General features: G+C 58.2%; 45 protein-coding genes (1 of these 45 running past the window's edge). 22 read left to right on the forward strand and 23 right to left on the reverse strand.

The window, feature by feature from the left end; translation table 11 throughout:
• The 4 genes from ABIQ96_RS04195 to ABIQ96_RS04210 all read right to left on the reverse strand — a co-directional run.
• A partial coding sequence (locus tag ABIQ96_RS04195) for a two-component regulator propeller domain-containing protein (protein WP_348213298.1) occupies nt 1-1,507 on the reverse strand: 1,507 nt, incomplete at its 3' end.
• A gap of 108 nt (nt 1,508-1,615) precedes the next feature.
• Nucleotides 1,616-2,092, reverse strand: a complete 477-nt coding sequence (locus tag ABIQ96_RS04200; protein ID WP_348213299.1) for a hypothetical protein — start codon at nt 2,090-2,092, stop codon at nt 1,616-1,618.
• 1,227 nt (nt 2,093-3,319) lie between these two features.
• A complete protein-coding gene (locus ABIQ96_RS04205; protein WP_348213300.1) occupies nt 3,320-6,934 on the reverse strand; it encodes a CHAT domain-containing protein in 3,615 nt (1,204 codons plus the stop codon).
• Nucleotides 6,935-7,034: 100 nt separating this feature from the next.
• Nucleotides 7,035-8,783, reverse strand: a complete 1,749-nt coding sequence (locus ABIQ96_RS04210; RefSeq protein ID WP_348213301.1) for a metallophosphoesterase — start codon at nt 8,781-8,783, stop codon at nt 7,035-7,037.
• Between the two features lie 445 nt (nt 8,784-9,228).
• Between ABIQ96_RS04210 and ABIQ96_RS04215 the strand changes: the two genes are divergently transcribed.
• From ABIQ96_RS04215 to ABIQ96_RS04225, 3 genes are all read left to right on the forward strand, one after another.
• Entirely contained in the window at nt 9,229-10,779 is a 1,551-nt protein-coding gene (locus ABIQ96_RS04215; protein ID WP_348213302.1) for a hypothetical protein, read from the forward strand.
• 132 nt (nt 10,780-10,911) lie between these two features.
• Nucleotides 10,912-14,694: a CHAT domain-containing protein gene (locus ABIQ96_RS04220; RefSeq protein ID WP_348213303.1), complete on the forward strand. Its 3,783-nt coding sequence runs from the start codon at nt 10,912-10,914 to the stop codon at nt 14,692-14,694.
• A gap of 39 nt (nt 14,695-14,733) precedes the next feature.
• Nucleotides 14,734-15,591: a matrixin family metalloprotease gene (locus tag ABIQ96_RS04225; RefSeq protein ID WP_348213304.1), complete on the forward strand. Its 858-nt coding sequence runs from the start codon at nt 14,734-14,736 to the stop codon at nt 15,589-15,591.
• Between the two features lie 231 nt (nt 15,592-15,822).
• Here ABIQ96_RS04225 and ABIQ96_RS04230 read toward each other — a convergent pair whose 3' ends face one another.
• From ABIQ96_RS04230 to ABIQ96_RS04265, 8 genes are all read right to left on the reverse strand, one after another.
• On the reverse strand, nt 15,823-17,766 hold the full coding sequence (locus ABIQ96_RS04230) for a glycoside hydrolase family 2 TIM barrel-domain containing protein (RefSeq protein WP_348213305.1): 1,944 nt from the start codon (nt 17,764-17,766) through the stop codon (nt 15,823-15,825).
• A 483-nt stretch (nt 17,767-18,249) separates the two neighbouring features.
• Nucleotides 18,250-18,726, reverse strand: a complete 477-nt coding sequence (locus ABIQ96_RS04235) for a hypothetical protein (RefSeq protein WP_348213306.1) — start codon at nt 18,724-18,726, stop codon at nt 18,250-18,252.
• Nucleotides 18,723-25,061 (reverse strand): RHS repeat-associated core domain-containing protein, encoded by a 6,339-nt coding sequence (locus ABIQ96_RS04240; RefSeq protein WP_348213307.1) that lies wholly within the window; start codon nt 25,059-25,061, stop codon nt 18,723-18,725. Before ABIQ96_RS04240 ends, ABIQ96_RS04235 begins: the two co-directional genes overlap by 4 nt.
• 64 nt (nt 25,062-25,125) lie before the next feature.
• Nucleotides 25,126-27,105 carry an Ig-like domain-containing protein gene (locus ABIQ96_RS04245; protein ID WP_348213308.1) on the reverse strand — a complete coding sequence of 660 codons (1,980 nt, stop codon included), beginning with the start codon at nt 27,103-27,105 and terminating at the stop codon, nt 25,126-25,128.
• Between the two features lie 953 nt (nt 27,106-28,058).
• Nucleotides 28,059-28,382, reverse strand: a complete 324-nt coding sequence (locus ABIQ96_RS04250; protein ID WP_348213309.1) for a hypothetical protein — start codon at nt 28,380-28,382, stop codon at nt 28,059-28,061.
• 340 nt (nt 28,383-28,722) lie between these two features.
• Nucleotides 28,723-29,466 carry a hypothetical protein gene (locus tag ABIQ96_RS04255; RefSeq protein WP_348213310.1) on the reverse strand — a complete coding sequence of 248 codons (744 nt, stop codon included), beginning with the start codon at nt 29,464-29,466 and terminating at the stop codon, nt 28,723-28,725.
• Nucleotides 29,467-29,620: 154 nt separating this feature from the next.
• The gene (locus ABIQ96_RS04260; protein WP_348213311.1) at nt 29,621-30,868 is read right to left on the reverse strand and encodes a glutamate-5-semialdehyde dehydrogenase; all 1,248 of its coding nucleotides are present in this window, start codon (nt 30,866-30,868) and stop codon (nt 29,621-29,623) included.
• A gap of 10 nt (nt 30,869-30,878) precedes the next feature.
• Nucleotides 30,879-31,172 carry a type II toxin-antitoxin system RelE/ParE family toxin gene (locus ABIQ96_RS04265; RefSeq protein ID WP_348213312.1) on the reverse strand — a complete coding sequence of 98 codons (294 nt, stop codon included), beginning with the start codon at nt 31,170-31,172 and terminating at the stop codon, nt 30,879-30,881.
• 35 nt (nt 31,173-31,207) lie between these two features.
• Here ABIQ96_RS04265 and ABIQ96_RS04270 point away from each other — a divergent pair, with 35 nt between their 5' ends.
• Complete coding sequence (locus ABIQ96_RS04270; RefSeq protein ID WP_348213313.1) at nt 31,208-31,435, forward strand: hypothetical protein; 228 nt, start codon at nt 31,208-31,210, stop codon at nt 31,433-31,435.
• Here the strand turns inward: ABIQ96_RS04270 and proB are convergent.
• The gene (gene proB, locus ABIQ96_RS04275) at nt 31,414-32,184 is read right to left on the reverse strand and encodes a glutamate 5-kinase (RefSeq protein WP_348213314.1); all 771 of its coding nucleotides are present in this window, start codon (nt 32,182-32,184) and stop codon (nt 31,414-31,416) included. The genes ABIQ96_RS04270 and proB overlap by 22 nt on opposite strands.
• Before the next feature lie 254 nt (nt 32,185-32,438).
• On the opposite strand from proB, the gene ABIQ96_RS04280 reads away from it, so the two are divergent.
• Both ABIQ96_RS04280 and ABIQ96_RS04285 read left to right on the forward strand, forming a co-directional pair.
• Nucleotides 32,439-33,296: a DUF1194 domain-containing protein gene (locus tag ABIQ96_RS04280; protein ID WP_348213315.1), complete on the forward strand. Its 858-nt coding sequence runs from the start codon at nt 32,439-32,441 to the stop codon at nt 33,294-33,296.
• Nucleotides 33,297-33,407: 111 nt separating this feature from the next.
• Entirely contained in the window at nt 33,408-35,648 is a 2,241-nt protein-coding gene (locus ABIQ96_RS04285) for a hypothetical protein (RefSeq protein WP_348213316.1), read from the forward strand.
• Between the two features lie 14 nt (nt 35,649-35,662).
• Here the strand turns inward: ABIQ96_RS04285 and ABIQ96_RS04290 are convergent, their stop codons facing one another.
• Both ABIQ96_RS04290 and prfB read right to left on the reverse strand, forming a co-directional pair.
• On the reverse strand, nt 35,663-37,072 hold the full coding sequence (locus ABIQ96_RS04290) for a sulfatase (protein ID WP_348213317.1): 1,410 nt from the start codon (nt 37,070-37,072) through the stop codon (nt 35,663-35,665).
• A 110-nt stretch (nt 37,073-37,182) separates the two neighbouring features.
• Nucleotides 37,183-38,323, reverse strand: a protein-coding gene (prfB, locus tag ABIQ96_RS04295) for a peptide chain release factor 2 (RefSeq protein ID WP_348213318.1) whose coding sequence is annotated in 2 segments (ribosomal slippage) — nt 37,183-38,238 and nt 38,240-38,323 — 1,140 coding nt in all. Because the reading frame shifts where the segments join, the coding sequence is not laid out codon by codon here.
• A 161-nt stretch (nt 38,324-38,484) separates the two neighbouring features.
• Here prfB and ABIQ96_RS04300 point away from each other — a divergent pair.
• The 3 genes from ABIQ96_RS04300 to ABIQ96_RS04310 are packed head-to-tail and all read left to right on the forward strand — an operon-like array spanning nt 38,485 to nt 39,539.
• Nucleotides 38,485-38,874 carry a hypothetical protein gene (locus ABIQ96_RS04300; RefSeq protein WP_348213319.1) on the forward strand — a complete coding sequence of 130 codons (390 nt, stop codon included), beginning with the start codon at nt 38,485-38,487 and terminating at the stop codon, nt 38,872-38,874.
• Nucleotides 38,874-39,077 (forward strand): helix-turn-helix transcriptional regulator, encoded by a 204-nt coding sequence (locus ABIQ96_RS04305; RefSeq protein ID WP_348213320.1) that lies wholly within the window; start codon nt 38,874-38,876, stop codon nt 39,075-39,077. The genes ABIQ96_RS04300 and ABIQ96_RS04305 overlap by 1 nt, the downstream gene beginning before the upstream one ends.
• Nucleotides 39,078-39,092: 15 nt before the next feature.
• Nucleotides 39,093-39,539 carry a DUF3592 domain-containing protein gene (locus tag ABIQ96_RS04310; RefSeq protein WP_348213321.1) on the forward strand — a complete coding sequence of 149 codons (447 nt, stop codon included), beginning with the start codon at nt 39,093-39,095 and terminating at the stop codon, nt 39,537-39,539.
• On the opposite strand, the gene ABIQ96_RS04315 is transcribed toward ABIQ96_RS04310, so the two are convergent.
• Nucleotides 39,536-40,228 (reverse strand): hypothetical protein, encoded by a 693-nt coding sequence (locus ABIQ96_RS04315; protein WP_348213322.1) that lies wholly within the window; start codon nt 40,226-40,228, stop codon nt 39,536-39,538. The genes ABIQ96_RS04310 and ABIQ96_RS04315 overlap by 4 nt on opposite strands.
• Nucleotides 40,229-40,368: 140 nt before the next feature.
• On the opposite strand from ABIQ96_RS04315, the gene ABIQ96_RS04320 reads away from it, so the two are divergent.
• The 6 genes from ABIQ96_RS04320 to ABIQ96_RS04345 all read left to right on the forward strand — a co-directional run bounded on the left by ABIQ96_RS04320 (nt 40,369) and on the right by ABIQ96_RS04345 (nt 44,172).
• Nucleotides 40,369-41,226 (forward strand): hypothetical protein, encoded by an 858-nt coding sequence (locus ABIQ96_RS04320; protein ID WP_348213323.1) that lies wholly within the window; start codon nt 40,369-40,371, stop codon nt 41,224-41,226.
• 121 nt (nt 41,227-41,347) lie between these two features.
• Nucleotides 41,348-41,776, forward strand: coding sequence for a YchJ family metal-binding protein (locus ABIQ96_RS04325; RefSeq protein WP_348213324.1), 429 nt, complete (start codon nt 41,348-41,350; stop codon nt 41,774-41,776).
• 315 nt (nt 41,777-42,091) lie between these two features.
• Nucleotides 42,092-42,421, forward strand: coding sequence for a DUF6883 domain-containing protein (locus ABIQ96_RS04330; RefSeq protein WP_348213325.1), 330 nt, complete (start codon nt 42,092-42,094; stop codon nt 42,419-42,421).
• A 1-nt stretch (nt 42,422) separates the two neighbouring features.
• A complete protein-coding gene (locus tag ABIQ96_RS04335) occupies nt 42,423-42,668 on the forward strand; it encodes a DUF4926 domain-containing protein (RefSeq protein ID WP_348213326.1) in 246 nt (81 codons plus the stop codon).
• 294 nt (nt 42,669-42,962) lie between these two features.
• Nucleotides 42,963-43,403, forward strand: a complete 441-nt coding sequence (locus ABIQ96_RS04340; protein WP_348213327.1) for a hypothetical protein — start codon at nt 42,963-42,965, stop codon at nt 43,401-43,403.
• Between the two features lie 397 nt (nt 43,404-43,800).
• Nucleotides 43,801-44,172, forward strand: coding sequence for a nuclease-related domain-containing protein (locus ABIQ96_RS04345; protein ID WP_348213328.1), 372 nt, complete (start codon nt 43,801-43,803; stop codon nt 44,170-44,172).
• Here ABIQ96_RS04345 and ABIQ96_RS04350 read toward each other — a convergent pair.
• Entirely contained in the window at nt 44,111-44,866 is a 756-nt protein-coding gene (locus tag ABIQ96_RS04350) for a hypothetical protein (RefSeq protein WP_348213329.1), read from the reverse strand. The two genes, ABIQ96_RS04345 and ABIQ96_RS04350, sit on opposite strands and share 62 nt — an antisense overlap.
• A complete protein-coding gene (locus ABIQ96_RS04355) occupies nt 44,863-45,057 on the reverse strand; it encodes a hypothetical protein (RefSeq protein WP_348213330.1) in 195 nt (64 codons plus the stop codon). Before ABIQ96_RS04355 ends, ABIQ96_RS04350 begins: the two co-directional genes overlap by 4 nt.
• Nucleotides 45,058-45,426: 369 nt before the next feature.
• Between ABIQ96_RS04355 and ABIQ96_RS04360 the strand changes: the two genes are divergently transcribed.
• Nucleotides 45,427-46,299 (forward strand): nuclease-related domain-containing protein, encoded by an 873-nt coding sequence (locus ABIQ96_RS04360; protein WP_348213331.1) that lies wholly within the window; start codon nt 45,427-45,429, stop codon nt 46,297-46,299.
• Between the two features lie 19 nt (nt 46,300-46,318).
• Here ABIQ96_RS04360 and ABIQ96_RS04365 read toward each other — a convergent pair whose 3' ends face one another.
• Together ABIQ96_RS04365 and ABIQ96_RS04370 are read right to left on the reverse strand one after the other, a co-directional pair.
• A complete protein-coding gene (locus ABIQ96_RS04365; RefSeq protein WP_348213332.1) occupies nt 46,319-46,624 on the reverse strand; it encodes a hypothetical protein in 306 nt (101 codons plus the stop codon).
• Nucleotides 46,621-46,860, reverse strand: a complete 240-nt coding sequence (locus ABIQ96_RS04370; protein ID WP_348213333.1) for a hypothetical protein — start codon at nt 46,858-46,860, stop codon at nt 46,621-46,623. The genes ABIQ96_RS04365 and ABIQ96_RS04370 overlap by 4 nt, the downstream gene beginning before the upstream one ends.
• A gap of 77 nt (nt 46,861-46,937) precedes the next feature.
• Here ABIQ96_RS04370 and ABIQ96_RS04375 point away from each other — a divergent pair, with 77 nt between their 5' ends.
• Nucleotides 46,938-47,747, forward strand: a complete 810-nt coding sequence (locus ABIQ96_RS04375) for an HNH endonuclease (protein WP_348213334.1) — start codon at nt 46,938-46,940, stop codon at nt 47,745-47,747.
• 1,190 nt (nt 47,748-48,937) lie between these two features.
• On the opposite strand, the gene ABIQ96_RS04380 is transcribed toward ABIQ96_RS04375, so the two are convergent.
• The 3 genes from ABIQ96_RS04380 to ABIQ96_RS04390 all read right to left on the reverse strand — a co-directional run bounded on the left by ABIQ96_RS04380 (nt 48,938) and on the right by ABIQ96_RS04390 (nt 50,609).
• Nucleotides 48,938-49,945 carry a Fic family protein gene (locus ABIQ96_RS04380; RefSeq protein ID WP_348213335.1) on the reverse strand — a complete coding sequence of 336 codons (1,008 nt, stop codon included), beginning with the start codon at nt 49,943-49,945 and terminating at the stop codon, nt 48,938-48,940.
• A 194-nt stretch (nt 49,946-50,139) separates the two neighbouring features.
• Complete coding sequence (locus tag ABIQ96_RS04385; RefSeq protein WP_348213336.1) at nt 50,140-50,403, reverse strand: hypothetical protein; 264 nt, start codon at nt 50,401-50,403, stop codon at nt 50,140-50,142.
• On the reverse strand, nt 50,400-50,609 hold the full coding sequence (locus ABIQ96_RS04390) for a hypothetical protein (RefSeq protein WP_348213337.1): 210 nt from the start codon (nt 50,607-50,609) through the stop codon (nt 50,400-50,402). The genes ABIQ96_RS04385 and ABIQ96_RS04390 overlap by 4 nt, the downstream gene beginning before the upstream one ends.
• A gap of 362 nt (nt 50,610-50,971) precedes the next feature.
• Here ABIQ96_RS04390 and ABIQ96_RS04395 point away from each other — a divergent pair, with 362 nt between their 5' ends.
• The 5 genes from ABIQ96_RS04395 to ABIQ96_RS04415 all read left to right on the forward strand — a co-directional run.
• On the forward strand, nt 50,972-51,709 hold the full coding sequence (locus ABIQ96_RS04395) for an ABC transporter ATP-binding protein (RefSeq protein WP_348213338.1): 738 nt from the start codon (nt 50,972-50,974) through the stop codon (nt 51,707-51,709).
• Nucleotides 51,710-51,833: 124 nt separating this feature from the next.
• Nucleotides 51,834-54,203 carry an FtsX-like permease family protein gene (locus tag ABIQ96_RS04400; RefSeq protein WP_348213339.1) on the forward strand — a complete coding sequence of 790 codons (2,370 nt, stop codon included), beginning with the start codon at nt 51,834-51,836 and terminating at the stop codon, nt 54,201-54,203.
• A 44-nt stretch (nt 54,204-54,247) separates the two neighbouring features.
• Nucleotides 54,248-56,488 (forward strand): delta-60 repeat domain-containing protein, encoded by a 2,241-nt coding sequence (locus ABIQ96_RS04405; protein WP_348213340.1) that lies wholly within the window; start codon nt 54,248-54,250, stop codon nt 56,486-56,488.
• 51 nt (nt 56,489-56,539) lie between these two features.
• Nucleotides 56,540-57,169, forward strand: a complete 630-nt coding sequence (locus tag ABIQ96_RS04410; RefSeq protein ID WP_348213341.1) for a sigma-70 family RNA polymerase sigma factor — start codon at nt 56,540-56,542, stop codon at nt 57,167-57,169.
• Nucleotides 57,156-57,671 carry the start of a hypothetical protein gene (locus ABIQ96_RS04415; RefSeq protein ID WP_348213342.1) on the forward strand. Its footprint extends 786 nt past the window's final position, so 516 of the gene's 1,302 nt are visible here — the first part of the coding sequence; its start codon is at nt 57,156-57,158; its stop codon lies beyond the right edge, outside the window. Before ABIQ96_RS04410 ends, ABIQ96_RS04415 begins: the two co-directional genes overlap by 14 nt.

The raw sequence follows: 57,671 nt of genomic DNA on the forward strand, positions 1-57,671 counted from the left end.
AAACCGTGTCCGGGCCATCTGGAACGATGAACTGAATGCCCCCTCGATGCTGAGCCTCCGGTAACGGCACCGGGACGAATTGCTCGCCTGATTTCTGGAAAACCAAACCGTCTTCCGTTCCCGCCCAGATCCGACCGGCGGGATCTTCGGCCAGGGAAAGCACATGTGTCAACCCGCCTGTCTCAGGCATACGGAGGTCCTGCCCGGCCTGGTGACGGACGAGCGGACCGTTGATAGTCGCAGCCCATAGATTTTCATTCCGGTCCACCAGCAACGCAGTGACGCGATCACGCAAGGATTCACGGCGGAACGTCCCTTCACTCAAGTGCAAGAGGCCGAGCCCGGTGCCTACCCACACTCCGCCGGTCGGATCGGAATGGACTGTCATGATGCCCCTCGGCCAGTCAGGCCAGCCGCTCGGAACGGTAAACGTGCGATTGGTCCCGTCGGTCGCACGCACGAGCATGGAGCTGCGCCCGGCCAGCCAGAGCCTCCCCTCATTGTCCACGCATACGGAAGAGGTGTCGTCATCGCGTAACCCATCCTTGGTTTGCCGCAGGTGGAACCGACGCGCATGCAGACGGCTCACCCCTGCGGACTGTGTCCCCACCCAGATGTCGCCCTCCCGATCCTCAAAGAGGGACGACACCGCGCCCCCCTCCACCGGCACCTTTGCCAAAACCCCGTTCCGGAAGCGGATCAATCCGGCATCATTCGTCCCCAACCAAAGAGTCCCCGACGAATCCTCCATCATCACATGCACGGAAAGTGCACCCAAATCCGCCACGGTTTCCTGTGAGCCATCAGGATGGTAACGCACGAGCCGAGTGCCACGTGTCGCCCACATTCCTCCTCCCCCGGTTCGTGCCAGATGCACGGACCCGCCGCCCGCTGGATCGATCGATTGAAAACGCTTCCCGTCAAAACGCCCGCAGCCGGCCGTGTTGGCATGCCAGATCGTTCCGTGGGCCGTAGAACATACTTCATTCTGATGGGAATTCCCGTGGATCCCATCCTGCGCGGTGTAGGTGGTGAGCCGACCAGCCAGCCAGCGGACTACCTTGGTCGGCGTCTCATATCCAAACCAGACCGCTCCTGAGGCGTCCTGGGCAATCGAGATTGCGGGTCCCGCCCGCTCCGTGGCCGGCGTGATCATTTGGAATCGACCGTTCACCCTCCGCGCCACCGCTCCACCCTCCATACCCACCCACAGTTTACCATCACGGGCGGTGAACACCGCCTTCACGCGGTCCGATTCCAGTCCCGGAGTGACCTCACTGTGAAATGTCGTGAACCTCACGCCGTCGAACCGGGCCAACCCACCCAACGTCCCCACCCAGAGATAACCATCGGGTGTCTGCGTCAGGCTCGTCACCCGGTTGCTGGGTAATCCCTCCTCCACGCCCCAGATGCGCGAAATATAATCTGCCGTAACGGGGATCGTGTTCACCTCCACCGGCAATGGATCCGCCGCCGCTGGGAATGCCTCCCCGGCAAATGAAACCATCACGAAGAGCAGCCGACAGTGCGATTTAAACACGTCCCACCCCTACTACCCGATGACTCCGTGAGCCAAGGAAATCCGTCTGCATCGTGCGAGCGATCTAAAAGCGGGTCATTTGGCCTGCGGCGCGGGCGCGCTCGGAGCGACGTTCGAGTAGGCCGAGTAGCCTCCGGTGTTGTAGGCGCGGATGCGGTAACGGAGGGCGGCGGGGCGCTCGATGCCGGTGTTTTCGAAACGGGAGGCGTTGGCAGCGAGATCGGCGATCTCGTAGAAAGGCGCGCCGTCGAGCGAGGCCTCGATCTTCACGCCGGATTGAGAAGTGCCGGAGGCATTTTTCCACTCCAAGCGCACCACGCGGCCGCCGAGCGCGGTCGCAGCGAGCGCGACAGGGGCAGCGGGCGGAGCAGACGGCTTCCGCTCGATCATGACGTGGTCGAAAACGCCTTGGGGCGAATCCGTTGCTTTTCGTCCGGGCGGAGTCGCGCCAGTGCTGGCGAGCAGGCCGCGCTCGCCTTCATCAACACCATCCGGATCCGGCGGAACTACACGCCAAACCCTCCTTCGAGGATTGCTGGCGCGGAGCACCATGGCTGCGGAGAAATTCGGATACCGCCCGGAAGAATTTTCCGTAAACGCGAAGCAGCCACTCAAGCGACTGGAGCGCATCTTTCTCACCCGCAACATCCGCGGAATCATCATCGGACCATTGCCGCCCGGAGAGTCCCGTGTGAACTGGGATTCGTTTGCGTGGGACAAATTCTCAGTGGTGCGCTGCGGATTCCGAGAGCAATCCCCCCTTTTCACTTCGTTACCAGCGCACAAGCCACCAACACGATGCTTGCCTTCGATAAGATCCGCGAACGCGGCTACCAACGCATCGGATTCGCCGGATCCTGGGACAAGGCACGGATGTTTGGCGCGGGCTTTCATTGGTCGCAGGACGACCTCTCGTTGGAGGCCCGCGTGCCGCCGTTTCTTTTCTCGAAGGAAACTTCCGAACAGAATCAACAACCCCAGTTGCCGCCCCCGGAGCTACGAAGGCACCGGGGACTTTATTCCGTTGGTGTCTCGGGTCCCGCGCCCCCTCCCCATTCACAGCCAGCACGTGCGAAGAGCGTAGGAATGCCACCGCCCGCTTCCGTCAAGGACAGGTTCCCTCCGCTGCGCTCACTGCCCGCTTCCGCACTGTGTGTGCAGCTCCACGCAGTTCCGGAATTCGGTTAGGGCGGTTTCGAGCAGCCTTCTTCGGTCGAAGCGCAAAGCCCTGGTCGTTACCAACAACCAAAAAACACCTAACATCATGCCTTCCACAAAGATGATGGACGTAAAAAAAGGCTTCACCAACATCCCGCGTTCGCAGGATGAATCCGCACGGCGGAGAACGCCGAGCGATTCATCCTGCGAAATCCTAAAATCTCGCGTGCTTCGCCTCTTCCTTGTATTTTAGCTGATCGGTGGTGCAGTCGGCGGCGGAAATATCTTCTCTTTCAAAACGGCTCGGTTTTAATCATTTCCCTGCGGATTTCTATCCTTTCGTTTACGCGTGGTTATTCGCCTTACCTTGATTTCATAGCGAGGTCTTAAGCTGTCGGTGGCGTCGAAGCCTTGATTTGAATTGGGGGGCACGCGTCAGGCCGAGTGCTTTCACGACAAGCCATGCGGCGTAATCCCCAATCGGGTTGTTACCGGTGAATTGCTTGGAAATAGCTTCGACCTAGTGGGAGTAAATAGACCTAATCAACCCTAATAAATGCCGGTGCTTTTTGATCGAGGGGATTTTGCAGTGCGATATCCCGATTTCAGGTGGAAAAAATTTCAGCGATTCGTGACGAGACGGAAGTTAGAACCTCCGAAGAGCATGTAGTTGGCCCAGTCGGGTTCCTTGGCATCAAACAATTTCTTTCTACTGGCGAGGACGGCCAGTTCGAGAGTCAGTCCCGCAGCGAGTTCGGTATAGACCGAACAGGCGAAGGATTTCGCGGCCACATCGCCGACTTCCCAGAATGTTCCGAGGTAGGCATCGATCCCGCTGTGGAGAAACAGTTCAGCAAAGGCGGTGGCCGCGGCACCTGTTTTCGTCATGTTCTTACCCCGCACCCTGCCACCTTCGCACGCATTGACAAAGGCCATGCGGGGCAATGGGTCAACGTTCGCAAGGTCCACCCCGGTGAAGATATTGTCGGCGAGGATCAGGCCGCTCTGGTCTTTGTCCGGGCCATCGAAGAACGCATGGCCGCAATAATGCAGGACGTCCGCTTCCGCGAGCGCCGCCGCGACTTTTTTCACCGTGGCGTCTTTGTTCCATAAAAGAATCAGATCCAGCTTGTCCTTATAATGGCTCAAGATTGCTTTCACGGCGTTCGCCTCGTCCTCGGCACCAGGCAGATCGTTCTTGGAATTCGACAAGACCAAAAGCACCTTCAATTTGCCTTTTTTCGCTGGCTTGGCGAATTGGCGCTCGAATGCCAGGCCGGATACGGAAAGGAGGCGGGTGATCCCACCGCGCAGGGCAGGCCTCATGGACCCCTCCTCCGATTTGGGTTCCGTCTTCGCCAGCAACATCTCGAAGGGAATCCGCGCGGATGCCGCGTCATGGACAATCACCAACCGGGAATCGGAGAATGTTGAAAAGATCGCCGCCGCATTTTCGCCAAAGACGCTTTTGGCCAGGGAGGCTCCCCGTGAATCGAGCGCGGCCAGTGTGGGCGTAGCCCGGCGGGATTGGGCGCTTCCCGCCGACAGCCGTTCGAGATCCGTCTGGGGCAGGTCGTTGCCGATACTCGATACCACCGCAGAGGAAGAAGGTGGAAGGAAGGTGGTCTTCAAGCGCTCGCCTTCCAGCTCCACGGTCAGGTACAAAGGCGCGGGAGTTCCGGGAGCGTCATCCAGGGCGATGGTGGAACGCCGTGTGGTGAGCTTGACCTTCGGATTCTTGCCAAGGACTTTCGCCAGTTGTTCATAACGGTCCGGATCGTTCTCATACCACAGCACGACAGCACCGTCGGGCAGATTGCGCATACCCTTCACCATTGCCGAAGCGACAGCCCCCGTTTCCGGCAGCACGTTGCCGCCGAAGCTGACAATGCCCAACCGTTGGAAACCATGCTGGCGGGCCTGCTCGGCGGTATCCGCTGCGGCACGGGTCACTCCCTGCAGCACGGATTTCGCATCCTCCAGTTTTCCCAATGAGGCAAGATAGAGCCAGTCCGCATCGATTCTTGACTCTCGCAGGCTGACCAGCGACCTGCTCCTGGAATGAGCCCAGGTCGCGGTTCCTCCGGTCACCTCGTCGAGCGCGGCGCCGGCGCCCCGCAAGGGCACTCCTTCCAAGGTTCCGATCGCAACCGCATCCAGTTTGTCCGCAGAGGTGATGCTGTCCTGGATCAACTCGATCTGCATTTTCCCGGCAACCTTCTTACGGGCGACAAACAAGAGGCCCTTCGAGACCAAGGCAGCGATCGTCACTGGATCCTTGGTCGAAAAGAGCTGCTTGTTCTCCGCCACGGAGAGTCCGTTCCAATTCCTGGACGTGGTATCGCTCTTGAGAAACGGGCGGGACAGCCGTGTGACCTCATTGGCGAGATCCTCCATCTTCCGCGGCAAGCCGAGCTTCCGCCGCATCGGGTGGCGATCGATGGCACCCGCGGCTTTCTTGAAGACGCGGTCTTTCATCCATGTCTTGTCCTGCAAGGCAGCTGGAGTTTTTTTCCCTAGCAGCAGATCCGCGACCAGGGCTGCCGCACCGCCGAAGCCCCCGGCGACATAGAGGGGATTTTTCTCCTGCAGGGAATGCCACGCCTCCTCCACCAGCCCGGGATAACGTCCACTATAGCCTTCCTCGTTAGCCACCGTGCGGGGCTCGGTTTTTCCGCCAAGCTGGAAACAGGCCTGGACCTGCTTCGCCATCACCCGCCGCATATCCGACAGGTAGAGCGCGGCCGGTATGGCGGGAGTGGCCGGAGGTTTTGGCAGCAGCGCCATTTTCACCATGTCCGGGGATTTCAGCAGCGAGTGGATGATGAGTGGGGTGTTCTCGGGCGCGTCTCCCGGGGGGATGGTGGCCACAAGATAGCTGTGCAGATGTTGCGCCTCCGCGCTGGCGGTCTGGTTGTAGGTCTGAATCAATTGCGCCAGCAGGGGAGTATAACCATCCGGCCGGAAGTCCCCACCGTATGCGATGGCCGCTCCGCAGGAAATGAGTGTCCGGGCGACTTGGACCGTGGCGTCCTCTGCATGAAATGAAGTATAACCCAGTGGACCATCCGAATCCGGGCTTTTTGAAAGGGACATGGCGACCTGCATGCCTTCGAGCGGCGAGGAGACATCCGCCGCTCCCTCACGGCGGTTGAGAAGTCGGCGAAAGGCGGTGGATGGAGTCGCAAGGTGCAACCGCGGACGGGCGGATTTTAGAACCCTTCGTTCGATGGCGGACAGCTCCGGGTCGGGATGCAAAACCAGCCGCGACTGTTCACCCAGAAGTGGTCCTTGGGCGAAATCCAGCAGCTCCGGCGGACGCGCCATGGTCACCACATCCTCTGGCAGGCCGGCCGCCTCTTTCACCCGGTCGGCTTCCTTCCGGAAATATTGGGCGCGCAGCCACTCGACGAGTGCCATGGAAACAACGGGCGCGGGATTCCCATCCCACACCAGGCTCGGGCCATTCCCGCCATAAGGTGAACTCCGGATTTCGCCGCGCCGCAGGACTTCCACGCTCAGTGTCGGGAGCTCGTTCATCTTCGCGTGCAGCAATTCCTTTTGGCACCAAACGCGGGAGCTGAATGCATCCCCGCGCACCGCAATGAATACCCCGTGGCTCACGGCTTCCTCCACCTGGCTCTCCAGCGATTCCCCAGGATGCAGGTCGTTCGTGTCAAAGAAGGCATTCGCGGAACCATCCGTCACCACATAATCGTGGATGCGGCGGGCGGCTTCATTGGTTGATTCCAGATCGGCTTTCGCATGGGAAATAAACAGGCGGATCCTATTCTCGTCCTTTTCCCAGATGCGCGCGGTGCCTAGAATCAGTTCGTCCAGAGTCCGCCGCCTCGGATCCCCCTTGCCATACAGCATGGTTAGCAACTGCTGGCCCGGCAATTTGCTCTCCACGGCGCGCCAGTTCGGGGAAATGGGAACAGGCAACACCAAGGTGCCCGGATTGCTCCATTCCTTCAGTTTGGCAAGGACCTCCTCCTTCATTAGGTTGAACGTGTCCTTGCCAAGCACCGGAATGAGCACGTTGGTTTCCGCCAGCTTGGGATTTACCTTCGTGTGGCTTACCGCGACTAAAACAGGGATACCCGGCCCATATGCAAGAGGGTCGCGAACAGGCCGCGTCAACCGTTCGTAGAGATCCATGCCCAGACGCCGGGCTTCTTCTTGGTCGGAGTCATCGAAGTAAATCGTCTGGAGGGTTAGGACGGGCAGATTCATGAGGAAATCGAATGGTTCACGACGCTCGCCGGGCGGGGACGATGGCGGTGGAAATGCGCACCTGGACCCGGCCTGAAGCAGGTCCGTTGTGGGATCATGCCTAACGTCGGTTTTTCTTTGCGATCTTCTTCGTGGCCTTTTTCGCGACGGGTTTGGCGGTCTTCTTTGCGGCTTTTCGGGCCGGTGCCTTTTTCGCGGCCTTGGTCGCCCTTTTCGCTGCGGCCATCTTGATCCCAGGCACCCCGTGGGGGCTTGGGACCGTAACAATCAGCGGGTTTGTGCGGGAAACCACACAATCGAAGCGCGGTTTGCCACCGGCGTGGTCAAAAACCTGGAAGCGGAATTCACCCGGACTGGCATCGATGCGGCCGAAGCCGAAAGGGACGACGCGGACGCCTTCATACATCGGAGCCGTTTCATCAAGGCGGTCTTCCTGCCAGAGAACGTCCTTGATCGTCTTGTCCGCTTCGAAGTTCTTTTGGGTGACCGGAACTCCACCGTGGCCGAGGCATACGCAAAAGTCCGGCGCATCCTTGAGTCGGGCGGTCTTGCGTTCCGTCTTGGGCTTGAAGACCACGCCACGGTGCTCGTGACCCCAGAACCAGGCATCGATCCCTTTGTATACCCCTGCGGCTTTCAACAGTTTCACAGCCTCGTCGGCGTGCTGGTCTTCCGTGGTGCGGGAAGAACACGGCTGGTGATGGGTGAGAAGGATGCAACCTTTTCCGGGCGCCCGTTTGCGCTCCCTGGCCATCCAGGTCACCTGGGATTTCGTGAGGATTCCATTCTGCCCGCCGTAGTCCTTCAGGGTGGGGCCGCCGAACAAGGCGTCGGAAAGGGAGGGCAGGTTCCAAGATGTATCAAGCCCGAAGACCTGCCAGTTGTCATCCTCGATGAGGAAAAAGCTGGAGGGTTGTTTGTCGGCGTCACCATGCCAACGCAACATGACCTTGTCGCGGAGCAGCGTGTCGAAGTAGCCGCCGCCGCCGGAATACATGTCATGGTTTCCATTGAGGCTCCAACAGCCGACCGACTTGAGGAGATCCCCGGTGACCGGCCATTGGGGAAGCATCCTGCTGGCGTATTCCCCGGGCTCGCCAACATAGTAAACGTCGCCCAAGTGGATGACATGCGGCTGGCGGGAGCCGTCCATCGCCCGGAGTTGTTCCGCGATACGGTTGGTCACCTCCTTCGCGAGCGGCAGGCCGGTACCCCAGTCGCCGAAGAGAAAGAGCGTGAGGGGCTTGCTGGATTTCGCGGTCTTGGCGGGATTGTCGTTGAATTTGCGGCGCTCCGAAAAAAGTCCTCCAAACTTCGCCTTGAATCCATCCAGCGCATAAAGCGGATCCTCACCCTCGACGAAGGGCTTTGCCATGCCCAGAGCCGCGCTCGGAGGGGCACTTCGCCGTTTTTTCCGGGGCACCAGCTTGAGAGTGGCCGAGGTGTCCTTGGCCTTCTTTTTCCCCGTTGCCCCTTTCTTGCCAAAAGCCATCTTGGCCACCGGGCCTCCCCGCGTTCCGCCGGCTCCCGTTGCGGGAGCGGCTTTCTCAACCAGGTTTTTCTCCACCGCGATCTCGGTCATGCCCGCCTGCAAGCCGCAGGTGATGGGATCGGAAGGGATATAAGCGCTGCCCTGTGGATGCTTGTCATCCTTCTCCGCGCTTTTCAACGCGTGATCCAGCGCGGCAATGACCTGCCCGACTTGTTTCAGGGTGATCCCTTCGCGCTTGATGGCGGCGAGCGCCTTCGGATCCTTTGCCAGGATTGCCCGCTGCAAGACAATCAGGTAGTCACGCTGGCTCTTCGTTTCGTCCAGCACGTATTTTCTATCCAGGAATTCGGAGATCATGGCGATAGGGGAGGGTAAAAGACCGGGTTTTCCATGGCACGAGCCGGATGGATCATCAGGAAGGATGTCAAAGGCACGTCAGACGGATTCGAATGTTCCCGAGCTAACACAGGCTATGAGACAAGTCCGCGGGCGGCAAGGTTCAATATAAAGTTAGGAATCTTTTGCGGTTGCCTATCCGGAGTTGCGGATCGTTGCCACGAAGTTGGGAATCATTGCCGATTTGAACAAGCGGCAGCGCACAAGCTCACGACAATTCTGTTGCCATGCCAAAGAAAAGGCTGGATATGCCGGAAATAAAGCGCTTGAACCTATCGTGTTAGGCGTGGAAAAACCCCCGTCTGTTAGTTCGGCCTCGGAGGATTGCCTGAACAGCTCCCCCACTTGGATCGATCGACCATCCCCTCCCCGCCACTTGATAAAAATCAACCCCCGAGTCACCGTCATGCCTGCAAAGAAATCCGCAAAGAAATCCGCCAAAAAGGTGGTGGCCACGAAGAAGGTCGCCAAGAAAGCCAAGCCCGCGAAGAAGGCGTCAACGAAATCTATCTCGTCCGAGAAATCCGCCACCAAGGCCTCGGTAAAATCCCTGCTCAAGGGCGCGGCCCTCTCCGCAGCCATCAGGGCGGGTGAGATCCCGTGGCGTCCCGCACCTAAGAAAGTCGCAGCCAAAAAAGCCGCGGCGAAGGTAGCCCGGGCATCCGGCGGTGCGGAACTTCCCATCGACCAGAAGCAGGCACGGAGGGTGACCCGCTGGATGATGGATCACTACGGCCCGAAGCTGCGGAAGGCCTGCGCCGGAACGTCCTTCAGTCCCGAACTCTTGTGCGCGATCGTTTGCCAGGAAACGGCCTATTTCTGGCTGCCGCTTCTGGACAAGCTGGAGAAGACGGCGGAGTTCAAGGACAAGTCACCTGAACTCGCGGACCTCATCCTTGCCCGCTGCGTGCTGGATGCCAGCGGCGATTTCCCGGGCACCTCGCGTTCCGCTTTCCCGAAGAACACCGCTGCCTTCCGGGCGAAATACGGCGCGGATTTCACCAACCTGTTGATCGGGGAGGCCAACAAAACGCGCGCGCTCCGCAATTTCGGCCCGAAGGATTGGGTCTACAAGGGCTACAGCCTGTTCCAATATGATCTCCAGTCCGTCTTGGAGGATGAATCGTTTTTCCGGGAACGGAAATGGTATGACTTCGAGGCCTGCCTCGGCAAGTGCATGGGAGAGCTGAAGCAAAAGTTCAAGGCAACCGGCGAATTGTGGGAAGCCGTCCGCGCCTACAACGGGGCCGGGGCCTCCGCCCGGCAGTATCGCGATAACGTGCGGACCTTTTTCGCATGGACGACGGACGAGATTTCAAAAATGCCGCCGGCTGCCGTGATCGTGGCTCGGGCTGCCGCGGTGCCCAAGTCCAAGCCCCAACTGGACCGCGCGGGCCTTGCGAAGAAGCTCGAAGAGTTCAAGATCGACCGCGCGACCTATCCACTCGTCGTCGTCGGCATCCGCGGTTATTACAAGGACACGATGGGCAAGCCCGGGGTGAATGACCGCGGAATCTACGACGACGCGATCTTCATCGACAGCGATGTCACCTTCGCCTCTTTCAACGGCAATACCGATCCTTCAAAATTCCGTCCCGGCAGTGGCTTCGGTACGAACAAGGGTATCGCCAAGCTCAAGTCCGGCATCTGCTACTACGCCCACAAGCTGGATTTCCATGGCAGCAAGGTCTTCGGCCCCTACCGGGCGATCTGCCAGCGGAATGGCAAGGTGACGGTTCAGCGCGATGCCAAGGATGGCACTTCCTATGAGGAAACGGGGATGTTCGGCATCAACATCCACAAGGGCAGCTACAATGGCACCTCCAGCGAAGGCTGCCAGACACTTCATCCGGATCAGTGGGACGGGTTCATCGCCATGGCGATGGATCTGGCCAAACGCTACTACGGTGCCAAGTGGGATAAGCAAACCATCCCTTACATCTTGATCGAGTCATAGTTTCCACACGATTTCCGCCTGATTGTGTTTGAAGGGAACCGCGGCGCACGGTGGGGAAATCCCCGTTGCGCCGCGGACGCTCCCTGTCCCGGCTAACAGGAACAACCAAAACCATCACCCATTGCTCACATCATGCCCGCGAAAAAGAAACCCGCCGGAAAGGTGGCGAAAAAAACGGTTGAAAAAGCGGCTGAAAAAGCAGCCGTGAAGCTCACCCGGAAAACACCGGTTAACAAGAAGGTGCCTGCGAAAACCGTGCTGCCCAAGGCAGCGGGGGAAAAAGGCCTGATTCTCGATGCGGTCGATGGCGGCTGGATATTTACCCGCACAGGAACTGTCCCGGGCGGTGCCGTGGCCCTTCAATCGCGTGGAGGCGGACCCGCCGCGCATGGCCTGCCGGAATTCCTGAAAGGCGATGAATTCGAAATGCTGGACCAGGGCGAGCTCAGGTCCACAACCGGCCGGCGTGGAGCAGGCGGCGGCGGCACGACCTCCCAACTGCAACTAACAGCCCGGGTGTCGGCGGAAGCGGCCGTATTTCTCACCGTCCGGCAGGAATCCGGCGCGCTTTCATTTCATCGTCCTGCCGCGAGCACGGGAAGGCGCGGCAGTGCCGGGGCCAACCAGGTCATCTTTGACATATCTCTGCCGGTCGCGTCGGATTCCCAACGTCGCGGGGTCTTCTCGAAGATCGTGCACGTTGTTCTGGTCAAGGTGGTCGACAAGATTGCCGGCGCACTGGTGGACCACGCGGCCGAGTGGGCGGTGCCGTTTCTGGCAAGCCGCCTGGAGAAACGCCTGTGGAAGAACCGTACGCTCGGGTGGGTGCGTGTGACGCCCGCGTTGTTTGCCGCCAAGACGGATGGCATGAAACCGATCAAGCCCGCAATAGCAGCGGGTCAGCGTGGATTGCTTTTCATCCATGGCACTTTTTCATCATGTCACGGCGGCTTCCGGGATCTCGCGCAAACTTCGTTTTTTGATGCGGCGCGGTCTCTCTACGGGGACAATTTATTCGGCTTCAATCATTTCACGTTTAGCGCCACTCCGGAAGACAACGTCAAGGATCTGCTGGATTCCCTGCCGGATACTGACATGGAGATCGATATCATCTCGCACTCGCGCGGAGGACTGGTTGTCCGGGATTTGATGGAAGGCTCGGGCCTCGCCCATCCGAAGCGGAGACGGCTGAAGGTCGGACGCGTGGTGATGGTGGCCAGCCCGATGCTCGGCACCCCGCTCGCTTCTCCCACACATTGGGACAGCAAGCTTTCATTCTGGGCAAACGTGCTGGAGATGCTGCCGGACAATCCATTCACCACCGCAGGCGCATGGCTTGCGGAGGCTCTGCAGTGGTTCGCTGGAAATGTGCTGGGGAATTGCTCCGGCCTGGTGGCGATGGACCCCGTCGGCGATTTCATCACTGAGATCAAGGAACCTCCCGGGCAGCCGCAAGGTTCGGAATACCACGCCATCATTTCGAATTTTCATCCACAGCGGGACTGGTGGGCACGCTTGGGAGACATGGGGATCGATGGATTCTTTGGCGGGGCAAACGATCTTGTCGTCCCCAGCGAGGGTTCCTGGAAAATTTCCGATTCCAATACCGACACGATCGCGGGAAACCGCATTGCCTGCTTCGGCGCGGGTGGGAATATCCCATCGGACACCCTTGTCCATCATTGTAATTACTTCTCGCAAGGTGCCACGGTGGACTACCTGCTGGCCACTCTCGGCGGCAAGCCATCCGGTCTTGAGACGATCTATCCTTCTGCTGTTCTCCCGGATCGCTCGCTGCGACTGACGAGGGGTGGGGAGGGGCCACCACAGGCACATCTTCCATCCGCGCTTCAACCACCGGCGCAACCGCCGCTCCAAGGATTCATGCTCGAAGATGTCAGCCATTGGAACAAGGAGGATTGCCTCTATCTGACCGTCGTCTCTGGCGGGGAAGAGAAGGAAATCGAGCACGAAGGCGACAATGAACCGGTGCCGGTGTTGCTCGTGAGCTACGGTAGCGCGCGTGTTGCGGCCCCCTTCCGCATCCGCGGCAGCAAGGAAAATGCCGGGATCCGGTGGAGCAAGATCATCGACATGCAGCAATTCATGGTCGGTTATGCCAACGGCAAAGCCGTCTCCTATGTGATGCCTGACAAAAGCCGCATAGAAATCCCCACTCAGGCATTCCTGGAAGCCTTTGGCGATGAACTCTTCCGGACACTGTTTCCCGGCGAGGTGCGCATTCTTTACAACATCGCCCGCTACCAGCATGCGAGACGGCGGCTGAATATCGTTTTCACTTCCATGATCCCATGGGTCGCCGACTTGCCTTGGGAGATCGCCTTCGACAGTTCCGTGGATGCATTCCTGTCCTGCGCGGACGTCCGCTTCATCCGCAACGTGCTCACCTCTACCCCCGCGAACCGGATCGAGCCGGACCGGGACAAGCTGCGTATTCTCGTCGTCGCCGCACAGCCGGCGGGATTGGGAAGCCTCTCGGTCGATGACGAGCGCAAGGCGATTTACGAATCCTTTCGCCCGTTGATCGACTCCCAACTTGCCGAAGTGGAAGTCTTGACCGGCGTCACCGCGGAACTGCTGCACATCAAGCTGCGGACCCCCGAGCTTTCCCGCTTCGATGTGCTTCACTTCATCGGCCATGGCGAGTTCGACACGCGGGATGACACGGGATATCTCATCTTCGAGTCGGAGGACCGGCGTTCGCAACGGATCTCCTCCGCCAGCTTCCTCAACATCGTGCGGAGCCGCGATATCCGGGTGATCTTCCTCAATGCCTGCGAGACCGGCCGTGGCAATGGCTCGTCCTACAATCGCGGTGTGGCCATGGCATTGGCTCGGGACGGAATTCCCGCCGTCGTCGCGAACCAATACAGTGTCATCGACCGTTCCGCGAGTCTCTTCTCCCTCCACTTCTACGCCTGCCTCGCGCATGGCCTGAATCTGGGAGACGCGATGAGGGAGGCCCGCATTGCCATCCAATACAAGGGCGTGGAGCCCATGGACTGGGGAGTGCCGGTGCTCTTTGCCAGCCAGCCGGATGCGCGGCTTTGCAAGCTGAATCCGAACTTCATGCCCGCCACGTTCATGCCGCCTCCCTTGCCACCGGCACCGGTCCGTGATGAGCCTGCTGAGGGAGCCGCACCGCTGCCCACGGGCGCGAGTCATGCCGTTAAAAAGGCGGCGATGCAGAAGTCCGGGCCCGGAATCGCGAAGACACGTTCAACCGAGTCGCGTCCGACCTGCCGCAAAATCGTCTCGGTTTGGGATGCCGAAAATTCGCTGGCCTATCGGGAGAACCTCGCCGCGACTCTGGCCGAATTGAACGCCGCCCAGGATTCCTTCGCCTTCCAGTTCGAGCGGTTCAGCGCCCCGCGCTATCTCTGGACTCCATCAGCCCGGAACAATACCGGCAGCGTCGCTTACCTGCAGGCGGAAAAAATCGTCGGAGGTCTGGACCGCATCAGGAAGTCGATCGGTTCCGACCATCTGTTTTGCGTGACGGGCCTTCCCCTCCGCGACAAGGAGACCACTGCCCTGTATTTCACCACGGCCAGGTCCGTTTCGATCCTTTCCACATGGGCGCTGGAACCCCCGCTGGAAGGAATTCTTCTTAAACAGGCGATCGCCAACTATGCGGCGATTTCCCTGCTGCACGACCTCTTTCCCCACCTCAAGCACGGCCAATCCTCCTCGGATCGCAACTTCCCGAAGCACACTGTGGGCTACTTCAACTCGGAGCGGAGTGTCGAACATATCACTGGAAAGATGCAGCTCACCCCGCGCATGAGATCCCAGATGGAACGCGGCATGGAGAACATGCCTGTGATCCAGGCGCAGTTCGACTCGATCGAAAAACTCTTCGCTCTCTATCATCAAGAGGAGACAGGCGGGTAAGAGACATGTTTTCCCATCAACCAATCACCGTCCCAAGTTATGAAAAAGAAAATCGCACCTGAAAAAACCGCCGCGGCAAAAGCCCGCATCTGCTTCGAACGCATCCTGCCCGATTCCCTGGACCGGGGAAAAATGGTCCGCCGCGCGATGTTGCACGCCATGGACAATGACGACGGCCTGACGCTGGATCCCGAGGCGGTTGCCGAAGGCCGGCGCATGGCGCTCATCCGCTCCAAGACCTGGGGGGCGGGCCACACCCTGACTTGTCGCTTTCTCGACGGTTCCGCGAAGATGAAAAAGTCCGTGGAGAAATACGCCAAGCTCTGGGAAAAATATGCGAACGTCAAAATCGAGTTTGTCCCCTCCGGGACCGCCGACGTCCGGATCTCATTCTACGCGGATGATGGTTCGTGGTCCGCCGTCGGCACCGACTCGCTGAATCACGATTATTTCCCGCTCCACCAGCCGACGATGAACTTCGGCTGGGTCCGGGACGATACGGATGCCGATACCATCTCCGGAGTCGTGCTGCACGAATTCGGCCATGCGCTGGGTTGCGTCCACGAACACCAGTCACCGGAGTTTGAGCGGAAATGGAATACGAAAAATGTCTATGAATACTTCCAAGGCCCACCGAACTATTGGGATCCGGAAGATATCAAATCCAACGTCCTCGCGAAGTATCCGGAGAAAGGAATCATCGCATCCCGCTTCGACATGAAATCCATCATGCTTTACTCCTTCGATGCGGTTCTCTTCTCCGACCACAAGGGGCCGACCAACGAAAACACCACAATTTCGAAAATGGATATGGAAATGATTGCGAAACTTTATCCCAAAACCCTAGGCGCGGCGAAACCCAAACCGGCCGCCAAGAAAAGCCCAAGGCGAAGGTAGAGTGGGAATGACCAGCCCGGCGCTTCCCGCGCCGCGGCGGCATGGTGCCCGAGGACGATGATCGGCACTGGCGCAAAAATAGTAGCAGCACCCAAAATTTCTAGATCTCCGCGCCCCCGTTGAAGAAAACTTTTAGCATCTACCGGTGACACGTCATCATAAGGGAGAAACCCGGGAATATTACGACGGCTTGGCCAACGCGAACCGCCGAGCATTTTTAAACGGCGAGATTTATTGAGGCTTGGGACCAGCGATTCGCTTCTTCGCCAAGCTGTCGTCATGATGTGGCCCTAGGCGTGCGACGTCATTGATCTCCTTTAGCCAGGCTGCCTCAACCTTGGGGATGCGGTCGTAAGTCAACAGGCCGTTGACCTCGTTCTCGACATCGCTGGTCTGGGTGTATACCGCTGCGGAAAGGCCGAATTCGCGCAACGGACCAAGCAGGCTCATGGTGCGCTTATAGTGATACTTCAAGTCGTCGAGGGATTCGAGCACGCCGCCGTAGCCCCATTTGAAAGTGCCGGGATCCCATAGATGGTCAGGTACGGTAAATCCGTGGCCACCCATTTCCCCACAGACTTTGATGAAGTCCTTAAAGCGCTTGTCATCTAGCGGGAATTCGGGATCGGGGTAGTGGTGCTGGGATGCGATGTCGCCCACCGGCCAGAAGTTTCCACCAGAGGCAATGCAGACGAGGCGTGTGGGATCGTAGTCCTTGGCCATTTTGCCGATTTCCATGCTGTCATGCTGGCCCCAGGATTCGTTGAAGGGGCACCAGACTATGACGCTCGGGTGGTCGCGGAGCTGATCGACCATCGCCTTGTATTCGATGATCCATTGTTGCTTGGCGGCTTCCGGCCAAGTGGCATCCTTCGGGTTGGGAGCGAGGCGGGACCATGGAGGACTGGCACCTTGGGGTGGATCCTTTTCCCACATTCCCGCGCTGACCTGATCTTGCCAGACGGCGAGGCCGAGGCGATCGCACTGATAGTAATAGCGGGCGTTCTCTACCTTCACGTGCTTGCGGACCAAGTTGAATCCGGCGGCTTTGAGGAATTTAAGATCGGACACCATGGCCTCATCGGATGGCGGAGTGAGCAGGCCGTCCGGCCACCAGCCTTGGTCGAGCGGACCAAGCAGGAAAATTTCCTTCCCGTTGAGGGCAATCCGCAGATTGCCGCTCATATCGCGGATTTTCCCAATCGTTCGCAGAGCGGTGTAAGACTGCACGCTATCGAGGATTTTTCCGCTGCCATCCAGCAGTTCCACCTTCAGATCATAAAGCGATGGAGTTTCCGGTGTCCACAGCCGCGGTTCCGGGATCGGGATGGAAAGTTTCTCTCCGCCCTTGGTTGTCGCCACCTCCTTGCCCTCAAAGGACACCGATACCCGCAAGCTCTCGCCTTTCACCGGCGCACCAGCCAGCTTGGCAGTGAGGCGCAACGACCGTGCCGTCGCATCTTCCATCAGTGTCTCAAAATCCAGATCATCAATCCTCCGCTCCGGCACTTGTTCCAGCCAGACGGTCTGCCAGATTCCGGTCACGCGGGTATAGGTGATGCCCTTCGGTTTGAGCGCCTGCTTGCCTCGGAGTTGCCAGCCTTCCGTTGCGTCATGAACTCGGACCACAACCTCATTTCCGTCATCCTTGAGCGCGGAGGTGATATCGAAGGCAAATGGTGTATGACCGCCGACGTGTTTGCCTATATCCCTGCCGTTCACCCAGACCGTGGTTTCGTAATCCACCGCCTCGAAATGCAGCAGGGTCCGTTCTCCAGCCACCAGCTTCGCAGGCAGTTCGCGCCGATACCACAGCGACTGATCCGGGTCAACTAGCTTGCCGACGCCGGATAGCGAGGATTCCGGACAGAACGGCACCAGGATCTTATTAAGGAACTGCGACACTCCTGTCGCGAGTTCCCCTTTCATTTCCCCCGCTATCATCTGCTTCAACACCGCCTCATCCTCACCCTGCGGCGCAATCAAATAGCTCCACATCCCATTTAAGTTCGTCCAAATTCTGCGCTTTAATTGAGGCCGCGGGTAATCCGCCCATACGGCGGACGGATCCAGCTTGATTCCCCATGGCGTCAGCATTTTCCCTTCGACAGGTTTCCAATCTGCGAACGCGTTTTGAATGAGGAATAGTGAGATGAGCAACAGGCGCAGGTTCATAAATAACAGAGGTGAAATATTCTCAAAAGGGATCGCGGGATATCGCACTAAATATAAAAATCCAAGGGCAGCCCCGTTCAATAGTGAGCTCAGTATCGGGAAATTGAATCGTTGGCGTTGGATGCACCGTAAAGAGGAAACAACCAAATCAAAATGTGAAGGCATGAGAACCGGCCTCATTAAATTTAGTATTCAAGCCACCGCCGGTTGAGGAGCTTGACAGGAGGAGAAAAGGTAAAAAGCCTGATAGGCCAGAGCTGTTCAGAGCTGTTAATGGACGACTTGGAAAAATGGTATGATTCTGAAACTTTCGTCGTGCTCATTGGCAACTCACCTCGGGCGAATCATCAAAAGGGTCCATAGGTGATATGGATCGATTTTGAACTCGTAGGAGACATGCAGATCCCAAGGGGAGCTACCATTACTGGGCAGCCTAATTAAGTCCTGACAAAATTCTATATTGTTCATGATGTCCCTGTTTCCCTAAATCCAAACATCAATTCCTATCTCATCCCTAGCAAGAAGCCTGCCATGCAAAGTCTCTGGATTGACAAAAACGGACGCGTAAAACTTCTTTTCGTGAAAACAAACAACTTTCCATCCAAAACCATCTTCTCCGCGACGCCCCCAGAACACCCCAAAACTGGAATTCTCAGGAGGTCGATTCACGATCACTTTTGCGGCTGAAATGACCATGCAAATCTGCTGTGAATCTTGGGAATTGATTTTATCCACCCCTTCATCGACAAAAGCACGTTCGGGGTAGGCGACAATCAAACCATCTTCGGATGCCGATCCGTCGTAGCATATCCAGATTCCCGCTTCACCCATCCCGTATTCAGCTATTTCTCCTACTGTTTCGCACAATAAGACGACGTGGCCGATTGCTGATCGTTCATCCCACCAGACTAGATCTCCAACTTTAACTTTGCTTCCTGATGGGTAAATCATAATTTTCAAGGTATAATTTTCCCACCGCCGAGAGATGGTCCCTCGAAAGCAGGCGGAGGCACGTCGGGACCAGCGGCACCAGGATGATAATGAGGACCCGGCATCGGCACCAATGTATTGTCATCCGAATGAGAGAACCTGAGGTAGCATTGGCATGCTTTTGGGTTAGTCTCAGAGAAAGGCACTTGAGTCATTAACCAATACTTCACCTGATCTATACCATTGGGATTATTCACGTTAGGCGCGTGACGCCCGTTGCTCCGGTCCACACCCTTGGCAATCTGATAAACGTAATCGCGCTCAGGCGGCTTGCAGGATTTGCAACCATTACACTCCTCTTTTTTCGGGCGATCCGGCGGATTTAGAGGAGGGACGGGTTTCGGCTCTGGTTTTGTCTCTGGTTTTATCTCCGGCTCCGGCTCGGGGATTGGCTCTATCTCCGGTGGAGCGGAGACTGGACGGGGAACGTCAAGCACACTTCCAATCGCCAATGCTGTGACAAAAACTTGTTCTTGCGTCACCCCCAATTCCATCGCCATCGCTGGAGAAAGCCCATAAATTGAGGAAAGCCCGAGAATATCCACTGCATTGCAAGGCGCGTTGCGCACGAACGCATTGATATTGCATCCATCTGACTCGCCGAGGGGATCCCTTGATGACCACCGCCCTTGAGTCGGATCATAATACCGATATCCATAGTAATACAACCCTGTCTCCAAGTCCTGCATTTTCGTGGAAAATCCGAAGCTACACGGGACTGTCCCCTCGCTTACCAGCGTGTTGCCGAAGGCATCGTATTCTCGGCGTGAGGTAGGCGCTGTCGCGTTGCTCTTGGTCCAGGCGACGATATTGCCGTCGCCATCATAGGAAGCGCGCTGGGTTCCTAGCAAGTTTGCCGCGGTCACATCTGTCTGCACCAGCAGTCCGCCTACGCCGCCCGTTCCTCGAAACGTGCCGGAAAGATCAATGCCCCAGGTGAAGGTGTTGAGCCGCTGGGGCGTCCCTCCGGTTTCCGCATAAACGTTGCTGGTAGATGTCGTGGTTCCTGAAAACTCGGCAATCACGTTCCAACCGTCATAGAGCCAGCGGTGGTTGCTGAAGGGATCGGTATTGCTTCCCTTCCACACCGTGCGCCCGATCCGCCGACCCTGCCAGTCATACACAAACTTGAGCTTGGTGTAGGGATGGCCGGCGTTCGTCGTCGCGGCGTTTGTGGTTTCCATCTGGATCAGGCGGTTCTCTGCGTCCCAACTATATTTCCAACGTCCGTCGTCGGTCAAGTTCCCGTCGGCGTCGTAGACGGGAACGGTCGGGGTCTTGGCATACCAGAAAAAGTTCGCCGCTGGATCGAGTTGGTCGGTATCATGCTTGGTGACGATCGATTTCCAGACCGGATTGGTGGTATTGGTGGCGGTGATATCGCGCCAATAGATTTCCCCGTTGCGGCTGGCCTCCCCCCCATTAACAACGACTTTATAAGGATCGAGTGGGGCACGTCCGATTGCCGTACGGCTACCTGCGGTGGTGATGCTGGCGTATTGGTTCAGGGAGTTCGGTGTATAAGTATGATTCCCCAGAACCGCAGAATTGCTGGTCAGGCGGTTGCCGGTGCCATCGTAGGTGTAGCTGGTGTCGAGCTGCGGGATGGATGCACCCGCAGCATTTTTCCGCGTGACGTGCCGGATTTCTGAACGGTCAATGGTTTCTCCTGGTTCTCTGTAGGCGTATTCCGCAAACGAACCGTCCTGAAAGGTATTTTTCGTGCGGCGGTTAAGGGCATCGTATCCGTAGGAGTACGAGGATATCGGAACCACAGGGCTTGCCATGCGGTCGGAACGGATGCCGGTCAGGCGGCCGGGGATGTCGTAGTAGCGCGTTTCCTGAAACCAGGAGGAAGTCCCACTGCGACTGTTGATGGTGGAAATCAGCGAGGAGTTTGGATAGTAGGTATAAACGTGGTTTTGCGTGGTGTCGTCGGTGATGGTTTGCAGATTGCCGGATGCCGGGTCATACGTGTACCCCACGGTACGGATCGTTGTCGCTGTAGGAGCGGGTCCGGATGTCTCCTTGACGCCAACGGACCGTCCGGCGGAGTCCGAGGGATCGTAACTCACTCCGACATCGGGAAGCAGCGGATGGGTGGAGGCGTTGTAACGCTCCTTCAGAGTTCCCTTTTTGGCGTTGTAGGTCAGTTTTTCCACCACCACCCCCGCCTGTTTGATGGTGGTGGGGCGGCCGAGACGGTCCAGGTCCTCCAACAGAACATCGGGCGTGTCGGTGTCGGAGTAGTCAATGCCCGTAAGATCACCATAGTTCGTGTAGCTGTAGGTCGCGGAACCCCCTCGCGCCCAAGTGCGCTTCGCCAGCTTTCCGGAGGCGTAGTATTCGTAGTCCACGTGCTTCTGCGCGGCATCCTTCTTCGACGACAAAAGCCCGGAGCCAGGTTGATAAACCCACTCGGTGGTCTGGCTGGCGGAACCGGCTCCATAGGTGGTCATTGTATCCATCGCGCCGTAAGCATCGTAATGGTAACTGACTTTATAGGCAGCGGTTCCGGCCACTTCCGCCACCTTGCCGAGGTCCGAATAGGCGTAAGTGGTGGTTGTCCCCGTCGGATCGGTAGCCACAACGGATGGATTGGTGACGGTGAATAGTCTTCCGGCCGATCTGGTGTTGGAAGCGTAATAGGAATAGTTGGTGGTCTTGTTGGCGTGGTCGGTGGTGGTCCAAAGCAATCCGTTCGCGTTGTATCCCTTCTGGCTGACCGCACCGCGCGGCGAGGTTTCGCGGACAGGCTGCCCCAAACCGTTATATTTCCAACGGGTTGGCTTCACGCCGTTATGGGCGGACTGGCTGACGACCAGGCCAATGACGTTGACAGACACCGCATTCGTGGTCGAAGCGTTGCTGACTTCGGTGGCGACAACCGACTTGCTGCCTTGGTCAATGACGGTCGTGGTGGTAAGCGTCAGCCCGCCGGGAGCGATGGAAATGGTTTGCGAGGCGGTCCCGTTGAGATTGGCCTTGAGACGACGCTTGGTGATGCGGGTGATGCCGTCCGTCTCGGATCCCGCTCCGTTCACATCATAGTTTTTTCTGACAGATACCGCCCAGCCTTCGCCCCCTTCGACGACATAGTAGTTTGAAGATTCGGAAACTCTATCGGAAACCTGAACCGTCCCGTATGGGTCGAGTCCGCTCCCTTCCAGATTATAACCGGTATAGGTGGTGAGGGAACCCGTGAACGGCCTTTCAATGAGCAGGGTCGAGCTACCCCCGCCGGTGGGTTGAGTGATCGAGCCAATGCCGGTTGAACTGTAACCATACGAGGTGGTCACCTCGCCAGTGCCGGTGGGGCTGGGCTTGGTAACTTTCACCGTCCTCCCGGCGCTGTCCGTCTCAGTCACCGTGTAACGCTCGGAATCGGCCGCCCCAAGCGACTTTGTGACAGTCATGTTGCCGTTGGCCAGCATGTCATAGACGTAGAATTCACTGACAACGCTCCAGCCGGTGATGGAAACGACGCGGCCGTCGATATTACGGGCAATGTAACGGCCGGGGTCAGCGGGAGAACCTCCGGGAAGTTGGATGGAAGTGTCACGGCCGTTGCCGTTGGGCGGATAGGAGGTGATGGTCACGGCTCCGAGGTCATTCTGTTCGCTGATGGTCCGGCCCGCGAGATCTTCGGTGATTTCCGAGGTTCTGGAACTCCCACCGGCGGAAACAACCGTCGTCGTTTTCCTTCCAATAGGCGTGTAAGCAGTCAGAATATCGGGTTGGGCATCGTTCCCGCCCTGCGCGGACACGCCGAACCGTGTCGTAAGTCGCGGCCTTGAGATGGCATCAAACAGGTTGCTGGTCTGGATGCCCTGCTCGTCCCAGGAAGTGGCAAGGAATCCGTAACCCGAAGCATCCACTCTGGAGCGGGCGATGGTTCGCCCATCCTGTTGAACGATCACCTCTTTGACCGAACCGTCAGGCCAGAATTCAGGATAAGTATAGGTGGTGGTGGTGACGACGGTCCAATTTCCATGCTCGCCCTCTATCGAACCTTGCTCGTCCTTGATCGAAAACTCCTTAAGATAGGGAATTCCCCGGGAATTCCGGATGACCACCTCGCGGGTCGCCTCGCTATCTGCGGGTGCATGATTCCCGATGAGATTGACGGTCACGGAACGGATGTCATTTCCCCATGGATTGTTCACGTCAAGCAACTGAGGGTTGTTGGCGGTGAAGGTGTAGGTTCCCGGTCCGGTGGAAACGTAGTGACCCCGCTCGTATCCCGTCGCCGTGCCATTTCCGACATCGTCAAATTGCCCCAAAGAAGTGCCAACCCAGGGAGCCCCCCGGTCCGGCGACCACAAATAGGTGAAGGAGCTGGAAGAAAGTCCTCCAACGCCGGACGATCCCTGCCGGATCGCACCGGCGTCGGGTCTCCAATGGCTGTTCAATCCCGCGTCCTCCAACTGGTTCAACATGATGGAAAGGCCGCTTCCCGGACTCCATAAGGATTGGCTCAACTGAACCGGGCTGCTCGAACCCGTGCAAGGACGGGTGATAATGGTTTCCGCCGGCTGATACCCCCCGTTGAGAAACGCCGAGGTAACAAACGCTTCATATTGCTTCACCAAGGTGGATTCGGAATTGCTCGAAGATGCAGAGGCAGGCACGGCGGAATTCCCATTCCAAGGACGCAGGGTTTCTTTGAGAAATCCCTTCCACGGTTCCGCTCGGACCGACTCGCTCCCTGTGTAATAAGTATATGCCTCCCACGAACCATCCGGACGAATCACCGATTTCGGGCGTCCCAAAAAGTCAGGATCCGGCTCCCAAGTAGTCGTGAGACCATGCCCGGCGGTATCATATACCACCTCTTCGATCGGAAACAGGTAACTCGAGAATGCCCCGTTCGGCCCGAATTTGACCTGATAGATCGATGTTTTTGTGGACTTGGCATACAGGACGCCGTCCCGTGTTACCGTGGCAATATCAGTCCGTTGCCATCTCGATTCGTCAGAATCATATTCAAAATTGCTGATGAAATCCGTGGATTCGATGGCGGTGGTGCCGGTGATTTTCGATACTCTCCAAGAATTTGCAGTGAGGAGATTCAAATAGTCGGTGGTGCGAATCACTTGGTTCGGAGCGGTGGTGGTCACCCGAATTCCTCCCGCATGATCCCCCGCCGCGAAAACCGGACTAAATACGACAGTCTTTGTTGGAACGGCATTGAGTTTGATTTCGTGAATGACGTCTCCACCCGGAGTTGTGACCCCGGGGTCGAAGTCTCCTTGCTTGAAAAACCGAACGACGATGGATCCGTTGATGGGCCTGACATCGGCGAGAGTGCCGACATTGGACTGGGCCAACAGTTGGTTCTTATGCTCCACCTCTTGCGAATCGGAGAGGGTGATTGATGGATCGTCATACAGCCCTGAAGCGTAACTGCTTCCCACACAGGGTACCAAAACCGGATCGAAGAAATGAACCTGCAAGATGTCCGTCACCTTGCCAACCTGGACACCGGGCATTCCCGGGTTATTGAAAACCATATTGCCCATGTCCACCAGCAACGGGCTGATAGGCCCTTCCAGCGCGAGCGAACCGATGTTGTATCCCTGCGAAGCGGAGTTCGACCCCAAAGGCAGGCTGAAGTGGAATCCTGCCGGAGAGGTCTGCTGAGGAACCTGGGATGACGGTGCGGGGGCAACTCCTTGGAAATCCGGAGGGATGGAAGGCGGGGTGCTGCCACCGCCGGCAATCGCTCCGGCCCCGCCACCGCCATCATTCGCCTCGCCGTCATTGCCTTGTGCCTGATTGTCATCAGCCTTTCTCACCAATTGGAGTTGGAAATTCATGCGGAAAGTTCCATACGATTCAGCCACTGCCGCTCCTCCGACACATCCCGCCGATTCCACCCATGAACTCCATTTGTTAGTTATCGGATCCTTGGTGGAAATCCGGAGCGTCCAGCCACAAGCATGCTCAGGCGCGAAAGTGGCCTTCACCTGATTTCCAGCGCAACCGGCTGCGGTCCCGCTGACCATCAAATCAATGCTGCCTCCATAGACGATCTCAGGCTTCATTTCAAAATACGGCTCCGAGGGTGTGTCCGTCACCACGGATACCCCCATCGGCTTGGTTCCAGTTGCCGGTTTCCCTCCTACGGACATGGTCACAGTGATCGGCTTGTCGTTCTCCGTGTAATTGGTGGAACCCTCCCCCTTGAATCCAACCCTGATCGTACTGTCGGTGCCGCAGGATGGATCGGGGCAGGTAGCGTAGGTGGATAGCAGGGGAGCCAACGCGAGAATGAGAACCGAAGCAATGGATTTATAATTCATGCGGAAAGTGATAGGAAAATTTCGAAAAACGAATTTATGAATGTGCCAGTAACGAACCGTCGACCTATTCGGCCGGTGCCCAAACGAGGATGGTGGATGTGGCTGTCAACGGAATGGTCGCGGCCACTTTAGGATCCGGATCGATTCCATCAGGAATACCGTCGCCGTCGGAGTCGGCATTGTTGGGATCCAAAGAGAAAGCGATTTCATCCTCGTCGGTAAGACCGTCGCCATCGGAATCCAATGAATTCACGCCCGGATCATATTCGGCTTCCACATCGGCGAGATTAATGGTGGCCGTCGCTGCCAGAGGATCTGGAAAATGGGCCGCGTTGTCGGAGAGCTTCAAGATGATCGTCTCCGGGCCTTCGACCAAATAGTCTGTGTTGGCAACCACCGGAACATCGACATATGTCTCGTTGGGTTGAATCGTGGCGGATGTAGGAACCGGTTGGAAATCACGTCCATTTGACGCAGTGCCCGCGAAGGTAAAACTAACCTGAAGTGGAGATGCATTTGCGGTTTTCCGGGTGAGGCGGATCACCGCCGTATTCAATCCTTTCTCGCTGATGGAGGACGTCAGGGCCTCGGCCTTCACGACCGCTCTGACATACCATTGCAAATTCGAAGTCGATTGGGCCCCTCCCACCTCGGTGACCACCGCCGTGAGATTGTAGCTTCCTGCTGCTACGTTTGGCCATATGGCGTCATACGGCGGTGAAGTGTCCACCCCCAGAAGCGTGCTGCCATTGAAAAATGAAACCTGGGCAATATCCTCAAACCCGTCCGGATCTGATGCATTGGCGTGCAGAGTGATTGTGTCCACCTCATAATTCTGCGCATACGTCGCGGTGAGTATCAGGACAGGCAGCCCCTGATCTGTGAGCTTGAGAGTTCCTATCGCCGTGGGCGAATCAAGGTAGGTGGAGGCTGTAGCGTAGGCCAGTTGGCCGTCACTATTGCTCCCCCAACCGTAAATGGTTCCATTTTCAGCTACCGCCAAACTGAATCCGTTAGCCCCCTCTCCTCCGGCGGCTATGCGAACGATATTCGACAGGCCGGGAACTAATTTCGCCTTCCCTCGGGTTATCATTGAGCTGTCCCCAAGTTCTCCAGACGCGTTGCTCCCCCAAGCCCAAACTTTCCGGTCACTACCAAGGGCCAAAGTGTGCCGGGGGCCCGCTGCCACCGAAACCACGTTTTCAAGTAATTCCCCGGTGCTCTTGATCACCCCAACCGGTGTCGAAATCACCGCTTGCGCAGTCGTCCCATTTCCCAACCTTCCATACTCCTGTTGCCCGAAGCAAAACACCCTCCCTGGATTGCTGGCATTCAATTTTACAACCGCGCTATGCTCCTCGCCGGCACTAATATCCACGATCTGCGACAACGTTCCGGACTCGGTCGCTCTGACAGAGGTGGTGGTGTTGCCGAGGCCAAGCTGGCCACTGCTGTTCAGTCCCCAAACCCAGACGTGGCCGTTTCCTCCGGTGACTTCAGACGTGTGGACGGACCTTGCGAGCATATGGTTCGTTCCGGCTGAGATCTCATAGATACCATCGAGGACCGGATAGCCCGTCAGCGCCGATTTGACAGGCTTCGCATAAAGATTGTCAGTTCCGCTGACAACCCGTCCGAGGCGGCCGGAAACGTCCTCCCCCCATGTGTAGACTTTGCCGTCGGTCGACAATGCAGCCGAATAATTTCCCGCCGCCGCCACCTGCTTGCAATTTGTGAGAAAATCGTTGAGTGTCGTGCTTTTGACCACTGCAACCGGAAAGTAATCGGACGGGGTTGTCGTCGTCTTGTTTCCAAGTTGACCTGAACTGTTGAGACCTGACGCAAATACCGCATAGGTCGAATCCAGAATCACGCTATGCTTCGATCCGGCGGCAACACCGAGCGCATTCATAAACGTTACACCAAGAGCCTTCTTGGCAAGCTGGGGAGACGTCCTCTTATTTTGGTTGCCAATCCCAGTCGCGAGACGTCCGCTGAGCTGCTGCCCCCACCCGTAAAGGATCTGGTTGGATTTAACCGCCATGGTGTGTGCGCCCCCCCGGCGATGTCTCCCGTCACTTTGAAGTTGGAGGTCGCTACGGCGCTCGACTGAGTTCCGCTCCAAGCCTTGACCATGAGGGTCAGTGTCCGGGGAATCGTAACAAAATTGTCGTTGGGCACAATAGGATCCGACTCGGTTGGGGTAGTACCATTGGTCGAGTAGTGGATAACCGCACCCTGCGTCGAACAGGTGACCGTCACGTCAAAACCAATGGGGAACTGGAAATCGCCTTTGGAGATTAGCGGGGTAGCCACCTGGCTCAGCGCATGCGCGGAAAAAAGCACTTCAGCGAACAGGATCGCCAACCCGAAGAACCACACACCTGTTATGAACGATGTTTTCCGAGCGCGACGTATTCCCATGAGCAGGCATCTACGTTGGGTTTTTGATACTGACCAGAAAAATCTATCGATATTTTCAAAGATGGAACAAACAGTGCCGATTTGGTCTATCAGCAACGAAAATCAAAAAACAAATGAACATACTCCATTGAATACCAACCCATTGTCTCCCTTATGGCCGTTTTTGGGACTTGGCGGATCCACCGGGGGACAGGTGCACTAACGGTGCCGATTTGGGAAATCCCAAGAGCCATGATCGGATGATTTCCCACCAGCTTGGAACGAAAGTTTTTTAGCTGTTGCTACCATGGAGTGTCTTATTCTCCATGGCGGCTTCTCCTCCAGTCACGCTTGGCGTATCGTGCGACCGCTCTTGCCTTTGGCGGCCCTTTCCGAGCAGGGGTTCCGGCGCTTTACGAGACCTTCGCTTCCTCCTTGTATTTGAGCCAATCCGTCCCGCATTCGCTGGGACGAAATATCGCCGCGCTTGCCTTGATAGACCGCTGATGAATCGAATCGCTCCCTGGAAGGCATAAGGGAAATGACATCCCACGGCCTCGCTTCTGGACGAAACTGAAATATCCCCCGTAGCGCTCAGTGCTGGTGCGCCGCCTCTTTGGGCGGCTCTGCGGCGGGTGCGGGGCTGGCTTCGGCCAACAATTTGTATTGCGCGACCAGCCGCGTAACGACGGCGGCCATCGCCTCGATCTTTTTGGGACCGAGCGAGCCGTTCATCTCCGTGACGAGCTTGTCGAGTTCCGCGATCTGCTCGTTCATCGGCGGAGTGACCGGAGCTTTCTTCTTCATCATTTCGCACATCTCACATTTCGCGGGTGCCGGTGTCGGCTCCTCCGCATGGACGGAAGGAGCGGCGGAATTGAGCAGCAACAAGGCTGCGGAGAGCAGGGTCGTTTTCATGAGTTCTGTGGATTGGAATTTAACAGGGGCAAGTCATCCGCCGGTTCCGGGGAACCGTGGTACGATGACGGCGTTCACCGCAATAACCCTATAGTCCGGCAACCGGATGAATTTAACTCCATAGTACGTGCTGCATCGGAAATGAGAATCCGTGCATGGTCGCTCATGCGCCGACAACCTGCGCGGCATGCTGGTGGCGCAGGAGCGTGATCGCGATCGGCATCGTGGATCCGGTGGCGATACCGTCGTCCGCAATGCCCCCCTTCCTGCCCGAGACTCCTAACAAAAACACCTCGAAAGACCGGTGGATTTCCGGCAGCAGATTCGCATCTACGGCGGCTTACTCATTCGCGATTTCCTGCTTGTCCTTCTTTTCCTTTTTCGCCGGACAACGCGTGTCGTAGTCCTGCTGCATCCGCTTGAGCTTGAGAACCCCGTAAAAGGTTACGACCGCCATGATGGCGACGAGCACCGCGACACACGATTTCTCCGCACCGAAATTGTTCATTCGATTGAAAGCATAGCTGGCGATGATCAATCCAAGCACCGCCAGGTTGACCGCCCAGTTCGCCGCCTTGGACACGACATAGCACAGGGTTCCGAAACCAGCGAGCTGATAGAGCATGAACGGCAGAACCGCAACGGCTGGCAGCATCTCCGAAATTCCAAGAGTTGTATCAATCGCGCCGGGTTCCCTCGCGTGCAGCAACTCGCTGTGGGCAAGCTGATGGAACAGCGGCGGGACCGCACATAGAAAAGGAATCGCGCACAGCAGCTCCATCACCAGCGAGCCGCTCCAGATGCCGGTTTTCGATGAATAATCTCCTCCACCGCCCACCGACTGCGATCCTACAAAGAGACCGGCGACAACGGCTGCCGCGCTGGAGAGCATCAGCAATTCCACGGTGATTCCAAAGCCGGATGGCTCGCCTGTCTTGAGCATCAGCAGGGCCATGAAACCCGGTGTGTAAAACATCACCCGCACCAGTTTCGCCCACACGCGGACGTCGCGGTCCGGCGGAAGGATTGGCAGCGGTTGTCCATCAATTCCGATGGTTGGTCTTTCTTTTGACTCTTTTGACATATGGGGGCGAGGTGATTGTTGAAACCGATGATCTATCCGCATCGCAAATGCCGCGGAATTATCAGAACACCACAATCACAATCCACCGCGCAGAGTCAAGCCTGTGCATGCCGGAAGAACGCTTTCCCGGTGAACAGATGGGACCAGTGCGTTTTCAGCCCTTGATCTGTCCGTTTCCACGGACTCGATACTGATAGCTCGTCAGCTCGCGAAGTCCCATCGGGCCGCGGGCGTGGAGCTTGTCGGTGGAAATGCCGATCTCCGCGCCGAAGCCGAACTCGCCGCCGTCGGCGAAGCGGGTGGAGCAGTTGTGGAAAACGCAGGCGGAATCGACACTGTGAAGGAATCTTTCCGCGGTTGCCTCGTCGCGGGTGACGATGACATCGGTGTGGTGGGATCCGTGTTCGTTGATGTGGGCGACGGCATCTTCTAACGAATCAACGATCTTAACCGCGATGATGAGTTCGAGAAACTCCGTGTCCCAGTCTTCTTCGGTGGCGGGTTTCGCGTCGGGTATGATTTCCATGACGTCCGAACAGCCACGGATTTCCACGTTCTTTTCACGCAGTGCGGCGGCGACCTTGGGCAGGAATTCCGCGGCGATGTCGCGGTGGACGAGCAGGACTTCGAGTGCGTTGCAGACACCGGGTTTCTGGGTCTTGGAATTTACCGTTAGAGCGGTGGCCATTTCAAGATCCGCGTTCTTGTCAGCGAAGAGATGACAGATGCCGTCGTAATGTTTGATTACGGGCATGCGGGCGAGCGAGACGACCGTTTCTATCAACCCCTTGCCGCCGCGCGGAATGATGAGGTCGAGCCATTTGTCCATGCCGGCCAGCACGGCGACGCTTTCGCGGTCGGTGAACGGGATGAGCTGGATCGCGTGGTCAGGCGCGCCGGCGGCTGCAAGCGCTTCGGCGATGGCGACGTTCGAGTGAATCGCCTCGCTGCCGCCGCGCAGAATGGTGGCGTTGCCGGTTTTGAAACAAAGTACTGCGGCGTCCGCGGTGACGTTCGGGCGGCTCTCGTAAATGATGCCGATGGTGCCGATGGGCACGCGGGCCTGCGCGATGCGAATGCCGTTAGGACGGTCCCACGCATGAATGATCTCACCCACGGGATCGGGCAGCGTGGCGACTTGGTCGATGCCCGCGGCCATCGCTTCAATGCGTTTTTCATCAAGCATGAGCCGGTCGAGCATGGCATTGGAAAGACCTTTTTCCCTGCCTGCGATGAGGTCCTTGGCATTCGCGGCCAGCAATTCCGGCACGCGCTGGCGGATGGCGATGGCCATGGCACGGAGGATCGTGTCCTTCTCGTCACTGGTGAGCTGGGCGAGCTTGTAAGCGGCCGCACGGGCCTGTTTGCCCATTTGGTGGATGGTTTCTGCGATGGCGGACATTATTTATTTCTCAATCGGTTGTGACGGGAATGATAGCGGGATTTGTGAATGAAAGACCCAGCACAAAAATGAATTGATCGTCATCTTCAAAATATACCGCATAAGGGAATTCCGCGACGGTGATCCTACGGACCGTTTCGTGTCGAAGCGGATACAGGTTAGGGTGTGCTGCTGCCGATTGAATAGAACGCCTCAAAGCCAGAAAAAATCTGTCGCCCAGCCCTGGGGATTTTTCTTCGTACCAGAAGTAAGCGTCGCGGATCTCCCCGTCGGCTTCTTCCCCAATGATGACTACTCTATCCACGTCGCGACAGGATGCGGGCTTCCAACTGTTCCCAGGTGAAACCTGATGAAGGATTTGCCTTCAGATTTGCGGAGCGCTTTCTGAACTCTTCGATCAGCCCTTTAGAATCAGGCGAGGCACTCAAATCTTCCGCGATGGAATCCCAAAGCTCCCCTACCAACCGCTTCCGCTCATCGATAGGGAGTTTCCTCAAATCTTCCAATGCGATCATGAGTGCATATTACGGCAATGAAGGTCTGACTCAAGGTGCAATCGCCGCATGAAACCGCGTGGAAATCCCGTTCCCGGCAATGATTCCCGCGAGGCGCTCCGGATGACGGCCGTGGGCGATGTGGGTCTCGATCCCGGCATCGACGGCGAATTTCACGGCGGAGAGTTTCGACGCCATGCCGCCCATCGAGAAGCGGCCTTTGTCCTCGCGGACGTGGCGAAAGACGTTGTCGATATCGGAGACTTCGGGAATGAGTTCGTTGGTGGTGGGGTCTAGCAAACCATCGACGCTCGTGAGCAGAATCACGCGCTTGGCACCGGCAAGTTTCGCCACGCGGACGGAAAGCATGTCGTTATCGCCGAATTTCAACTCCTCGACCGCGACCGAATCGTTCTCGTTGATGATCGGCAGAATGTGCGGCTCCATCAGCAGCCTCCGGAAAGTGTCGCTCACGTAGCCCGCGCGCTCCGGCGTCCCGAGGTCGGCGGCGGTGAGCAGGACCTGCGCGATGGTGATGTCGAAATTTGAAAACAGGCTGCTGTAAGTCTGCATCAGCCGGGCTTGGCCGATCGCCGCACAAGCTTGGCGGGTGGCGGTTTCCTTCGGGTACTCCGTGAGGCCGAGTGCGGAAACACCGGATCCCACGGCGCCGGAGGAAACAAACAGGCAACGGTGGCCGGCATTCATTAGTCCGGCGATGGCGGAAACGAGATGCACCAGCGCGGCGCGATCCAGCGTGCCGTCACTGGATTTCGTCAGAACGCCGGTGCCGGCCTTGATGAGGGTAAGATCGGATGCCATGGAGGATTTCAGCCTTGGGTGGAGCGCGGGCATAGCCGGAAGCAGCCGGTCGCGCCAGTGTAAGCTGCCAAAAAATGCCCCCTCAGGCCCACCCCATGATTCCGCACGGTCCAACGGAATTCGGACGCCAGCCGAAATCATCATCGATTCAGCGGATTCAGGGGCAACACCCTTCGGATTGATAAATATTTTAGAACTATTGACAATATGCCGACATTAATTTAAAAAGTTCGACGTTCCCACCCTTCTGTCCCATGAAAACATTCAAAAACAAGAAATTCGACGGTCTTTGCCAACCGTCCGGTTTTCAATTTGCCTGTGCGCTGTCCGTTTGCATCGCGGCAACGGCCTGGTTCTCGCCAGTTCGGGCGGAAACGGTTGATAGCGAACTCGTTCTGCTCGTCGACATCGTGCAACCGGAACTCAGCCAGACCAATTTCACCCGCCTGTTGAACAGCTACGCGAACTCATTCACGAGTTCCCAGATGCTGAATTCCATTCAATCCGGAGCCACTGGAAAGATCGCTGTCTCGGTGATGCTTTTCGGCGGAGCATCCATGCAGGTGACCGGAGTGCCGTGGATGGTCATCGGAAATGCGGCCGAAGCGCTCAATTTCGCAAACCTCGTCCGCAACGTAACCCGTCCGACCACTTTCGCCTTTTCGGATCCCGGTGCCGCACTCACCGCCGCCACCAAAAAGTTCGGAACAGAAACCGGCGGTGCCTCCAATGGCTTTGAAAGCACCGTCCAGATCATCGAAGTTGCGACGGCCGGCATTCCATCCGCCAGCATGGCCACCTCCACCGCGAACAGCAGCGCGAACGCCCTCGCTTCCGGAGTGGATCTGATCAACGCAGTCGCTCTCGGCACCTTCTCGAACTCCATCGACAGCTTCTATACGGCCAACGTGATCGGCAGCACCATCCCGGGAGTCCAGGCGACGAGCACCGAGGCACCGCTCAACGGCACCCTGAACAACATGATGGGCGGCGCCCTAACAACCACCGTCCAGACGGGATCCGCCGCGGCGATCTCCGCAGTGCCCGAGCCAAGCTCGCTGCTTGCCCTCCTTCCGACGACGCTCCTGCTTCTCAAGAGACGCCGCCACTGAGCGGAATCTCCCTCATCTGTTCGGCATCCTGATTTCGGAGCATCCGGCGAAAGGAAGATCACCGGCATCCAAGACGTATCCGGGTTCCTCCTGCCGGAGGTTGCCGCAACCATGAAATACGTCTTCCCGCTGTTCATCACCGCCGCTCTGCTGACCGGTGGCCTAACCGCTGAAGACATCGGGATTTCATCCGGCAACGCGCGGTTGCTGCTGCACCAGGATCCCGCCGACCAGAGCTACTCGCTTGCCTTCGAAGCAGCCGGAAAAATCATGCGGACGTATGAGCCGGAAAAACCGCTGTCGCTGGAAGTAAACGGCGAACGGATCGATGGCAGTTACACGAAAGTTTCGCAGGAAAACGGGACGCTGATTTGCCAAGGCATTGTCACCAGCAAACATGGCACCCAGTTCCTTTTCACCGACCGCTTTCTCGCGGAAAAACCGGACTCCTTCGAGCTGCGGAGAAACGTCGCCATCCAGAACGACAGTCTGGAAGATCATTTTTTCAACTCGCTCTTCGGCATCGAAGTCACGGCGAAGAGTTCGCTGGAAGATTCCGAATACTTCGTCCCGGGCGTCTGGTATCGGACGAATTTCAAAACCCGGATGGCTGGAGCATTGGCGAAAAATCCTAACGATCACTATTTCCTTTTCCGCGAGGACCGCCTGCCACTGCCGCTCGCCATGTTGCGGAATGTCTCGGATGGCGGCACGGTTTCAATGATTCACGCGGCCTCGGAGCCGACCACTTTCACCGGCGATCGCGGCGAGGAACGCGTCGTCGACGAGCGCATGCAGTTCGGCTCCATTGGTGTGCGTCAGCTTGACGGCACGTCGCTCGCCTTCATGTTTCCCGGCTCTGAGGGTGAGCAAAACCACGTTGCCTGGCGATCGACGGACAGGTGGGCGCTCAGAAGCCACCCGGTGAAGAAGGGCATCCAACATCATTACAAGCTGGTCATCAGTTTCTCAAAAACTGCGACCTATCCGGACGCCGTCGAAACCACCTGGAAGCACGCGTTTGATATCTATCAGCCAAAGATCCGCCCGGTGGATGTGAAAGCGGCGTTCCGCGGTCTTGTCGAAACGCTCGACCATTATGCGGTCAGCCGGGGCTACGATGCGCCGGGCTTTCCGTTTTCCGTCAACCTTCCAAGCGGAACCGCCCGCGCTTACAACTATCAGATGGGATTTATCGGCAGGCAGTTGCCCAACGCCTACGTCCTCATCCACCAAGGCATCGCCGGAAAACAAAACGACCTGCGAATCAAAGGCGAGGAGATCGTCGATTTCTGGGCCGCCAATTCATTGACCGGAGATGGCCTTCCCCGGACCTGGTATGATCCGGCCAAAGGCAATGACGCGAAAGGCTCGTGGCGGAAAAGCGACAACCCAAGAGGCGGCACCGCGATGCGCGTGGCCACCACCGGCATGGAAGGCATGCTCTCCGCGTATTCGTTAGATAAACGCAACGGCACCGACAAACCCGCTTGGCTCGCGGCCTGCCGCAAATTCGGGGACTGGCTCGTCGCAAACCAGAACGACGACGGCAGCTACTACCTCGCCTATAGCCATCAGCTTATCGATGGAAGACACCCGCCAACCGAAACCAGCAAATTCACCACCACCAACCCCGTCCGCTTTCTCATCACACTCCATCAAACGACAGGAGACCAACGCTACCAGGACGCCGCACTCCGGGCGGGAGAATTCGCACTAACAAATATCCATCATACCTACAACTACGTCGGAAGCGTCATTGACAACCCCAACGTCATCGACCGCGAATCCGGCCAGGAAGCCATCTATGCCTTCCTCGCGTTGCACGATCTCACCCAGGAAAAACGCTGGCTCGAAGCCGCCGTGCAAGCCGCCCGCTACGCCGAGACATGGATGTATGCATACGAGATTCCCGTCGAGATCGACAGCGGTGTCACCGATTTCCCGAAGGATCGCAGCATCGTCGGCCAGACGCTCATCGCCACCGGCCAATCCGCCGCGGACCTTGGCTTCGCGTTTTCCTCGTTCGACTACTACCGGCTCTATCTGTTCACCGGCGATCCACATTTCCTAACGATTGCCCGCCTGCTCGTCCACAATACCAAGCAGGCCCTCAACTGGGACGGCAGTCTCTACCCCGACCAGCCGAAAGGCCTTCAGCTCGAAGCATTTTCGGTCACCGTCCCCCGCCGCAAAGGCGTGATGGAATGTCTCTCGTGGAACTACACGGCGCACCTCGATCCGCTCGTTAGATTCCAAGACGCGTTCGGCAGCATGGACATCGAAGCGATCGAAAAGCTACCGCTGGCAAAACGGCAGGAATTCAATCGGAGCGTGATGAAACCGCGTTGAGCAGTCCTTTCGGCTCAATCCCCTTCGCCCTTGCCCATTTTGGTGGAGCGGGTTTTGGCCTTATTTTCGGCAACCATTCCCTGATCGTCCTGCTGCTTCATCCAGGCATCGAGCTGCGTTCCCAGGGTCGCCTTGATGGTGGCCAGCTCGGGATCGGCGGCGAGGTTCTTCGTTTCGTAGAGATCGTTCTGGAGATCGTAGAGTTCCTCCGCAGGGCGGTGGGAAAGCCATTTCACCCGCGCGGCAAGGGCGGGGTCCGGTTTATTGGCCGCATTCTTTTGCCACGAGATGAAGGGCTGGGATTCGTGAATGCCCTGGATCCAGAAGGTATTGTCCGGAGCGAGGTTGCGGATGAACTTGTAGCGGGTATCCCGCACGGCGCGCATCGGATAGGGTTCCTTGGCGCCGTAGCTGCCGAGAGTGGTGTGTTGCGCGAAAATATGGCTGCGGAACGCCTCGCCACCGTCTGCTAGAATTTTCAGGAAACTGCGGCCGTCGAAACCGCTGGCTCCGGCGGCATCGGGACACTTCACATCGATTTTCTCCGGATCGATCCCGGCGGCTGCGAGGAACGTGGGAGCGACGTCGACATATTGCATCAGCGCGGGACTGGTGCTGCCCGGCGCAACCTTGCCGGGCCACCGGACGAGGGCGGAGGCACGGATGCCATTGTCATAAACGCTCCATTTTCCGCCATAGGGAAAGCTGCTGCCTTGCTCGCTGACGAAAAGGACGAGCATGTTTTTCGTCTGCGACGTTTGCTCCAGGAGATCCAACAATGCTCCGACCTGGGAATCGAGCTTGCCGATTTCGCCATAATATTTGGCGAGCTGCTTGCGGGTCTGGAGATTGTCGTGGAGGTAGGGCGGGATAGTGATCTTCGCGGGATCCGCAGGAGTGCCGCGATCCCAAGGACTGTGCGGATCGTTAGACGCATAGACCATGAACCACGGCTGCGAGGCATCCCGCGTGACAAAGGCGCGGGTTTCCGTCAGATCGTCCGCGCCGGGGATGTGCTGATAGGGAAACGACTCCGGCGGCCCGACATGCTCCTTGTTCTGGAGGGCGACGCGGTAACCGGCATCCTTGAGGTGGGTGAAGAGGCTGCGGGTGCCATCGTAGACGCGGGTGTGGTTGGGATACGCGCCACTGCGGATGGGATAGAGCCCGGTGTAAAGGGAGTGGCGCGTCGGGGAGCAGGTGGTGGCGGGATTGAACATGCCGGTGAGGTGCATGGACTCCGCGCAGAGCTTGTCGAGGTTGGGCGTTTTGACCTCCTTGTTGCCCTCGTATCCCAGATCACGCCAGCAAAGGTCGTCAGCGACGATGATCAGGAAATTCGGACGAGCCTCCGCGGCGTGAATCGCCGGACAAAGTGAAAGCAGCAAGAGGGCGACGACGGTGACCAGCCGGGTAAGTTTCATGGGATAGGCGATGGATACAGCGAGCTTGGAGGAAATCCGTCATTTCTCCATATCAAGGTTTCGCCATCCGTACGGGCGTTCCGGAAAAATCGCCGGCCCGGCCCTCTAAATCAATCCTCCTCGTCCTTCACGCCCTTCACCCGGACCTTGCCGCGGAGCTTGGCTTCGATGAAGGCGTCGATGTCGCCATCCATGGTCGCCTGGATGTTGTTGGTTTCCTCGCCGGTGCGGAGGTCGAGGACCTTCTGATAGGGTTGGAAAACGTAGGACCGGATCTGGTTGCCCCAGGAGACGTCGCCTTTTTCGCCGTAGGCGCGATCAGCTTCGGCTTTCTGTTTGTCCTCCTCAATGGTGTAGAGCTTCGCCTTGAGGATGTCGAAGGCGAGTTCTCTGTTAGCGCCCTGCGTCCGCGCGGCGGTCGAGCGGATGAGGATGCCGGTCGGAAGGTGGCGCAGAATGACCGCGGTCTCCACCTTGTTGACGTTCTGACCGCCCTTGCCGCCGGAACGGGTGGTGGTGATCTCGATGTCCTTTTCGTTGATCTCGATCTTGATCTCTTTGGAAACCTCAGGGGTCGCATCGATCGAGGCAAACGACGTGTGGCGCTTCGCATTCGAGTCGAACGGGGAAATTCTAACGAGCCGGTGCACGCCGCGTTCGTTTTTCAGGAAGCCATAAGCATGGTCGCCAGTGATTTTCAACGTCGCGGTGCGCAGGCCGGCTTCATCACCGTCCTGCCAGTCGAGCGTTTCGACCGTGTAGCCTTTTTGCTCGGCCCAGCGGGTGTACATGCGGTGGAGCATTTGCGCCCAATCGCACGCTTCGGTCCCGCCCGCCCCTGCGGAAATGACGAGGAAGCAGGGAGAAATATCGCTCGGTTGATCTAGCAGAGTGAGAAGTTCGTAAGCGCGGATGTCGCCTTCAAGGCCTTTGGCTCCGGCGATCGCCTCGCGGGCGAGATCGGCGTCATCGTATTCCTTGGCGAGTGCCACGCCTTCATCGATGTCCGCCACGCGGGCTTCGAGTTTCAGGAAGGACTCGAGTTTTTTCTTCAAACCGGCGGCCTTCGAACTGATCGATTTCGCCTTGTCCGAGTCGTTCCAAAACTCCGGAGCGCCCATCGCCTCCTCGAGCGTGTTGATTTCGTTTTCGAGAGTCGGGACGTCAAAGATACCTCCTGAGTTTCGACAGGCGGCTTTTGAGGCCGTCCGTATCGAGCGCCAGGAGGTCAGCGGTAGGAAGTGAGGACATTGCGGGCGCAGAAAAGGGCATCCGCCATGACGTGGCAAGACGGAACCAACAGCCCGCCCCCGATCGACACCAATGTCCCCTTCACAAACGATCAAAATGTAATGTTGACCTGACACAAAAATGTGTCAGCCTTGCCTTACATTAAGTCAAGAATACCCGCCATGACAACCCCATTGGAAAACAACAAAAAATACTTCATCCGCGCCTCTCTCTACATGGGAGCCTACATCGCGGTAAACGTCGCAGCCATCACCGGGGCCTTTGATGGCCTGAAACCTCCTGGCACTTGGGCCCTCTCGCTGGTCGTTGCAGCTCCGGTCATCGGTCACATCGCGTCGTTTCTCGTCTGGATGCGCGACAGCGACGAATTCGTGCGAACCCTCACGGCCAAGCGCTTCATTGTCGCCACCGGGGTCATGCTTGCGATCGCCTCCGTTTGGGGCTTCATGGAGCTGTATGCCAAAGCCACTCACGTGTCCGCCGCGATGGTCTATCCGCTGCTATGGGCGTCGTTCGCAGCCGTCAGCCCATTCATCCGCACCTCACACTGATGAAAAACCGACTTAAAGTCATGCGTGCCGAACGCAACTGGACCCAGGAAGAACTCGGCAAACGGGTCGGCGTCTCGCGGCAGGCGATCATCGCGCTGGAAACCGAAAAGCACGACCCGTCGCTCGACCTCGCCTACCGGATTTCCAAGGAATTCGGTGCGCCCGTGGAGCAGATTTTTGAAAACCCACACACGCCATCTTAGCCGATGGATCCCCTGATGACCGCCTCCGACGTGTGGCCGCTGGCGTGGCTTTTCTCCCTCGCCGGCCCGCTGCTGTTGGTCGCCTCGGTATGTTTTTACCGCAGGACCCGGCACTGGCTTCGCAGAGCCACCCGCCACCTCGCCGTCGTCGCGGACCGGGGCACCGCCGGACACAATTCAGCCACGCCGCCGACGGTCCAATGGACCGATGCCGCCGGGATGATTCGGGATCGGAAACTCAACGTCGCGAGTTCGCGGCGCAGGGGTTGGCTGACACCACCCGAATCGGGATTTGAAACCGGGCAGCAGCTCTGGATTTACGACAGTCCGGATCACCCTACGGAAGCGATTCTCGCTTCGACTTGGGGTGTCTGGGGCGCAACGATTCTCTGCCTTTTGTTAGGGTTGTCGTTCACGGCCGGGGGATGTTTTCTACTGGCCGCGACGAAAGCCGGCGGTTAGACCGATTCTTTCGCCCGATGCTCGCTCATCCAGGTGTAAAGCGTCACCCACAACGAAAGCGCCAGCGCGAACAGCGGGATCTGCAGCAGCGACGGCAGCGAGTAAAGGATCGTCACCACCGGAATCCACACACCCCACGTCGCGAACAACGTGGCGAGGACCGTTTCCTGATAGTAGGCCGCGGTGAAAAACCGACCCGTGCCGGCCAGCCGGTAACCGCTGTTTTTCCAATCATACAGCCAGGCCGTCACCGGCGCCGCGAACAGCGGGTTATAGAGGAATTGATCGACCAGCACCTTTTTCCACACCACGTGGAACGCCGCCTCCGCGCCAAACCAACCGGCCTGCTGCCGATAGAAAAAATCGACGACGAGGCCCATGAAACACCAGAACGGCACGGTGAAAAGCAGGTTCGTAAAATTCGACCGCCTCACCTGGGTTTTTTGAAACACGAAAATCCGCATCAGCTCGGGAATCACCGCTCCGGCGATGATCGACGCGACCGCGGAATAACCGTACCCCCAGCGCGCCTTGAGCGCCGCCAGCCGGTCCAGCCACGCATGCGTCGGCGGATAGAAATAGTAAGCCAGCAACAGCGCCAGCATCAGCGACTGCACGATCAACCCCGGCTGCAGATTCGCCCGCGCCGCCCGCAGGCCCGCCGCCCACGGCGGAGCGCGGCGCGTCATGGACGGGATGGATGGATCAGGCGACAAGACCGCGGACGATGGAAGGCGCGCCCCGGATCTTCAAGAGCGGAGTCCATGACCGCGTAGGTACGGCATCACGGAATGTGCATTCGCGGAAATTTTGATAGAACAGCGGTGTGATGAGACGAAACCTACGCGCCCTTTTCATCCTGCTCGTCTTGGCGGGCTCCGTAACCCGCTTGCCCGCATCCTCCGCGGAAACAGGCCAGCCCCTCGAAACGCATCTCATTCCGCAGAAGACCTTGGGCGAAATCCGCACCACCGCCGCCCGGTTCCTTGCCCGCCATGCCAAGCCGAATATGGACAACATCCTCTTCAAGCAGACGCACTCCGACGGCGACCTGTGGACCGAGGTTTCCGGGCTCAGGCTCACCCGCATCCAGGTGCAGCCGGTTGACCGCGAGGCCAAGGCGATGGGCATCCTCGGCCGCTACCTGGTTTTTCTCGACTGCTCCAAATCGCACGCATTCCGCCATGGCCAGACCGGCTGGTCCACATGGTCCGGTGGCCCGGGAAATTTCCTCCCACAGGCGGTGGTCGTGGAACGCATGGTAGACGGCCAATGGCATCCATCGATTAACGTTTCCCTTCCGCTCTTTGAATTCCCCACCCAAGGCAATCTTAATTTCATTTCCCAGCAGGCCCCGCGGTTGGTCCGCCCGCGCATCCACCCGCCATCGGCCGATCCGCTGCTCGCCACCGCCGGGGAACTCCCGTACGCGGCTTCATTGAACATCGCCCGCTTTCCGGATCCGGAGCCGGGCCCTGCGTCTCCGGCGGTTCTATCCACGGATTCGTCGGGATTCAGGAAATCCATTCCCTATCTTTGCGTGGCAGCGATCCTCATCGGGGCCGTCGGCCTCATCCCCGGAAAATCCGGCCGCCGGTCGGCAAGACGTCCCGTTCTTGAGTCCCAAGCTTCACTCACGCTCGCCCGAGTCAGCAACGTGGCGTCCGTTCGCACCGGGCTGCTGTGATGGAAGAAATCACCAATCACAAAGCCCCAATCATCAATCAAACAGTCTGATTGATGATTTGAAAATGAGTGATTCGTGATTTCTCTCTTGAAGATTTCCCCCCATCTCCACACTCGGCCTCATGACCGAATCGACGGAACGACCCTCCGGGCCAAGGGAGCTCTCATTATGCCCCTGCAAGAGCCGGGAAACCTACGCCGCCTGCTGCGAGCCATTCCACCTCGGCAGGGCCAAGCCGGAGACCGCGGAGCAACTGATGCGCTCGCGTTACAGCGCCTACTTTTTCCGGCTCGTCGATTACCTCGTCAGCACCACCCACCCCGACACCCGGGAGCCCGACTTGAGAACCCGCATCGAAGAAAGCATCCATCAGGTGAACTGGCGGTTTCTAACGATTCTCGGCACCTCCAAGGGCGGGAAAGACGACAAGACCGGCAAAGTCGAATTCGTCGCCGAATACTTTGAAGGCACCCAACCCCACGAACTCCACGAGCGCTCCCGCTTCAAACGCTTCAAAGGGGATTGGAAATATCTGGATGGCAGAGGTTGACCTCATCCAACTGTAGCGGCGCGTCTATGACCGTCGCACTTCACCTTCTCCCGCCGGAGGCTTCTCTTCATCTTCCTACTCGCTGAGCCGCTTCCCGCCAACGAAGTCTTCGGCGTTCGCAAACTTTCCGTCGCGGTTTGAAATCACCAATCACATAGCCCCAATCAAACAGTCCGGTTTGTGACCGCTGAACGTTCGGCATCGTTCCACGCGCTTCGCGGGATGATTTGGAATTCCCGATCTATCTGATTGATCGGCGCGTGGATTCCAGCAGCATTCACCGGTCAAAGCCTTGATCCGCCATGGCACCGCCGCATGAAACTCCCCTTCGACAGCCTCATCGCCCGCACCAAGATCACCCACTATCTTTTGGTGCCGCAGACGAGGGGAGATAAATCCGGCTTTCTCAAACTGGCGGGTTACGATTCCTCGCAAGCAGATCAACTCATCCATGATTTGCGCATGCAAATTCTCGTTTGCGAGGCGGTTGCTTCTGAATCGACCGCGCACGGCCAGTTCTATGAAATCTCCTGTCCGCTCGTCGGGCCCAACGGGCGCACCCTTGACATCCGGACCATCTGGATGAAAGAGCACTTGTCCGGGCAAACGAAATTCATTACCCTGATCCCCGAAAGAAGCCGCTGATATGCCTTACGAACTTTATACCGATGCCGTCCTCGCCCGCGATCTCCCCGCGCACGGACTCTGCGCGGGAGATGTCGTCAAGGTCGTGGATCATCACCCTGCCGCTGATGGCGAGGAAGGTTATTCCATTGAGGTGTTCAATACGCTTGGAGAAACCATCGCCGTCACCTCCGTTCCCGCATCCGCCTTGGAACCACTTCTTGCCAACGAGGTCTTCAGCGTTCGCAAACTCTCCGCCGCAGTTTGAAATCACCAATCACAAAGCCCCAATCATCAATCAAACAGTCTGATTGATGATTTGAAAATTCGTGATTCGTGATTTCTCCCCTCTGATAGTAGCTGCGGCGTCTCGCCGCAGACCGTTGCCGGAGCGTCCCGCTCCACAGCAGCCCAAAATCCCCCAACTCCCAAATCCGGCCATATCCCGGATACGTCATCGCGGCAAATTTGTGGGTTCTCTCAAAACCGGATCCCGAGTAATTTCATACCATCACCGCCATCGCCAACATCGTTGGATCAACCCGAACCTCACCCACAAGCCATGGACCCGGAATCTGATTTCGAAATCGAATGCATCTACGAAGACGTCCTGAGAAAGATCGGCCGCAACCTGCTGCTGTTCCAACAGGCCGAGCTGTTGATTCGATCCCTAACCACCCTCGAATCCCGCCGACCACCCCGCGAGGACGCGGACGACCGGCGCGACGCCCTCCTCCTCATCATCGAGGAACGCAGTCACCTCGTGCACCATTCCCTATCAGAACTCATGCCGGCCACCCTGGAGAGTTTCAGGAATCTCGCCCGGGCCCTCGAGCAGCAGCGGGAAAGAGTCTTACCCGCCATCAAGCGACTGCTGGATGACGGCATCAATGTTAGCAACCGCAGCGACGATCCGCTGGAGTTCTTCCGGACTCCGGATCCCATGAGCCGCCATGTCCCCTTCGGACCCGGATCCATGTACTACCGGCGATCCTGCGCCTGAGCCGTCTGGCACAGACAACCGTGGCTGTGGCGTCTCGCCGCAGACCGTTGCAGGAGCGTCTCGCTCCGTGGCAGGAAATGAGATTTCACCGCAAGCCGCAAAGGTCGCAGAGGGACGCAAAGCCGGGAGGATGGGTCATTGAGTGAAACAAAGCGAAACACGGAGAGGCGGGCGGGATCAAGAGTCGCGGCAAGTGATAGGGAGCCACGACACTCCTGTCGTGGATGCGAAAGCGAGGCCATTGCACCGAGCCACCGCACCCAGCCAATGACTCCCCTTTCACCCGCGCCACAGGAGTGTGGCGCCTCCTTACGACAACTCCGGCCATCACATCCCCACGTCATCGCGGGAGAATTCCGGATTCTCATCTATCACATTTCTCTGACAGATTCGGAACATGTCACCGCTTCTGCAACCCCTTCTCTCCAACCTTCCGATTATTGCAGCGTTTCTTGTACTGCTTGTCGCCGTCAAACTCCTCGGTTCTCCCGCGTTCAAGGGCTGGCTCGGTGAAATGATGGTCATCCGCTTCGGCCTGCGGAAACTCGATCCCGCTCTCTATCAAACCTTCCACGATCTCTACCTCCCCCGACCCGACGGCCAGGGCAGCACCCAGATCGACCACGTCGTCGTCTCGCCCTTCGGCATCTTCGTCATTGAAACGAAAAACTACCGCGGCTGGATCTTCGGCTCGGAAAATGCCGCCATTAAACACGCTGCGGAAGCCGATGCTTCACAAAGTTTTGGAGCCGGGAGTCTCTCGCTTTGATCAACAAATCACGTGGCCAGATTCCGTCGAAATCGATCTCGTGGGAGGCGATGCATTTCATCGCGTCTGAAGAAGCGATGATTTTTAAAACCTGTTCCAGAGGGACGATGGCTGCTCGCGAATCGAGCAGCTTGGATTCGGCTGCTCCGATGAGTTCAGCCAGAGATTCCCGAACGACGAGCAGCATGAGATTCACATGCTTGAAGTCGTTGCGATTCGTTTGATCGAGATTGGCAAGATTGGCGACTTTGGCTTGAAGCAGAGGGATCACGGGTAGAACCCGGATCGCGTGGGTTTCTCCATCGGTATTGATTTCGAGGGTGACAGCATCCCCCGCCAACTCCTGCCGGCGAAGTCCATAGACATCGCGGAGCACGTCGATTTGCCGCTCAACGCCCGCCAGAGTCACGACCAGTTGGCCGACAACCGGACTGCGTGGGCCGGACAGCCGATAAGTGCCGCCGAAGCGCTCTTTCATCCCATCGAGCAATGCGAGCGTGCCGAACAAATCGAGATCCTTGCTGGTGAGGGGAAGCCATTTGTCCATCTCTCTCCCGATGCGCTGCTGATAGGACAAGGCCCAAAGATTCACCGCATGGCCTCCGACCAACAAGGGAAGTTGACCATCAACGCGGTTGCTCAAAATTTCCCTGAAATCGTGAACCTCGCTGGAGCGGTCGCCGGGTCCGTTCATTTCGAAAGATACGTTCTTTTAGCGTATTCGATGAAATCAAATGTGATCACCGCATCCTTGGGAAAGATGGAATTCTCCTCCTGAAGCGCTTGCGGAGTGATTTCTCCACTGCGCAGCCGTTCGGCATCGCGGGCGCGAGCCAATCGCTTTTCCCGGTCCAGCTCTTCGAAGGTGACGATTTTCTCTGCCATAAACGCACCACAAACTGGCCATGCCAGACGCGATTTGTCAAGGAGCTACCCCCTGCCCTCCTCCACACTTCAATGTTCAAGGTCGGACGTTCGATGTTCGATGTTCAAATACCTTTTCACCGCCCGTCATCTCGTCCCAGCCGCAGGATCGGAGATTGTCAGCAACTGAAAATAATGAGCCACGACACTCCTGTCGTGGATGCGAAAGCGACGCCATTGCACCGAGCCACCGCACCCAGCCAATGACTCCCCTTTCACCCGCGCCACAGGAGTGTGGCACCTCCTTACGACAACCATCCGACGCCACGCGATCGCGTATAGTTAGAAATCCTCGTTGTTAATAACAATCCGTCCGGTTAGGACCTGTCCGTGCTCAACTCCCTTTGGTATCTTGCAATCGTCCCCGGAATCCCTGTTGCCGCTTTTCTGGGCTGGACGAAATGGTATGTCCATCAGCGCAATGTCCGTTCCCGCCGCCCGTTTGTTGAGATGGCGAGACCTGCCGGGTGGTCCCTGCAAAATTGTCTGACGGATCTGATGGACAATTTCACCGCCGATTTCATGGCCGCCGTCGTCGTCGGAGTAACCGCATGGGCCTTATCTGTTTCAGGAAAAATCCCTCCGGTCTTCATCTTGATCACAGGCTTCCTTGCCTGCTCGATGCTCCTTTATCGGGCCGCGAGAACAATCACCAGTGCCGTAAACTACCGCCTCGGACTCTTGGGCGAACAGGTTGTCGGACAGATTCTTGATCAACTTTCCTGTGATGCCCTCCACGTTTTCCACGACCTCGAAGTCAAAGAGCCCGGAAACAAGCCGTGGAACATCGATCATATCGTTGTCACTCCCGCCGGAGTCTTCGCCATCGAAACCAAAACCCGCCGCAAGCCCCGTGAAGTCTCGTCGGATGGCCAGCAAAGCCACAAGGTCGTTTTCGACGGCCACCAGCCCAACTTCCCCCACCCAATGGGCTTTGACCGTCACGGACTCGATCAGACACAGCGCAACGCCACATGGTTGTCGGATAAGCTCACCGCCCTCAACGGCTGCCCGGTTTCAGTGATTCCCGCTCTCGTTCTGCCGGGCTGGTGGGTAGAGCGGAAAGGCAAAAGCAACATCTCGGTATTGAATGCGAAAGAACTTCCCGGCTTTTTCAAAAACCGTACGCCCGTCCTCTCCCCCGAACGCCAACGCGCGATCAAAGCGCAGTTGGATGAACGCTGCCGGATCGATCTTTCCTAAACTCCAGCCATAACCTCACTCACAGTTCCACCCGCTCGCCATCCATTCCGAAACAATTCCCATCAGCATCCACAATCGTTCCGTCCTGTGCCACATCCACCTCGACAATGTATTCCTCCACGGTCACCGCGTCCTCGAAATCCCTTTCGCCATCGATGAATTGCTGAAGCCGGGTGATCATGTAATCGGCAATCTCACGCTGCGCTTCAAGTTCGGTCGGAAAGACACAAACCCGTTCAACATCGTCCGGACCGCTCTCCTTGACATTGGGAACAGCGCCCTGACACAGGGTGTCGACGAAAATGCAGTAACCTTTCCGGTTCATGGTTGCTCCTCCATCTGCCCGCTGATTTTTGAAATGATCGAGCGATAGTGACCAGCGATTGCTTCCGCTTCTTCCGGATCGCTGCATTCCTCTATCACGAAAATCTCTCCATCCGGCAGTTCACCTGTTCGGAGATAATCCGCCGTCTTTTCCCACGCCGCCGCCCGGTTTTCCAAGCCATCGAGAAGCTGGCCGAGATCGAGTTCATCCAGTTTGATGCTGTAAGTTTTCGCCATGTCTGGCGATATGACCTGGCCAGGAGATCGGGAAACGACAAGCTGGAAATTTTCGATAGGTCTGAAACAATTCCGCCATGGCCCGGTCACCTTCAGTTCCTTGGACACGCGAGCATCAACTGATCGCGCTGAATCTCTATCGAAAGATTCCGTTTGGACACTACGACAAAGGGAAACCGATTGTTATCCAGTTGGCAGGATTGATGGGTCGCAGCCCAAGCAGCCTTGCGATGAAACTGTCCAATTTTGCATCGTTGGATCCATTTCATAAAGCGCGCAATGTTAAGGGCCTGAACAAAGCCACAATAGATGACCGTGCGATGTGGGCCGAATTTCAAGCCAACCTCCCCACACTCGGCCCCGAAAGCGAGCAACTGATGCATGATCTCTTTACTTCAGACGATTCGCTGGAGGTGGATTTCCTCGAAGGAAAAACCGCTAAGGTAGCCGCGCCGCGGTCATTTGGGGGAGAATCCACAGAAAGCATTGCAACGGTGAAAATCCGCCGTGGCCAACAGTTTTTCAGGCAATCCATTCTCAGAGCCTACGACGTGCGCTGCTGTGTTAGCGGAATCAACGTGCCAAGAATGTTAGTTGCCAGCCACATCCGGCCTTGGCGGGATTTCCCGGACGATCGGCTGGATCCACGGAATGGTCTTTGCCTTTCCTCGCTTCACGATGCCGCGTTCGATTCAGGCTTGATGACGTTCGACGAGGATTTGAAAGTACTGCTAAGTTCGGGGCTGAAAAAGTTTCTTCCGCAAGCCTCGTTGGAACTGAACTTTCTCGGTTATGAAGGGAAGGCAATCCGCTTGCCTGACAAACTGGCAACGCCGGCGGAGGAGTTTCTTAAACACCACCGCGAGCATATTTTCGCGAAGGAATGAATGCTGGAGCAGACTTGGCGGAGGTCGATAAACCGGGGCATTTCACTGCTTTCCTTTGTCCGGGCAGTCACCGACGGTCGCAGACCGGCCGCTACATTTGAGGAGAATTCCGCTTGGACGTGTCGGTCACCTTGGATGCGGGCGGAGCTTTTGGTTGCAGGCAGGGTTTGATGGATTTTGGTGTTTTTTGGGATTCAGGAGAGGATTTTGAGGTAAAAACCGCGCAAAATGCACGGCGGAAGGGTGTCGGAGATCCGCGACAGCATCGCCGGACGTTCCCGGAAGGTGGCGGGGATCTACGACAGCACCGCCGGATGTCCCGGAAGGGTGTCGGAGATCTGGATGAGCCTTCTTGGATTCGCGTGTTGCGCCGGGGGGAAGTCTTCGACCGATGGGAAATTTGAACCGCCAAGGCGCCAAGGTCGCAGAGGAACGCAAAGCCGGGGAGGCGGGCGGAGGGAGAGATTGCTGATTTTGGATTTGGAAGAAATGGAACCGCAATGGCGCAAAGGTCGCGGAGGAGGCGCTGAGGGGATTTGGGGATGGTTTGATGATCCTAAAGAGGAAGATGGAAACCACCGATTACACAGAAGACACGAATTTAAAGAGAGTTATGAAAAGCATGACACTTACCCATTGGGAGAATGCTTTAAATCTTATAACTCATTCATCATCTGTGTTTATCTGAGAAATCTGTGGTTCTATTTTCTTTTCCAGGATGATTGATGATTTTGGATTTGGAAGAGGTGGAACCGCAGTGGCGCAAAGGTCGCAGAGGAGACGCGGAGGGGATGTGGGGATGGATTGATGATTGTCGATTTTTGAAGGGGAAAGCCTCCGGCGGAGAAGAGAAACCACGAAGGTCACGAAATTTCACGAAGGGAAGACGCGGTGGATGAGGGGAGAGATTGACGATTTTGGATTTTGGAACGATTTAGCCTTGGCGGCAGGGAAGAAGAAGAGGTGTGTGGGACTGGATGAATTCTCCGCTTCCTCCGCGACCTTCTGTTCAAACCTCTTCTCTTCGGCATTCTGGCAAAGCAAGCGGACCCGCGAGGTGACGCGGTCGGCTTTTATGGGATGAATGAGGAAAGCAGGAAAGCAGGAAAAAGAACTGTCAGAGAATTCCTGTTTTCCTGCTTTCCTGCTTTCCCCATTCGCCCCCCCTTTGCCGGTTGCCGGATTGGCGGCTACAAGATGGAAAGCCGGCCCTGCGGAGTGAGGCGGTAGCGTTGGAGGCGGCTGTTGGGTTTCTCGGGGATGGTCATTTCCACGAGTTCGGCGGCGATTGCGGGGTTGAGATAATTCGCGCGGAAGGTGGGGCGATGGGAAAGGCCGAGGCGTTTCATGCATTCCAGAGCTGGGAGGGTATCCTTGGCCAGAGTCCGGAGGAGATTTCCGACTTGGTCGGTGACTTGATCGGCGACTTGGTCGGTGCTACCAATTTCCTGAAGGGCCTTGAGTAATGCGGCGAGCAGGAATGCGATGAAGGCGGTGGAGTTGCCTGCCTTGTCGCAGGTGGCAAGAATCTGATAGTATTCCGCCTGTTGGTCGCGGATGACGGTTTCCACGGGTAGCCAGGCGAAGAGCGGATTCCAGCGGCTGAGGACGAGCGTCTGCCAGAGGCGGCCCATCCGGCCATTGCCATCGGTGAAGGGGTGGATGAACTCGAGTTCGTAGTGGAAGACGCAGCTCGCGACGAGCGGATGGACCTCTCCCCGCCGCAGCCATGCCAACAGATCCTTCATCAGCCCCGGAACCCGGTCAGCCGGTGGCGCGAGGTGAATGACGCGTCCGCCTTGGGCGATGCCGACGGAACCGCGGCGGAATTTCCCAGCATCGTCGGCGAGTCCCTGAATGAGCAGGCGGTGGGCGGCGAGCAGGTCTTTCGCGGTGGCGGGATGCCATGAGGGCATGGCCTCGTAGGCGGCGAAGGCGTTTCTCACTTCCTGGATTTCGCGGGGCGGGCCGAGGACTCGTTTGCCGGCGATGACGGCGGTGACTTGTTCGAGACTGAGCGAGTTGTTCTCGATGGCCAGCGATGCCTGGATGCTGCGGAGGCGGTTTTCCCTGCGGAGCTTCGGTCGATTTCCCTCACCTTCCAACGCGCCAAGACGCCCGGCCGTTTCCGCGATCCCCGCCACGAGATCGAGAATCCCGGGAGTCAGGGCGTAGGGCGGCGAGTAAGGGGAGGTCATGAGTCAATCGATCACTCTGTCACCTCGCCACTTCACCCCGTCCGCAATCGGGTGGAAAGCTTCTTGTTGTGGTAACCAAGGGGCGGGGCATGAAGAAAGGAGGGGGGAAGCTTCGCGCGGGTTTTTCGCAGCACCACAGGGGTGTCATAAGTCCTGAAGCAGACTCATCCCCATGCTGGGTTTGCCACTGGAAATCACGCCCGGTCCGCGCTACGGATATCCGTGATCTTGATTTCCCGCGCCGGGTGGTCTGCCCAGAAGGTGACGGCATACGAGCCGAGAACCTTGATGTGGAGGTTTCTGCCGGTAGCGTCCGGCAAGGAATAGTCACCCTCGGTAAAAGGCTCCGCAGCCAACGCATCGATGAAGGCAGTTACCAGCCTGCGAGGAGTTCCACGAATGCCGCGCAGGGTTTCGATGGCTTCGGAGCGCAGGAAAATTTCGTAGGGTCCGATCATTCGCCGTCCGGATCATTCAAACCCAGTTCGGCTTTGACCTGCTCCCAGGATTTCCAATTTTCCGGAGCGGGATCATCGAGACGGCGTTGGATTTCCAGATCCACACCGTCACGACGCATGCGCAATGCGGTCAGAAACGCGGCAAGGCGGTCTTGAAGATGGCCGGGCAACCGTTGAATCTCATCCTGAAGCATCAACACGTCCATGGCAGGGAGTTTCGCATGAGTCGGCCTCCGCGCAAAGCCATTTTCCTTCCCAGGCTCATGGGTATTCGGACTCCAAGGTCTCTACACTGGGGATTCTGACTGGAGAAAATTGAAGATTCAGGCACTGCGAATTTGGCGAATCCATTGAAGATGATGAGAAAATTTCAGAGTCCCTATGCCTTCGTTCTTCAAGATTCGCCTGATTCGCATGATTCGCGGTGCCTAACCCTCTTTTCATTGGCGGAACAGCCTCTTCATCGGCAAGTCTCGAAAACATCATTCCCAAGTGTCGAGAGCCTGTTTCTGACTCCGCATCCCCGGGGTTGTGCAACGCGGCGCGGCTGCTATTTTCCGGCAGCCCGATGAGTTCCGTCAATTACCCTCCGCCGATTTCCACGGGTGTCGTTTTCGAAGCACGGGGGGTGCGCAAGGTCTATCACACTGGCGAGCTGGACGTGGTGGCGCTGCACGGCGTGGACATCGAGCTGAACGCGGGCGAACTCGTCTGTCTGCTCGGCGCTTCGGGCAGCGGGAAGTCGACACTGCTCAACATCCTCGGCGGGCTCGACGTGCCGACGTCCGGCAACCTGATTTACAAGGGCTGGCCGCTGGATGGCTCCGACGAGAACACGCTGACCCTGTTCCGGAGAAACTGCGTGGGCTTCGTTTTCCAATTTTACAACCTGATCCCGAGCCTGACCGCGCGGGAGAACGTCGCGCTCATCACCAGCATTTCCCGCGATCCGATGAAGCCGGAGGAAGCGCTGGAAATGGTCGGGCTGACGGCGCGGATGGACCATTTCCCGTCGCAGCTCTCCGGCGGCGAGCAGCAGCGGGTGGCCATCGCCCGCGCCATCGCGAAACGTCCCGAAGTCCTGCTCTGCGACGAGCCGACCGGCGCGCTCGACGTGACCACCGGCATCGCCGTGCTCGAAGCGGTGGAACGCATCAACCGCGAACTCGGAACGCTGACGGTCATCATCACCCACAACGCCGTGATGGCGGAAATGGCGGACCGGGTGCTTTATCTATCGGATGGAAAGATCGTGAAGTCGCACCGGAACGAAGTGCGGTTGCCGGCGTCAAAGTTGGAGTGGTGATGAACATCGACATCGAACGCCCAACATCGAATATTGAAGTGAAGACTTTTAGATCATCCGCTTCTTCATTTTCTTTTCTTCGACGTTCGATGTTGGGCGTTCGATGTTCGATGTTCCTTCTCCCATGATCTCCCCTCTCGACCGGAAACTGCTGCGCGACATCGGCAAGATGAAGGGGCAGGTCGTGGCGGTGAGCCTCGTGATGGCCTGCGGGCTGGCGATGATGATCATGACGCGCAGCCTGATCCTGACACTGGAATCCACGCGCGAGACTTACTATCAGAAATACGCGATGGCGGACATCTTCGCCACGCTCAAGCGCGCTCCGCTCTCGGTGGGCGAGCAGATCGCCGCGCTGCCCGGAGTGGCCACGGTCGAGACGCGGGTGGCGGTGGAGGTGACGCTGGATCTGCCGGGCCTCGCCGAGCCGGCGACCGGCCACATCATTTCACTGCCCGAGGACGGCGGTCCCCAGAAGCTCAACCGCGTGTTTCTCCGCACCGGACGCTTTCCCCGCTCCGACGAACGGCGCGAGGTGGTGTTAGGCGAATCGTTCGCCCTCGCCAACAACCTCACCACCGGCGACTCGCTGGTGGCGGTGATCAACGGCCGCCGCGAGACTCTGAAAATCTGCGGCATCGGGCTGTCTCCCGAATATGTCTTCGAAGCCCGCGTCGGCGAGACGCTGCCCAATCACAAACGCTTCAGCGTGATCTGGATGAACTACCGCGCGCTGGCCGTGGCCTACAATCTCGACGGCGCGTTCAACGACATCTGCGTCGATCTCGCGCCCGGCGCGAAACCGGAGCCGGTCATCGAAAGCATGGACCGGCTGCTCAATCAATATGGCGCGGGCGGCGCCTTCCTGCGCAAAGAACAGCCATCCGCGCAGCGGCTCGACGACGAACTGCGCGTGCTGCACTCGCTGGCGGTGGCCTATCCGTTGGTATTCCTCAGCGTCGCCGCCTTCATGGTGAACGCGGTGCTGGCGCGGATCGTTAGATTGCAGCGCGAGCAGATCGCGCAGATGAAGGCGCTCGGCTACTCGGCGTGGCAGGTCGGCGGGCACTATCTGAAATTCGTCGTCGTCATCGGCATCCTGGGAACGATCATCGGTGGCATCGCCGGACGCTTCATGGGCGGCGGACTGGTCAACATGTACACGTTGTTTTTCCGGTTTCCCTCGCTGGTGTTCATCATGGACTACAGCGCGCTCGGACTGGCGCTGGTGATCAGCCTCGGCGCATCGACGCTCGGCGTTCTAACGGTCGTGTGGCAGGCGGTGAAACTTCCACCGGCCGAGGCGATGCGGCCCGAGCCGCCGGCAGATTTCAAGCCGTCGTTGTTCGAGCGCATCGGGCTCACGCGCTTTTTCAGCCCGGTGGCCCGGATGGCGTTGCGCAACATCGAGCGGCGGCCATGGCAGGCGGTTTTCACCTGTTGCGGTCTGGCACTCGCGACCGGCCTGATGGTCCTGCCCGGCGCGATGAGCGACAGCATCGACTACCTGCTCACTTTCCAATGGAACAGCCAGCAGCGCCAGGACGTCGCCGTTTTCCTAACTGAACCCGGCTCGGGCCGCGGATTCCACGATCTCGAACACCTGCCCGGCGTGATCCACGCCGAACCGATCCGCAGCGTGCGGGCGCGGTTGAAATTCGGCGCCCGTCACCGGAAACTTTCCGTCACCGGCATTTCGCCCGACGCCAATCTGAACCGGTTGCTAGACGGAACCGGCCATCCCATGGCGTTGCCGAAGGACGGCTTGGTGATGTCGGCGAAACTCGCGGAAGTCATTGGCGCGCACATCGGCGACGAAGTGCAGATCGAGGTGTTGGAGGGCAAGCGGCCGGTGCTGAACGTGCCGATCCGCGGACTCGTCACCGACTTCGCCGGAGTCGCGGCCTACATGGATATTTCCTCGCTGCGGCGGATGATGAAGGAAGGCGACACGATCAACGGCGCTTACCTTTCGCTGGACCATAACCGCTGGGATGAATTCATGCGCGAGCTCAAGGACACGCCGCAAGCCGCCGTGGTGATGGTGAAGCGCGACCAGCTCAACGCATTTCGCGAAACGACCGGCCAGAGCATCGGCATCATCCGCAAGCTCTACTTCGTGCTCGCCACCATCGTCGCGTTCGGCGTGGTTTATAACAGCGCCCGCATCGCTCTCTCCGAACGCAGCCGCGAGCTGGCGACGCTGCGGGTCGTCGGATTCAGCTTGGGCGAAGTGCGCGGTGTGCTCGTCGGCGAACTGGCGATCCTGGTGCTCGCTGCGCTTCCCGCCGGCCTGCTGTTCGGGCGCGGACTGGCGCTTTTCATTATGTCCTCGTTCAGCACGGAAACGGTGCGGCTGCCGATCATCATTACGTCCTCGACTTATTCGATCGCGGTCCTCGTCGTCCTCACCGCGTCCGTTCTGTCGTTCGGACTGGTCGGGCGGATGGTCGGAAAACTCGACATGGTTGGCGTCCTGAAGGCACGGGATTGAGGATTTCTGAAACCGGGCGGCGGCATCCGACGGAAAGGAGAGTGATGATAACAAAAATCGGAGCGATATGGGTGTTAGCTTGCGCGATGGCGATGGCGAAGCCGGGTGATCTGGATCGGAATTTCGATCCAGAGCTTCGATCGTGGGTCGCCCCCAACCATGTGACCGTGGCGGCGGGCGGGCGGGCATGGGTGGGCGGGGGATTTGATCGGGGAGACGGCGCGTCCACGGGTGATTTGCTGAAGCTCGGCGCAAATGGCGGGGTGGCGCAAGAACCTGCGCCGGGGTATCTTGGGAAACGAAACGGAATCAGTGTCGGATCGGGGCTATCTGATGCGATCGCACCGTTTCACCTGGCGGGCGGGGATTTCCTGCTGCCTGCGGAATCCGGCGGCTGGCTGCGGATGAATGCGGCGGGCACGGTGGTGGGCAAGGCATTCCCGGACCGCTTGGCGGGCGAGACGATCACACCGCAGTTTGAGAGAGATGGGAAGCTGTGGGTGATCCGGGAATACGCGAATGGAGAGCGGCGGTTGGAGAAGCGGGAGAGTGCGAGCGGGCTGATCGACGCGGGTTTTCTGCTGGCCGCGACGGATGTGAACGGCGCGGTGCCGGGGGCTGATGGGACGGTCTGGATTCTGGCCGGAGAGGTTTTGCAATTTTGGTATGACGAGATCCCCTCGCGGCGGATTTTCCAAGCGGATCCGGCTGGAAATCCGGTGGGCGTCCCGTTAGCGATCAACGCCTTGCGGACCGTCGAACTCGCGGCAGGGCCGGTGGGGGCGTTCCGCGTGGTCTATGGGCCGGACCAAACGTTCTGGGGCTTCTGGCCCATGGCGAGTTCCGGATCTTATCGGATCGAGTGGTATTCGGCGGCGGGAATATTCGAGCGGCGGAAAGATTTCTCCCTCAGTTTAAACGACACCTTCGTCTGGGCGGAAGGGGCGGATGGTTCCCTAGTGGCGGCGGACGGCGCGGTCCGGGTGCCGGGGCAATCGCAATGGTATATTGGAAAGGACGCCAATCTGCGCCATTACGGAGCAGACGGAATTCTAGACGAGAGTTTCCAAACTCCCGGCGAGGTCCGCTCGGTGGTGGCGCTGGCGGATGGGAAATGGCTCGTCGATGGCTTGCGCCGCCTGAACGCGAACGGCAGCGAGGATGAAACATGGACAGCCCCGCAGCTCGACCGGCCCGCGCGGGTGACAACGCTGTCTCCACTGCCGGGGGGGCGGCTGCTGGCGGTTGGGGATTTCGCAACGGCGGACGGCTTGGTTAGAAATCGGCTGGTGGTTTTCCGGGCGGATGGGACGGTGGAGCCATCCTTCATCGCGGATGAACGGATCGGCGAGTGGATCTCCGTGGCGGTGTCCGGAGAGGAGATCTATGTGGTGACGGCGGAGCCGGTGAGATACGGAAATGAAGTGGTTTCAAATCTCGTCAAGCTCAGCATGGACGGCGTGCTGGACGAGAACTACGAGCCGCTCGTGCCGCTGTCCACTTACACCGGGGGTGCGCGGTTCCAGCCGGTGGATAACGTCACGAAGGTCCATGCGGTGGGCCCAGGAGACATTCTGGTAGAAACTTGGTCTAGCGGGGGAGACGTGCCGTTCCAGACCCTCTCGCGTTTGAAAAGCGACGGATCGCGGGATGCGGGAATGCAGGTCTTGCGGGCGTCGTATTTTCCCGATGGGATCGTGGTTAGAGAGAACGGTGGATTTGTGATCGGAGCGACGATTTACCGGAGAAATGGCAGTGTGGAGAATGATCTCATACGGGAAAACATCGGGCTGCGACCGTTGTGCGAATGGCTGGGCGGCGTGGTTTTCCTGGAAACCGGCAATGGCCCGACTGGGCGGCTGCGCTGGTGGCTGGGCAACGGTTGGTGTTCGTGGTTCCGGCCGCCGGTCATCGCGAATGTGGGGGATGGCGTGTTGGCGGCACCGGGCGAAAATGGCTCGCTCTATGTGAATGCCGCTTTCAAGGGCGGAACAGCGAGGCTCTTGCGTTTGCATGGATTCGGGTGGGTGGACCGGAGTTTCCGCGCACCCGATTTCACCTCCCGCGAACGCCAGCCGTTAGGCGGCTGGTGGAAGGCGGAAGAGTCCGGAAAGGTGACCTTTAAACCAGTCCGGCATGAGACGATTTCCTCCCCGGTGGTGATGCTTTGGCACCCGGCGTCCCGGCGATTGTGGACGGGTGGAAATTTCAACACCGCGGGCGGGCGGCCACGCGATGGCCTGGCCCGGGTCCACGGCGGCGTCTCGCGGTGGCCGTGGTGGTGATGGGTTTTTCCACAGATATTTGAAACCCGCCTTCCCTCCCGCACGGAGAACATGAGAGAAGGTGAGCAAGCGATGGGAGAGGCTGCAAAAATGATCGATGCGGACGAGCGGGCGGATGTCCGGGACGGATCACGGCTGCTCGCCCGCATCGCCCGCCGGGATGCGGACGCTCTGGCGGAACTCTATCGGATGTGGGGCGACCGGCTCTACAGCATGGCGCTGCACTGGATCCGGGACGAGGGCGCGGCGAAGGAAGCGCTCCAGGATTGTTTCCTGAGGGTTTGGAAAAAAGCCGGGGAATTTGATTCGGATAGATGCCGTGGCTTCACCTGGTGCGCCATGATCTTGCGCGGCCTCTGTCTGGACCAGTTGCGCAAACGCAAGCGCCGGTCCGGCGTTTGGCAGGATTGGGAAATGGCTTCCGCGCTGGAAGTCCCGGCCCGCGGCGGCGTGGAGGATCTGTTTTTCCGTGAAACCGTCACCCGTGTTAGATCGGCGCTCACCCGGCTCGATGAAACGGAAGCCGAGAGCATCCGCGCGGCCCTCTTCGATCCCGGCACCTTGCAAGACCACGCCACCCGCTGGGGAATCCCGCTCGGCACCGCGAAAATCCGCGTCCATCGCGCGATGCTGAAACTCCGTGAACTGCTCAGGAAAGGAGGCGACCATGAAACCTACTGACCTCGCCGACGCCACCGCCCGCGCTCTCGACCTGCTGCCACCCGGCGATCCGGCCCACCCGGACCCCCGCTTGCGCCGCGATCCGGGACTGGTAGATGAGGCCCGCCTCACCCGCGAGACGGCGGCGGATGTCTGGCTCGCGGTTTCCCCCTTACACGTCGCTCCGCCGGATGTGCTGCATGCGATCATGGCGGAGATCGATCCGCCTTCATCCGTTAGCGCCGGAAACGGCCGGCCCTTGCTTCGCTGGCTCGCGGTTAGCGGCTGGGCAGCGGCGGCGGTGCTGGCCGTTTTTCTCTGGCAGCGTCCCGAGGAAAAACAACCCCGCACCGCTCGATCCGGCCAGTCAGTCGCTTCTTCTTTCTCTCATGAAAATCCGCCGGAAACCGCTCCCGCTCCGGTTTCCCCATCACGCGATTCCAGACGGGACCGCGACATCCTGCGCTTGCAAACCCGTCTCGCCGAGGTGCGAAGCGTCTCAAACTCCAACACTCCACGCGTG

This window comes from Luteolibacter sp. (genome assembly GCF_039920825.1).
Lineage (GTDB): Bacteria > Verrucomicrobiota > Verrucomicrobiia > Verrucomicrobiales > Akkermansiaceae > Luteolibacter.

What these genes read in the sequence shown, in the direction of transcription:
- ABIQ96_RS04285 (WP_348213316.1), top strand. Translation starts at nt 33,408, where the DNA reads ATGAAATACGTCTTCCCGCTGTTCATCACCGCCGCTCTGCTGACCGGT.
- ABIQ96_RS04310 (WP_348213321.1), top strand. Translation starts at nt 39,093, where the DNA reads ATGACCGCCTCCGACGTGTGGCCGCTGGCGTGGCTTTTCTCCCTCGCC.
- ABIQ96_RS04220 (WP_348213303.1), top strand. Translation starts at nt 10,912, where the DNA reads ATGCCCGCGAAAAAGAAACCCGCCGGAAAGGTGGCGAAAAAAACGGTT.
- ABIQ96_RS04350 (WP_348213329.1), bottom strand. Translation starts at nt 44,866, where the DNA reads ATGAACGGACCCGGCGACCGCTCCAGCGAGGTTCACGATTTCAGGGAA.
- ABIQ96_RS04325 (WP_348213324.1), top strand. Translation starts at nt 41,348, where the DNA reads ATGACCGAATCGACGGAACGACCCTCCGGGCCAAGGGAGCTCTCATTA.
- ABIQ96_RS04345 (WP_348213328.1), top strand. Translation starts at nt 43,801, where the DNA reads ATGTCACCGCTTCTGCAACCCCTTCTCTCCAACCTTCCGATTATTGCA.
- ABIQ96_RS04260 (WP_348213311.1), bottom strand. Translation starts at nt 30,868, where the DNA reads ATGTCCGCCATCGCAGAAACCATCCACCAAATGGGCAAACAGGCCCGT.
- ABIQ96_RS04245 (WP_348213308.1), bottom strand. Translation starts at nt 27,105, where the DNA reads ATGGCGGTTAAATCCAACCAGATCCTTTACGGGTGGGGGCAGCAGCTC.
- ABIQ96_RS04255 (WP_348213310.1), bottom strand. Translation starts at nt 29,466, where the DNA reads ATGTCAAAAGAGTCAAAAGAAAGACCAACCATCGGAATTGATGGACAA.
- ABIQ96_RS04305 (WP_348213320.1), top strand. Translation starts at nt 38,874, where the DNA reads ATGAAAAACCGACTTAAAGTCATGCGTGCCGAACGCAACTGGACCCAG.
- ABIQ96_RS04215 (WP_348213302.1), top strand. Translation starts at nt 9,229, where the DNA reads ATGCCTGCAAAGAAATCCGCAAAGAAATCCGCCAAAAAGGTGGTGGCC.
- ABIQ96_RS04210 (WP_348213301.1), bottom strand. Translation starts at nt 8,783, where the DNA reads ATGATCTCCGAATTCCTGGATAGAAAATACGTGCTGGACGAAACGAAG.
- ABIQ96_RS04385 (WP_348213336.1), bottom strand. Translation starts at nt 50,403, where the DNA reads ATGATCGGACCCTACGAAATTTTCCTGCGCTCCGAAGCCATCGAAACC.
- ABIQ96_RS04405 (WP_348213340.1), top strand. Translation starts at nt 54,248, where the DNA reads ATGATAACAAAAATCGGAGCGATATGGGTGTTAGCTTGCGCGATGGCG.
- ABIQ96_RS04365 (WP_348213332.1), bottom strand. Translation starts at nt 46,624, where the DNA reads ATGAACCGGAAAGGTTACTGCATTTTCGTCGACACCCTGTGTCAGGGC.
- ABIQ96_RS04370 (WP_348213333.1), bottom strand. Translation starts at nt 46,860, where the DNA reads ATGGCGAAAACTTACAGCATCAAACTGGATGAACTCGATCTCGGCCAG.
- ABIQ96_RS04400 (WP_348213339.1), top strand. Translation starts at nt 51,834, where the DNA reads ATGATCTCCCCTCTCGACCGGAAACTGCTGCGCGACATCGGCAAGATG.
- ABIQ96_RS04410 (WP_348213341.1), top strand. Translation starts at nt 56,540, where the DNA reads ATGAGAGAAGGTGAGCAAGCGATGGGAGAGGCTGCAAAAATGATCGAT.
- ABIQ96_RS04225 (WP_348213304.1), top strand. Translation starts at nt 14,734, where the DNA reads ATGAAAAAGAAAATCGCACCTGAAAAAACCGCCGCGGCAAAAGCCCGC.
- ABIQ96_RS04355 (WP_348213330.1), bottom strand. Translation starts at nt 45,057, where the DNA reads ATGGCAGAGAAAATCGTCACCTTCGAAGAGCTGGACCGGGAAAAGCGA.
- ABIQ96_RS04205 (WP_348213300.1), bottom strand. Translation starts at nt 6,934, where the DNA reads ATGAATCTGCCCGTCCTAACCCTCCAGACGATTTACTTCGATGACTCC.
- ABIQ96_RS04280 (WP_348213315.1), top strand. Translation starts at nt 32,439, where the DNA reads ATGAAAACATTCAAAAACAAGAAATTCGACGGTCTTTGCCAACCGTCC.
- ABIQ96_RS04300 (WP_348213319.1), top strand. Translation starts at nt 38,485, where the DNA reads ATGACAACCCCATTGGAAAACAACAAAAAATACTTCATCCGCGCCTCT.
- ABIQ96_RS04395 (WP_348213338.1), top strand. Translation starts at nt 50,972, where the DNA reads ATGAGTTCCGTCAATTACCCTCCGCCGATTTCCACGGGTGTCGTTTTC.
- ABIQ96_RS04290 (WP_348213317.1), bottom strand. Translation starts at nt 37,072, where the DNA reads ATGAAACTTACCCGGCTGGTCACCGTCGTCGCCCTCTTGCTGCTTTCA.
- ABIQ96_RS04335 (WP_348213326.1), top strand. Translation starts at nt 42,423, where the DNA reads ATGCCTTACGAACTTTATACCGATGCCGTCCTCGCCCGCGATCTCCCC.
- ABIQ96_RS04330 (WP_348213325.1), top strand. Translation starts at nt 42,092, where the DNA reads ATGAAACTCCCCTTCGACAGCCTCATCGCCCGCACCAAGATCACCCAC.
- ABIQ96_RS04320 (WP_348213323.1), top strand. Translation starts at nt 40,369, where the DNA reads ATGAGACGAAACCTACGCGCCCTTTTCATCCTGCTCGTCTTGGCGGGC.
- ABIQ96_RS04240 (WP_348213307.1), bottom strand. Translation starts at nt 25,061, where the DNA reads ATGAATTATAAATCCATTGCTTCGGTTCTCATTCTCGCGTTGGCTCCC.
- ABIQ96_RS04250 (WP_348213309.1), bottom strand. Translation starts at nt 28,382, where the DNA reads ATGAAAACGACCCTGCTCTCCGCAGCCTTGTTGCTGCTCAATTCCGCC.
- ABIQ96_RS04375 (WP_348213334.1), top strand. Translation starts at nt 46,938, where the DNA reads ATGGCCCGGTCACCTTCAGTTCCTTGGACACGCGAGCATCAACTGATC.
- proB (WP_348213314.1), bottom strand. Translation starts at nt 32,184, where the DNA reads ATGGCATCCGATCTTACCCTCATCAAGGCCGGCACCGGCGTTCTGACG.
- ABIQ96_RS04340 (WP_348213327.1), top strand. Translation starts at nt 42,963, where the DNA reads ATGGACCCGGAATCTGATTTCGAAATCGAATGCATCTACGAAGACGTC.
- ABIQ96_RS04390 (WP_348213337.1), bottom strand. Translation starts at nt 50,609, where the DNA reads ATGGACGTGTTGATGCTTCAGGATGAGATTCAACGGTTGCCCGGCCAT.
- ABIQ96_RS04315 (WP_348213322.1), bottom strand. Translation starts at nt 40,228, where the DNA reads ATGACGCGCCGCGCTCCGCCGTGGGCGGCGGGCCTGCGGGCGGCGCGG.
- ABIQ96_RS04230 (WP_348213305.1), bottom strand. Translation starts at nt 17,766, where the DNA reads ATGAACCTGCGCCTGTTGCTCATCTCACTATTCCTCATTCAAAACGCG.
- ABIQ96_RS04380 (WP_348213335.1), bottom strand. Translation starts at nt 49,945, where the DNA reads ATGACCTCCCCTTACTCGCCGCCCTACGCCCTGACTCCCGGGATTCTC.
- ABIQ96_RS04200 (WP_348213299.1), bottom strand. Translation starts at nt 2,092, where the DNA reads ATGGTGCTCCGCGCCAGCAATCCTCGAAGGAGGGTTTGGCGTGTAGTT.